At 69.2% G+C, this 55,643-nt stretch carries 53 protein-coding genes and 1 tRNA gene (1 of these 54 running past the window's edge); 35 read left to right on the top strand and 19 right to left on the bottom strand.

The features are described 5' to 3' along the window. Positions 1–430 precede the first annotated feature (430 nt). Both aroA and EAT51_RS08210 read left to right on the top strand, forming a co-directional pair. Positions 431–1,741 carry a 3-phosphoshikimate 1-carboxyvinyltransferase gene (aroA, locus tag EAT51_RS08205; protein WP_130561496.1) on the top strand — a complete coding sequence of 437 codons (1,311 nt, stop codon included), beginning with the start codon at positions 431–433 and terminating at the stop codon, positions 1,739–1,741. A 119-nt stretch (positions 1,742–1,860) separates the two neighbouring features. Then, positions 1,861–2,502 (top strand): hypothetical protein, encoded by a 642-nt coding sequence (locus tag EAT51_RS08210; RefSeq protein ID WP_165422700.1) that lies wholly within the window; start codon positions 1,861–1,863, stop codon positions 2,500–2,502. A 15-nt stretch (positions 2,503–2,517) separates the two neighbouring features. Here EAT51_RS08210 and EAT51_RS08215 read toward each other — a convergent pair whose 3' ends face one another. Together EAT51_RS08215 and EAT51_RS08220 are read right to left on the bottom strand one after the other, a co-directional pair. Then, positions 2,518–4,119, bottom strand: coding sequence for an alkaline phosphatase D family protein (locus EAT51_RS08215; protein WP_130561498.1), 1,602 nt, complete (start codon positions 4,117–4,119; stop codon positions 2,518–2,520). Positions 4,120–4,126: 7 nt separating this feature from the next. Then, on the bottom strand, positions 4,127–6,907 hold the full coding sequence (locus EAT51_RS08220; RefSeq protein ID WP_130561499.1) for a TonB-dependent receptor: 2,781 nt from the start codon (positions 6,905–6,907) through the stop codon (positions 4,127–4,129). Between the two features lie 380 nt (positions 6,908–7,287). On the opposite strand from EAT51_RS08220, the gene EAT51_RS08225 reads away from it, so the two are divergent. From EAT51_RS08225 to EAT51_RS08245, 5 genes are all read left to right on the top strand, one after another. Further along, positions 7,288–8,292: an acyl-CoA dehydrogenase family protein gene (locus tag EAT51_RS08225; RefSeq protein WP_130519661.1), complete on the top strand. Its 1,005-nt coding sequence runs from the start codon at positions 7,288–7,290 to the stop codon at positions 8,290–8,292. Beyond that, positions 8,280–9,038: a PIG-L deacetylase family protein gene (locus EAT51_RS08230; protein ID WP_130519663.1), complete on the top strand. Its 759-nt coding sequence runs from the start codon at positions 8,280–8,282 to the stop codon at positions 9,036–9,038. The genes EAT51_RS08225 and EAT51_RS08230 overlap by 13 nt, the downstream gene beginning before the upstream one ends. Then, complete coding sequence (locus tag EAT51_RS08235; RefSeq protein WP_130519665.1) at positions 9,035–9,637, top strand: class I SAM-dependent DNA methyltransferase; 603 nt, start codon at positions 9,035–9,037, stop codon at positions 9,635–9,637. The genes EAT51_RS08230 and EAT51_RS08235 overlap by 4 nt, the downstream gene beginning before the upstream one ends. Continuing rightward, positions 9,634–10,362, top strand: coding sequence for a glycosyltransferase family 2 protein (locus EAT51_RS08240; RefSeq protein WP_130519667.1), 729 nt, complete (start codon positions 9,634–9,636; stop codon positions 10,360–10,362). Before EAT51_RS08235 ends, EAT51_RS08240 begins: the two co-directional genes overlap by 4 nt. Before the next feature lie 171 nt (positions 10,363–10,533). After that, entirely contained in the window at positions 10,534–10,833 is a 300-nt protein-coding gene (locus EAT51_RS08245) for a LysR substrate-binding domain-containing protein (RefSeq protein ID WP_130519669.1), read from the top strand. Between the two features lie 110 nt (positions 10,834–10,943). Here EAT51_RS08245 and EAT51_RS08250 read toward each other — a convergent pair. Then, positions 10,944–11,020: transfer RNA gene (locus EAT51_RS08250), tRNA-Pro, on the bottom strand. A gap of 153 nt (positions 11,021–11,173) precedes the next feature. Here EAT51_RS08250 and hisS point away from each other — a divergent pair. Continuing rightward, the gene (gene hisS, locus EAT51_RS08255; protein WP_130561500.1) at positions 11,174–12,556 is read left to right on the top strand and encodes a histidine--tRNA ligase; all 1,383 of its coding nucleotides are present in this window, start codon (positions 11,174–11,176) and stop codon (positions 12,554–12,556) included. Positions 12,557–12,925: 369 nt separating this feature from the next. Here hisS and EAT51_RS08260 read toward each other — a convergent pair whose 3' ends face one another. Next, positions 12,926–14,194 carry a hypothetical protein gene (locus EAT51_RS08260; RefSeq protein ID WP_130519673.1) on the bottom strand — a complete coding sequence of 423 codons (1,269 nt, stop codon included), beginning with the start codon at positions 14,192–14,194 and terminating at the stop codon, positions 12,926–12,928. Between the two features lie 156 nt (positions 14,195–14,350). On the opposite strand from EAT51_RS08260, the gene EAT51_RS08265 reads away from it, so the two are divergent. The 10 genes from EAT51_RS08265 to EAT51_RS08310 all read left to right on the top strand — a co-directional run bounded on the left by EAT51_RS08265 (position 14,351) and on the right by EAT51_RS08310 (position 23,934). Then, a complete protein-coding gene (locus EAT51_RS08265) occupies positions 14,351–14,674 on the top strand; it encodes a YerC/YecD family TrpR-related protein (RefSeq protein ID WP_130519675.1) in 324 nt (107 codons plus the stop codon). An 11-nt stretch (positions 14,675–14,685) separates the two neighbouring features. After that, complete coding sequence (gene hisG / locus EAT51_RS08270; protein WP_130561501.1) at positions 14,686–15,600, top strand: ATP phosphoribosyltransferase; 915 nt, start codon at positions 14,686–14,688, stop codon at positions 15,598–15,600. After that, positions 15,597–16,928 carry a histidinol dehydrogenase gene (gene hisD, locus EAT51_RS08275; protein ID WP_130561502.1) on the top strand — a complete coding sequence of 444 codons (1,332 nt, stop codon included), beginning with the start codon at positions 15,597–15,599 and terminating at the stop codon, positions 16,926–16,928. Before hisG ends, hisD begins: the two co-directional genes overlap by 4 nt. Further along, complete coding sequence (gene hisC, locus EAT51_RS08280) at positions 16,925–18,028, top strand: histidinol-phosphate transaminase (protein WP_165422701.1); 1,104 nt, start codon at positions 16,925–16,927, stop codon at positions 18,026–18,028. The genes hisD and hisC overlap by 4 nt, the downstream gene beginning before the upstream one ends. Continuing rightward, positions 18,025–19,101, top strand: a complete 1,077-nt coding sequence (gene hisB, locus EAT51_RS08285) for a bifunctional histidinol-phosphatase/imidazoleglycerol-phosphate dehydratase HisB (protein WP_130561503.1) — start codon at positions 18,025–18,027, stop codon at positions 19,099–19,101. Before hisC ends, hisB begins: the two co-directional genes overlap by 4 nt. Then, on the top strand, positions 19,098–19,700 hold the full coding sequence (gene hisH, locus EAT51_RS08290) for an imidazole glycerol phosphate synthase subunit HisH (protein ID WP_130561504.1): 603 nt from the start codon (positions 19,098–19,100) through the stop codon (positions 19,698–19,700). The genes hisB and hisH overlap by 4 nt, the downstream gene beginning before the upstream one ends. 23 nt (positions 19,701–19,723) lie before the next feature. Continuing rightward, positions 19,724–20,482, top strand: coding sequence for a 1-(5-phosphoribosyl)-5-[(5-phosphoribosylamino)methylideneamino]imidazole-4-carboxamide isomerase (hisA, locus tag EAT51_RS08295; protein ID WP_130561505.1), 759 nt, complete (start codon positions 19,724–19,726; stop codon positions 20,480–20,482). Next, entirely contained in the window at positions 20,476–21,252 is a 777-nt protein-coding gene (hisF, locus tag EAT51_RS08300) for an imidazole glycerol phosphate synthase subunit HisF (protein ID WP_130561506.1), read from the top strand. Before hisA ends, hisF begins: the two co-directional genes overlap by 7 nt. 11 nt (positions 21,253–21,263) lie before the next feature. Next, complete coding sequence (hisIE, locus tag EAT51_RS08305; RefSeq protein ID WP_425599567.1) at positions 21,264–21,980, top strand: bifunctional phosphoribosyl-AMP cyclohydrolase/phosphoribosyl-ATP diphosphatase HisIE; 717 nt, start codon at positions 21,264–21,266, stop codon at positions 21,978–21,980. Positions 21,981–22,590: 610 nt separating this feature from the next. Continuing rightward, positions 22,591–23,934 carry a carbohydrate-binding protein gene (locus tag EAT51_RS08310; RefSeq protein WP_130561508.1) on the top strand — a complete coding sequence of 448 codons (1,344 nt, stop codon included), beginning with the start codon at positions 22,591–22,593 and terminating at the stop codon, positions 23,932–23,934. Between the two features lie 262 nt (positions 23,935–24,196). Here EAT51_RS08310 and uraD read toward each other — a convergent pair whose 3' ends face one another. The 6 genes from uraD to EAT51_RS08340 form a co-directional block, all read right to left on the bottom strand. Continuing rightward, complete coding sequence (gene uraD, locus EAT51_RS08315) at positions 24,197–24,706, bottom strand: 2-oxo-4-hydroxy-4-carboxy-5-ureidoimidazoline decarboxylase (protein ID WP_130519694.1); 510 nt, start codon at positions 24,704–24,706, stop codon at positions 24,197–24,199. Continuing rightward, positions 24,703–25,641 carry an allantoinase PuuE gene (puuE, locus tag EAT51_RS08320; RefSeq protein WP_130519696.1) on the bottom strand — a complete coding sequence of 313 codons (939 nt, stop codon included), beginning with the start codon at positions 25,639–25,641 and terminating at the stop codon, positions 24,703–24,705. Before puuE ends, uraD begins: the two co-directional genes overlap by 4 nt. Before the next feature lie 73 nt (positions 25,642–25,714). Continuing rightward, positions 25,715–26,443 carry a PA1136 family autoinducer-binding transcriptional regulator gene (locus EAT51_RS08325; RefSeq protein WP_130519698.1) on the bottom strand — a complete coding sequence of 243 codons (729 nt, stop codon included), beginning with the start codon at positions 26,441–26,443 and terminating at the stop codon, positions 25,715–25,717. Next, positions 26,440–27,309 carry a glyoxalase III HchA gene (hchA, locus tag EAT51_RS08330; RefSeq protein WP_130519700.1) on the bottom strand — a complete coding sequence of 290 codons (870 nt, stop codon included), beginning with the start codon at positions 27,307–27,309 and terminating at the stop codon, positions 26,440–26,442. Before hchA ends, EAT51_RS08325 begins: the two co-directional genes overlap by 4 nt. 108 nt (positions 27,310–27,417) lie before the next feature. Beyond that, the gene (locus tag EAT51_RS08335; protein WP_130519702.1) at positions 27,418–27,912 is read right to left on the bottom strand and encodes a GNAT family N-acetyltransferase; all 495 of its coding nucleotides are present in this window, start codon (positions 27,910–27,912) and stop codon (positions 27,418–27,420) included. Further along, positions 27,912–29,264, bottom strand: coding sequence for a nucleobase:cation symporter-2 family protein (locus EAT51_RS08340; protein ID WP_130519704.1), 1,353 nt, complete (start codon positions 29,262–29,264; stop codon positions 27,912–27,914). Before EAT51_RS08340 ends, EAT51_RS08335 begins: the two co-directional genes overlap by 1 nt. 332 nt (positions 29,265–29,596) lie before the next feature. Here EAT51_RS08340 and EAT51_RS08345 point away from each other — a divergent pair, with 332 nt between their 5' ends. Further along, the gene (locus EAT51_RS08345) at positions 29,597–30,205 is read left to right on the top strand and encodes a hypothetical protein (RefSeq protein WP_130519706.1); all 609 of its coding nucleotides are present in this window, start codon (positions 29,597–29,599) and stop codon (positions 30,203–30,205) included. Positions 30,206–30,208: 3 nt separating this feature from the next. Next, the gene (locus EAT51_RS08350; RefSeq protein ID WP_130519708.1) at positions 30,209–31,363 is read left to right on the top strand and encodes a helix-turn-helix domain-containing protein; all 1,155 of its coding nucleotides are present in this window, start codon (positions 30,209–30,211) and stop codon (positions 31,361–31,363) included. A gap of 599 nt (positions 31,364–31,962) precedes the next feature. Here the strand turns inward: EAT51_RS08350 and EAT51_RS08355 are convergent. The 3 genes from EAT51_RS08355 to EAT51_RS08365 all read right to left on the bottom strand — a co-directional run bounded on the left by EAT51_RS08355 (position 31,963) and on the right by EAT51_RS08365 (position 33,591). Further along, entirely contained in the window at positions 31,963–32,253 is a 291-nt protein-coding gene (locus EAT51_RS08355) for a type II toxin-antitoxin system RelE/ParE family toxin (protein WP_130519710.1), read from the bottom strand. Beyond that, positions 32,241–32,519, bottom strand: a complete 279-nt coding sequence (locus EAT51_RS08360; RefSeq protein ID WP_130519712.1) for a CopG family ribbon-helix-helix protein — start codon at positions 32,517–32,519, stop codon at positions 32,241–32,243. The genes EAT51_RS08355 and EAT51_RS08360 overlap by 13 nt, the downstream gene beginning before the upstream one ends. A gap of 109 nt (positions 32,520–32,628) precedes the next feature. Beyond that, positions 32,629–33,591: a LysR family transcriptional regulator gene (locus EAT51_RS08365; protein ID WP_130519714.1), complete on the bottom strand. Its 963-nt coding sequence runs from the start codon at positions 33,589–33,591 to the stop codon at positions 32,629–32,631. Between the two features lie 121 nt (positions 33,592–33,712). Here EAT51_RS08365 and EAT51_RS08370 point away from each other — a divergent pair, with 121 nt between their 5' ends. The 11 genes from EAT51_RS08370 to EAT51_RS08420 all read left to right on the top strand — a co-directional run bounded on the left by EAT51_RS08370 (position 33,713) and on the right by EAT51_RS08420 (position 44,928). Next, positions 33,713–34,774 (top strand): aromatic ring-hydroxylating oxygenase subunit alpha, encoded by a 1,062-nt coding sequence (locus EAT51_RS08370; RefSeq protein WP_130519716.1) that lies wholly within the window; start codon positions 33,713–33,715, stop codon positions 34,772–34,774. Then, positions 34,774–35,739, top strand: coding sequence for a PDR/VanB family oxidoreductase (locus tag EAT51_RS08375; protein ID WP_130519717.1), 966 nt, complete (start codon positions 34,774–34,776; stop codon positions 35,737–35,739). Before EAT51_RS08370 ends, EAT51_RS08375 begins: the two co-directional genes overlap by 1 nt. A 5-nt stretch (positions 35,740–35,744) precedes the next feature. Next, entirely contained in the window at positions 35,745–37,127 is a 1,383-nt protein-coding gene (locus tag EAT51_RS08380) for an AtzE family amidohydrolase (RefSeq protein WP_130519719.1), read from the top strand. Beyond that, positions 37,127–38,707 carry a gamma-glutamyltransferase family protein gene (locus EAT51_RS08385; protein WP_130519721.1) on the top strand — a complete coding sequence of 527 codons (1,581 nt, stop codon included), beginning with the start codon at positions 37,127–37,129 and terminating at the stop codon, positions 38,705–38,707. Before EAT51_RS08380 ends, EAT51_RS08385 begins: the two co-directional genes overlap by 1 nt. After that, positions 38,704–39,702 (top strand): nucleoside hydrolase, encoded by a 999-nt coding sequence (locus EAT51_RS08390; protein WP_165422001.1) that lies wholly within the window; start codon positions 38,704–38,706, stop codon positions 39,700–39,702. Before EAT51_RS08385 ends, EAT51_RS08390 begins: the two co-directional genes overlap by 4 nt. Positions 39,703–39,740: 38 nt before the next feature. Next, positions 39,741–40,964 (top strand): allantoate amidohydrolase, encoded by a 1,224-nt coding sequence (locus EAT51_RS08395; RefSeq protein ID WP_235872438.1) that lies wholly within the window; start codon positions 39,741–39,743, stop codon positions 40,962–40,964. Positions 40,965–41,001: 37 nt separating this feature from the next. Beyond that, positions 41,002–42,195, top strand: a complete 1,194-nt coding sequence (locus tag EAT51_RS08400) for a pyridoxal-phosphate-dependent aminotransferase family protein (protein ID WP_130519803.1) — start codon at positions 41,002–41,004, stop codon at positions 42,193–42,195. Then, a complete protein-coding gene (gene hpxZ, locus EAT51_RS08405) occupies positions 42,192–42,590 on the top strand; it encodes an oxalurate catabolism protein HpxZ (protein ID WP_130519726.1) in 399 nt (132 codons plus the stop codon). The genes EAT51_RS08400 and hpxZ overlap by 4 nt, the downstream gene beginning before the upstream one ends. Continuing rightward, positions 42,587–44,008 (top strand): FAD/NAD(P)-binding protein, encoded by a 1,422-nt coding sequence (locus EAT51_RS08410; protein ID WP_130519728.1) that lies wholly within the window; start codon positions 42,587–42,589, stop codon positions 44,006–44,008. The genes hpxZ and EAT51_RS08410 overlap by 4 nt, the downstream gene beginning before the upstream one ends. Then, complete coding sequence (uraH, locus tag EAT51_RS08415; RefSeq protein WP_130519730.1) at positions 44,005–44,340, top strand: hydroxyisourate hydrolase; 336 nt, start codon at positions 44,005–44,007, stop codon at positions 44,338–44,340. Before EAT51_RS08410 ends, uraH begins: the two co-directional genes overlap by 4 nt. A gap of 78 nt (positions 44,341–44,418) precedes the next feature. Then, complete coding sequence (locus EAT51_RS08420) at positions 44,419–44,928, top strand: hypothetical protein (protein WP_130519732.1); 510 nt, start codon at positions 44,419–44,421, stop codon at positions 44,926–44,928. Positions 44,929–45,367: 439 nt separating this feature from the next. Here the strand turns inward: EAT51_RS08420 and mtnC are convergent, their stop codons facing one another. From mtnC to EAT51_RS08445, 5 genes are all read right to left on the bottom strand, one after another. Next, a complete protein-coding gene (gene mtnC, locus EAT51_RS08425; protein WP_130519734.1) occupies positions 45,368–46,072 on the bottom strand; it encodes an acireductone synthase in 705 nt (234 codons plus the stop codon). Then, a complete protein-coding gene (locus tag EAT51_RS08430) occupies positions 46,072–46,629 on the bottom strand; it encodes a 1,2-dihydroxy-3-keto-5-methylthiopentene dioxygenase (protein WP_130519736.1) in 558 nt (185 codons plus the stop codon). Before EAT51_RS08430 ends, mtnC begins: the two co-directional genes overlap by 1 nt. A 94-nt stretch (positions 46,630–46,723) precedes the next feature. Next, complete coding sequence (locus EAT51_RS08435; protein ID WP_130519738.1) at positions 46,724–47,365, bottom strand: methylthioribulose 1-phosphate dehydratase; 642 nt, start codon at positions 47,363–47,365, stop codon at positions 46,724–46,726. A gap of 36 nt (positions 47,366–47,401) precedes the next feature. Then, complete coding sequence (locus tag EAT51_RS08440) at positions 47,402–48,829, bottom strand: amino acid permease (RefSeq protein WP_130519740.1); 1,428 nt, start codon at positions 48,827–48,829, stop codon at positions 47,402–47,404. An 86-nt stretch (positions 48,830–48,915) separates the two neighbouring features. Further along, positions 48,916–50,433: an amino acid permease gene (locus EAT51_RS08445; RefSeq protein ID WP_130519742.1), complete on the bottom strand. Its 1,518-nt coding sequence runs from the start codon at positions 50,431–50,433 to the stop codon at positions 48,916–48,918. 163 nt (positions 50,434–50,596) lie between these two features. Between EAT51_RS08445 and EAT51_RS08450 the strand changes: the two genes are divergently transcribed. After that, positions 50,597–51,148 (top strand): NUDIX hydrolase, encoded by a 552-nt coding sequence (locus tag EAT51_RS08450; RefSeq protein WP_130519744.1) that lies wholly within the window; start codon positions 50,597–50,599, stop codon positions 51,146–51,148. Between the two features lie 218 nt (positions 51,149–51,366). Here EAT51_RS08450 and serA read toward each other — a convergent pair whose 3' ends face one another. Beyond that, entirely contained in the window at positions 51,367–52,605 is a 1,239-nt protein-coding gene (serA, locus tag EAT51_RS08455) for a phosphoglycerate dehydrogenase (protein ID WP_130519746.1), read from the bottom strand. A 142-nt stretch (positions 52,606–52,747) separates the two neighbouring features. Between serA and EAT51_RS08460 the strand changes: the two genes are divergently transcribed. From EAT51_RS08460 to EAT51_RS08470, 3 genes are all read left to right on the top strand, one after another. After that, positions 52,748–54,136, top strand: a complete 1,389-nt coding sequence (locus tag EAT51_RS08460) for an FAD-binding oxidoreductase (protein WP_130519747.1) — start codon at positions 52,748–52,750, stop codon at positions 54,134–54,136. 95 nt (positions 54,137–54,231) lie between these two features. Then, complete coding sequence (locus tag EAT51_RS08465) at positions 54,232–54,543, top strand: DUF2388 domain-containing protein (RefSeq protein ID WP_130519749.1); 312 nt, start codon at positions 54,232–54,234, stop codon at positions 54,541–54,543. Next, a protein-coding gene (locus tag EAT51_RS08470) for a DUF7844 domain-containing protein (RefSeq protein ID WP_425478249.1) crosses the window boundary here: on the top strand, positions 54,540–55,643 show its 5' portion. The gene runs 762 nt beyond the window's last position; only the first 1,104 of its 1,866 coding nucleotides appear in the window; it begins with the start codon at positions 54,540–54,542; its stop codon lies beyond the right edge, outside the window. Before EAT51_RS08465 ends, EAT51_RS08470 begins: the two co-directional genes overlap by 4 nt.

Raw genomic sequence — 55,643 nt, forward strand, 5'->3', positions numbered from 1 at the left:
GCGTCGATGGCGGTTGCGGCTTGAGGCAAAAGCTTTCGCGCCTCTTCGAGTCACGAGTTACTTTTCTTTGCTCGTGCAAAGAAAAGTAACCAAAAGAAGCGCTTTTCAGCAGCCGCATGGCTGATCAAACACGCTCGTCCTCGCGCCCTGCGCTGCGCGCAGGGTCCGCGCCACCAGCGGAATTCCCGGACGCGGCATCCTGCCGCGACCGGGAACGACGCACATCCATGTGCGTCGCCCCTGCGGGGTTTGCCCGCTGGTGGCGCCGCTGCGGATGAGGGGAAAAAGCGGAAGCAACAGCAAGCAACAACAGCAACAGCAACAGCAACAGCAACAGCAACAGCAACAGCAGTTTTAGCGGTAGCTGCGGTGAAACGGCAGCAAGACCTTGAAGCACAACGCGGCGTGGGCCGCTGGACTGGACAAGACGATGACCTCGCAATCCTGGATCGCTCAACCTGGCTCGGCGCTGCATGGCGCGCTGACCATCCCTGGTGACAAGTCGGTCTCGCACCGGGCGGTGATGTTCGCGGCGCTGGCCGATGGCACCTCGCGCGTGGAAGGCTTCCTGGAAGGCGAGGACACACGCGCCACGGCGGCGATCTTCGAACGCCTCGGCGTGCGCATCGAGACGCCGTCGCCGTCCACGCGCATCGTGCACGGCGTGGGCGTGGATGGACTGCAGGCGCCGACCGGCGAGCTGGACTGCGGCAATGCCGGCACCGGCATGCGCCTGCTCGCCGGCCTGCTGGCCGCGCAGCCCTTCGACAGCGTGCTCATCGGCGATGAATCGCTGTGCAGGCGGCCGATGCGTCGCGTCACCGCGCCGCTGGCGCAGATGGGCGCCAGGATCGAGACGCGCGAGGACGGCACGCCGCCGCTGCGCATCCACGGCGGCCAGGCGCTGCACGGGATCGACTACGCCTCGCCCGTGGCCAGCGCGCAGATCAAGTCCTGCCTGCTGCTGGCCGGCCTGTATGCCGACGGCGACACCACCGTGCGCGAGCCGCACCCCACGCGCGACTACACCGAGCGCATGCTCTCGGCCTTCGGCGTGGACATCGACTTCTCGCCAGGCTACGCCCGCCTGCGCGGCGGCCAGCGTCTGCGTGCGACCGATATCGCGGTGCCGGCGGACTTCTCCTCGGCGGCGTTCTTCCTGGTCGCGGCCAGCATCATCCCCGGTTCGGACGTGACGCTGAAGGCGGTGGGCCTCAATCCGCGCCGCACCGGCCTGCTCGAGGCGCTGCGCCTGATGGGCGCCGACATCGAGGTGCACGATGCGCGCGAACACGGCGGCGAGCCGGTCGCCGACCTGCGCGTGCGCTATGCCGCGCTGAAGGGCGCGCGCATTCCAGAAAGCGTGGTGCCGGACATGATCGACGAGTTCCCGGCGCTGTTCGTGGCCGCGGCCGCCGCGCAGGGCCAGACCATCGTCAGCGGCGCGGCCGAACTGCGCGTCAAGGAATCCGATCGTCTGGCGGCCATGGCCACCGGCCTGCGCACGCTGGGCGTGCGGGTGGACGAGACGCCCGACGGCGCGACCATCCACGCGGGACCCATCGGTGGCGGCACCATCGAGAGCCACGGCGACCATCGGATCGCCATGGCCTTCTGCATCGCCGGCCAGCTATCGTCCGGCGAGGTGCTGGTGCGCGACATCGCCAACGTGGCGACCTCGTTCCCCGGCTTCGACACCCTGGCGGTGGGCGCGGGATTCGGGCTGACACCGGCGCGCTGAATCCAGCGGCCGGACGAGGCGTCGAAACTGTGACGTCGTCGTCCTTCGGAAGACCTCGGGCACATTGTCCGTGACCGGCCAGGCCTGCATGCTGGCCCCCTTGAAACAGGGGGAATGCCATGGATGCGTGCATGGGGCTGGGCTGCCAGACCTGGCCGCCGCAGGTCTGGGCGGCGTGGGTGCAGGCGCTGCTGTCGATCGCCGCGATCGTCGGCGTGCTGCTGGTGGTACGGCGCGAACAGCGCGCGCGGCAGCGCACCGAGCGCGATGCCGAACGCCTCAAGGCGCGCAGCCTGGCCTTGTTGGCCGGCGCGGCCTGCGATGAGATCACCGCCGGCCTGACCGCCGCGCTCGGCCTGCGCGCGGTCGGCGCCGATGCCGCCCTGCTAGGCGCCTCGGGTCGCCAGGCCGCGGCGGTGCCCGAAGCGCTGCGCCAGCTGATTCCCGAGTTGTATCGCCTGGGCGAGAGTGGGGCGCTGCTGCAGGATCTGGTGCTGACCCTGCAGGGCATCGCCTCGCTGCAACGGCGGTTCGACCAGCAGGTCGAACGCGATCCCTCGGGCGCGGCGGTGCTGTTGCCGTTCGTGGCCGAGCAGTTCGAACTGGCGCTGCTGCTCAGCGAAGAGGCCGGCCTGCGCCTGGCCAACCTGTTCGAGGTCAACCCGTTGCACGCGCGCGACTTCGATGCGCCGGGCGCGCTGTCCCCGTCGCGCCCGCGCATCGGCAACGACCACCGGGCGGATTTCCATCACCCGCGCTGAGGCCACGCCGCCGGCTCAGGCCGGCTGCAGGCCGGGCTTGCCGTGTTCGATCGCCAGGCGCGCGAAGCGTTCCAGCTTCGCGCCCGGCACCATCACGCGGTCCACCGTCTTCAGATCGCCCACGCAAGCGTCGCGCTCGACGGTGCACAGCACATAGCCGCGCTTGTCGGTGGTGACCTTCAGGTGCGGGTTGTGGGCCAGCGTGTCGCGTGCCTCCTGGTCCACGCCCAGGCCATCGGAGCCGGAGGTGATGGAGGTGGCCAGGAACTCGCTGGAGATCACGCCGGATTCGGCGTTGTCCTGCACCAGATCGCTGGCGTAATGGCGGTGCGCATCGCCGCAGACGGTGACCACGTTGCGGTGCCCGGCCTGGTCGATATGGCCCAGCAGCCGGCGGCGGCTGGACAGATAGCCGGACCACTGGTCGTCGGATTCCACCAGTTGGCCTTTCCTCTCGAGCGTGTAGTCGCCCAGCGCCACCTGGTGGGCGATCACCTGCCAGCGCGGTGCCGGGTCGGCCAGCCCTTCGAACAGCCAACGTTCCTGCGCCTGTCCCGTGATCGTGCGCTGCGGGGACTCGACCACGGCGCGGTCGGCCATGTCGGCCGGCTGCTTGCTGCGGTACTGCCGGGTGTCGAGGAAGTGCACGTCCAGCAGCCGGCCCCAGCGCGCGCGCCGGTATAGCTGCAGGTGCCCGTCGCGCGGAAAGGCGCTGCGGCGCAGCGGCATGTTCTCGTAATAGGCCTGGAAGCCCTGCGCACGCCGCAGCAGGAACAGCTCGCTCGGCGTGCCGTCCTGGTCGTCGACACTGGCCCAGTTGTTGTCGATCTCGTGATCGTCGAAGGTCACGAACCACGGCGCCGCCGCATGCGCGGCCTGCAGATCCTGATCGGTCTTGTACTGCGCATAGCGGCGGCGGTAATCGTCCAGCGTGTAGAGCTCGGGACCGACGTGGTTGCGCAGGTTGGTGAAGGGCCGGCCGTTGACCTTGCGGCTGGCGGTGGTGTTGGTCGCGCCTTCGTAGATGTAGTCGCCGTAGTGGAAGACGAAGTCCAGCGGCTCGTCGGCGATGTGGCGCCAGGCGGTGTAGTGGCCTTCCTCGTACTGCTGGCAGCCGGCCACGGCGAAGCGCACGCGCGCAAGATCCGCATCGGCCGCCGGCAGCGTGGCGGTGCGGCCGATCGCGCTGGTATAGCCGGCGATGTTGAAGCGGTACCAGTAGGGCCGCGCCGGGGCGAGGCCTTCCAGCTCGACGTGCACCGCGTGCCCCAGTTCGGGATGGGCCAGCGTCGTTCCGCTGCGCAGGATCCTGCGGAAGCCCTCGTCCTCGGCCAGCTCCCAGCCCACCACCATCGGCCGGGTCGGCATGCCGCCGCCGTACTCCAGTGGCGCGGTCGCCAGGCGCGTCCACAGCACCATGCCATCGGGGGCCGGGTCGCCCGAGGCCACGCCCACGGTGAAGGGCGTGGTGTCGAACTTCGGCGACTTGAGCAGGTTGCGCAGGCTCAGGCCGGCGGCGTCCTGCTCGGCGGCCAGCACCGAGGCGGTGCCCATCCAGGCGCCGAGCGCCGACAGGCCGGAGAGCTGAAGAAAGCGGCGACGATCGATGCCCGGCATGTTGGCCTCACTGATAGATGATGTGGAAGTAGAAGAAGCGCCCGTAGTCGTCGATCTCGGTGCGGTACCTGCCGCCCGGGCCCATGCTGTAGGTGGGCTGGGTATTGAAGAGGTTCTTGGCCTCGTACTTGAACGAGACGTGCTTGGAGACCCGGTGGCTGAAGCCCAGGTTGAAGGTCATGTACGGGTCGTAATACGAATCGAGCCAGGCCGTATCGCCGAAGTCCACCAGCATCTTGGAGCGGTAGTTGCCCGACACGCGCAGCTGCGCGTTGTGCCAGGGCATGCGCCAGATCGCCGAGCCGTTGAGCGACCAGTCCGGCTGGTAGAGCAGGCGGTCCAGCGCACGCGGCTGGCCATCGCTGGTGACGTATTCGGTCTTGCCGAACAGCCTCGTCGCGTTGAAGTACAGGTCGAAGCGCTGATCGCCCCAGCGCAGTGAGCGGTTGGCCAGCGCCAGTTCGGCGCCGTGCAGCGTCGACTCGTCGGTGTTCATCGGCTGGGTCACCTTGTAGGTGACATCGTCGAGGACCTGGTAGGTGGTCAGGGTGTAGATGTCGTCCTTGATGGTCTTGTCGAACAGCGCCAGCGAGACGATGCCGTTGTTGCCGTTGAAGTACAGGTCCCAGGCCAGGTCCAGATTGGTCGACTTGCGCGGATGCAGTTGGGGATTGCCGCGCCTGATCGTGCAGTAGCCGCCGCCGTCCTCGTCCTCGGCGCAGCTGGTGCTGCTGGCCTGGGCGACGTTGCCCGGCGTGGGCCGGCCCAGGGTCTGGCTGACCGAGAAGCGCAGGCGCTGGCGCTCGCCGAGCTTGAACAGCGCGTTCAACGACGGCAGCAGGTTGCTGTAGCCGCCCTTGGATTTCCTGAAATCGGCCGTGTACGTGGTGCCGCCGTCATCGCTGTACGGGCTGAAGGCATCGAACCGGGTGTGGTCGTAGCGCAGGCCGCCGAGCAGCAGCGCCCGGTCCCAGGCGTACTGGGCCGAGACGTAGGCATCGGCGACGTCCTCGACATACTTGTAGTCGCTGCTGAAGTCGGCGTTGGGATAGGCCTTGTCGTTGTTGGCCAGCCTGGGCACCAGGCCGTCGGTGAGCTTGGCGTTGTCGATCAACGGAAAGCCCGGCACCGTGCCCACCAGCGTCGCGCCGGGATAGAGGTAGGCGTTGAGCGTGTCCTTGGTGGTGTAGTAGGTGAAGTCCACGTCCTGCCAGATGTTCAGGTGCCGATACTCGGCGCCGCTGGCCAGGCCGAAGCCGCGCGCCTCATCGCCGGTGTTGTGGGTGAAGTCCAGCCGCACGTGTTCGATGCGCTCCTGCGCGTCGCGCGGCGAGACGTAGGCCTGGGCCGGGTTGAGCTTGTAGGCCGAGCCGAGCAGCAGCCGCGGGTCGGACACGGCGATCGCGTTGGGGAAGCCGTGGTCGTCGTTGGCATAGTCCACGAACAGCCCGGTCGGATAGGCGCGCACGCCCCAGTACACCTGGGTGTTGTCGAAGGTCTCCTGCGTGTGTCCGGCGCGCAGGCTCAGGCGCGAGGCCTCGTCGATGTCCCAGTCGAAGCTGGCGATCGCGCCGAAGTTGGCGCGGTCCCAGCGATCGTGCCGGTTCTTGATGTAGATGCTGTTGATCTGCGTGCTGCCGCCGTCGGCGGTCTGGTCCTGGATGTCGAACTTGGCGTTCGAGTACAGGTCGGTCTTGTTCATGGTGGAGTTTTCGTAGAACCGGTACCCGTACATCAGCAGCGAGGCGAGGTAGGGCGCATCGACCGGTCGCCACTCCAGCTTGAGCGAGCCGCCGAAGTTGGTGATGTAGTTGGTGTAGGTGCCGGTACTGAAGTTGCCGGGCGCGCGCAGGCCGTTCCAACCCGGCAGCGTGTCCGGCCCGGTGCTGCCGTCGGTCAGGTAATTGCCGGCCGCATCGAAGAAGTAGTTGCTCTCAACCCAGCGCTTGACGCTGTTGCGCGAGCGCTGCTGGTAGCGGCCGACCGCCACGATGCCGAACTGATCGTCCGCGCCGAAGGTGTCGGAGAACACCAGCTTGGCGCTCTTGCCGTAGTGCCCGAGCGTCTTGTGGTTGCCGCCGGCGCTGCGCTGGACATCGGTCGAGGCGGTGGAATAGATGCCGGCCGCATCGGCGAAGACATAGCGCCCGGCGCGGTCGAACGCGCTGCGGCTGACGATGTCGATGATGCCGCCGATCGCATCGGGCGCCTGCTGCGCGCCGAAGGTCTTGTAGATGTCCGTGCGCGTGCCGATGTCGCTGGGGATCAGCTGCAGATTGTTCATGCGCTCGCCCGAGCCGCTGTTGCCGACGCTGGCGATGGCGATGCCGTCCAGGCTGGTGAAGTTGAGATTGGGCTGGATGCCGCGGATGGTGACGAAGCGCGGCTCGCCGGCGTCCTCCACCGCGCTGATGCCGGGCGCGGCCATCAGGCTCTCGGCCAGGGTCTCGTCGCCATAGCTGTCCATCTCGTCGTAGATCACCGAATCCTTGACCACCGCCGCGCGCTTCTTCTGCTCGATGACCTCGTGCGCGGCGATGGCCTTGACCGTCTCCAGTGTGTTGGGACCCTTTTCGGCTCCGGCGGCGACAGCGTCGGCATCGGTGGGGCTGCTGCCGACCGCTGTCGTGGCGGTGTCGTCGGGCCTGCGAGTGGTGTCGGTGGGAGGTGCGGGCGAGCGATCCACCGCCAGCGCGGCCGACGAAGCGCCCAGAGCGGTGCAGACCAGAGAGGCGCCCAGGGCGCGACGGCGTCGCGCCTTCGGGCAGGCAGGAGCGGCATCAGGCATCGAAAGCGGTCCAGGTGTGCAAAGCCCGACAGCGTGCGTAACGCCTATTGCGCCTTCGTGACCGTGAGCACGCGCAGTCCGTCAGCGGCGACATGCGTCACAGTCGGGCTGCCGCGCTCGATCCGTCGATCCGCAACCCGGCGCGTCGCATCGCCGCATGCGGACCATCAGGTCGGATGTGCTGCGCGGCAGTCGGCGGAACATCGCCGTGCAGCAGGCAATGCGTTAGCGAAACCACACAAGCTGGATATCCAGGCGTGGAGATGAAATGCGCGGGCGACGCACCATACGGACGTATGCGCGCAAAGCGTTAGCCTCCGATGAGCCGTGCCGCTGGCGGATCACGCGCGATATACAAGTGTCCACCTAGTTTCAGATTTATGTCAGGTGCCAACACTTCCCACGCGACGGCGTTGCATGTCGCGTCCTTTGACACTTCCGGATCGGACTGGCTCGCCTCGCGCGTGCGGCGCCAGATCCGCGAGACGCCCGACCTGCCCAGGCCGGGTGGCGGCGAAACGCTGGAGCGTTGGCGTGCGCTTGCCCGGTTCGGCGCCGAGAGCCTGCCGCTGGTCAAGGTGATGGAGGCGCACTACGACGCGCTGGCGATCCTCGCCGAGGCCGGCGAACCGCGCCCGCCTGCGGACACCCTCTGGGCGGTCTGGGCCGCCGGCGGCCCGACCGAAACCGTCCGCTATGACGCGCACGCAGGCCGCGTCAGCGGGATCAAGCCCTGGTGCAGCGGCCCGCAGGGCTTGATCAGCCACGCGCTGGTGACCGTCGCCCACGACGATCGCCGCCCATTGGCTGCCATCACCTTGGCGCCGGGCACGTTCCGCCTCGATGCCAGTCAGTGGTCGGGCCCGGGCATGGTCGGCGTTCCCACCGGTGAGGGACACTTCTCCGCAGCTGCCGCCCGCCTGGTAAGCACGCCGGAGTTCTATCTGGAACGACCCGGCTTCTGGCACGGCGGTGCGGGCATCGCGGCGTGCTGGTTCGGCGCGGCGACCGCGATCGCAGAGCGCGTGCGCCGCTCGCCTGGCGTGTCGAAGAACCCGTTCTGCGCCGCTCACCTCGGCGCGATCGATGCGCAGCTGACCGCCGCGCAGCTGATGCTCCGCCAGCTCGCGCGCGACATCGACCGCCAGCCACAGGACAGCCACCGGTATGCGGTCACCGGGGTGCGCTGCTTCGTGGACCGGGTCTGCCGCGATGTCATGGAGCGCGCGGCGTTGGCGCTGGGACCGGCCTCGCTGTGCACCGATGCCGAGCATGCCCAGCGCTGCGCGGATCTGCAGGCCTTCATCCGCCAATGTCACGGACAGCGCGACGAGCAGTGGCTCGGGGAGGCGTTGCACCAGGCGGAGGGCGCATGGACGCTCTGAGCACGGTGCAGATCGCGGGGCAGGGGCTGAGCGAACGCCAGTGGGCGAGCTCACCCGCGCTGGCAGCGCTCGCATCCATCGCGCCTGAAGAACTCTTTCAGGGCGCCGAGCGTCTTGTCGTGGTCGCACCGCATCCGGACGACGAGGTGCTGGGCTGCGGCGGCGCCATGGCCCTGGCCCGCAGTAGCGACATGCCGGTCCTGGTGGTCTCGGTGACCGATGGCGAGGCGGCCTATCCGAGCGAGCCGGCGTGGTGCCCCGAGCGCCTGTCGCAGGTACGTCAGCGCGAGCTGGTCGAGGCCCTGGGCAGGCTGGATGTCGTGCCGGCCAGCATCGTCCGGATGAACGTCGGCGACGGCAGGATCGGCGCCAGCGTGTCGCAGGTCGCCGACCGGCTCGCCGATCTGCTTTCACCCAACGACCTGGTGCTGGTCACCTACGCGCACGACGGCCACCCGGACCACGAGGCCTGCGCGCAGGCCGCGATCCAGGCGTGCGCTGCGCGAAGCGCGCGACTCGTGCAGTACCCGGTCTGGGCCTGGCACTGGGACGGCCCGGCGCCCAGCGTCTTCCTGCGTCATGCCGTGCGGATGCCGCTTCCCGCCCGCATCCTGCAGGCCAAGTGCCACGCCATCGAAGCCTTCGCATCGCAGATCGGCGCGGTCAGCCCGCCGGTCGCGGATCCCATCCTGCCGGACTGGGCCTTGGCCCGGTTCCAGCGCCCCTTCGAGGTCTTCATCCCATGAGTGCCCAGGCACGCGCGCACTATTTCGACACCCTCTATCAGCATCTGGATCCATTCGGTTACCGGACCCGCTGGTACGAGGCCCGCAAGCGCGAGATCCTGATGGCGACGCTGCCGCGGGCCCGCTTCGCGCGTGGCTGGGAGCTGGGCTGCTCCAACGGCGAGACGACCCACTGCCTGGCGCAGCGTTGCGAACAGCTGCTGGCCACCGACATGGCGGCCGAGGCGGTCGAGCAGGCCAGGCAGCGCGTCGCCGACTGCGCCAACGTGGAGGTCATCCAGGCCTGCCATCCGCGCGATTGTCCGCGCGGCAGCTTCGATCTCATCGTCGTGAGCGAGGTCGGCTACTACCTGCAGCCGGAAGAGCTGAAGGATCTGGTCGAACAGACCCAGGACGCGCTCACCCCCGATGGCCTGCTGGTGGCCTGTCACTGGCGGCACCCGTTCGAGGAAGCCTGCCAGGACGGGACCGAGGTGCATCGCTGCATCGGCCAGCTGCTGTCCCTGCCGCTGGCCTATCGCTACGAGGACAGCGACTTCCTGCTCGAAGCCTGGGCGGGCCGGCCGCTTTCAGTGGCTCAGCAGGAAGGATTACGGTGATCGCGGTCCTGATCCCCGCGCATGACGAGGCCGAGGTGATCGGCCGTTGCCTGGCGTCGGTCTGCCATGCGGCGAACCACCCGGAACTCGACGAAGCGGTCATCGTGGTCGTGGCATCGGATCGATGCATAGACGCGACGGCCGACATCGCGGCGTCCTTCGGCGCCTGCGTGATTCAGGTGCCCATGCCCGGCGGCGTCGGGCTGGCGCGCGCCACGGCGGCCGAGCGCGCCATCGCACTGGGCGCGGACTGGCTGGCCATCACCGATGCGGACTCCGAGGTGCCGAGCGACTGGCTGTTTCAGCAGCGCGCCCTGCAGACCGACGCCTTCTGCGGCGTGGTCGAAGTCAGCGACTGGCTGGACTATGCGCCCGGAACCGCCTGCGCCTTCGAGGCCTCCGAGCCGGTGGGCGTGGATCATGGCCGCATCCACGGCGCCAACATGGGTGTGAGCGTCGCCAGCTATCTGCGCTGCGGCGGATTCTCCGACGCGACCAGCAGCGAGGATGTCGCCCTGGTCAAGGCCCTGCAGGCCTTCGGCGCCCGCATCGCCTGGTCGCCGTACCCGGTCGTGCGCACCAGCGCCAGGCGCCAGGCCAAGGCGAGCGGCGGCTTCTCGCAGTTCCTGCAGCGGCTCGAGTTGTCCCTGATGCAGGCCCAGGCCAAGCCTTTGGCTCCCATCCACGGGCAGCCTGTGCGCAATGCGACCGAGGCCGAAGGGTAGCGCCGCGCTGCCATCGATTCGATTTGGCTTCTTGCAGGCGCGCGATCGAGCTTGCAGTGCCATGGCGCCGAGAGAACTGACGAGGAACGCGTAAACCCGAGGCCTTACGTGGTGTAAGGCGAGCACTTCAGCCCGTGCCGCGCCAGCAGCGCATCGGCATGGGTCAGGCATGTGCTGGCCGAGATCCGTGGCGCGCAGTTCGAGTCGGTGCGGCCGCCGAATCAGCGCGTCTGGCTGATGAACACCGTAGAAGGCGCAGCCGACGCCGTTCGACGTGGCCTGTGCTTCGGCTGGCTGCCAATCGACCTGATTCACGAGGATCTGGCCACCGGCGCGCTGGTGCCGCTGACCCTGGGCGCCGGCAGTCGGCGCGCCATTCCGCTCAATCTGTGGAAAGGAAGCAGCGAGGCCGCCGCCTCGCAGGCGGTTGCCGCACTGGCCGACCTGATCCGGAACGGGCCTGCGGTCTGACGGCCGCGCGGATCGCTTGTCGATCGATGCGCATGCGATGCGCACCCCTTGGCTGAGGCCAGACATGAAAAAACCGCCTCATGGGCGGCTTGATCAAGACCACTTGCAAATGGTCGGGGAGACAGGATTCGAACCTGCGACCTCTACGTCCCGAACGTAGCGCTCTACCAGACTGAGCTACACCCCGAAGGAGCCGCGCATTCTAGGCAAAGGCGGGCGGGTCGGCAAGAGGGGATGTGCATCGATCTGCATCGATGGGGTTTTCGCGCGTGGCGGGCGCTGCCGCGAGCCGCGCCGGCGCATAGAATATGCGGCCCCACGTTCCGCCGGAGTCACCCGCTTGATCAAGCCGCGCACGCCGCCTGGCGTCATGGAGCTGCTGCCCCGTGACCAGATCGCCTTTCAGCGCATGCTGGACACGATCCGCCGCAACTACGAGCGCTTCGGCTTCCTGCCGGTGGAGACGCCGGTGTTCGAGCTGTCCGAGGTGCTGCTGACCAAATCCGGCGGCGAGACCGAGCGGCAGGTGTATTTCGCCCAGTCCACCGGCGCGCTGGCCCAGGCCAACGAGGGCCTGCCCGAGCTGGCGCTGCGCTTCGACCTGACGGTGCCGCTGGCGCGCTACGTGGCCGAGCACGAGCACGAGCTGGCCTTCCCGTTCCGGCGCTACCAGATGCAGCGCGTGTATCGCGGCGAGCGCGCCCAGCGCGGCCGGTTCCGCGAGTTCTACCAGTGCGACATCGACGTGATCGGCAAGGACGAGCTGAGCATCCGCTTCGATGCCGAGGTGCTGGCGGTGATCCACGCGGTCTTCTCCGAGCTGCAGATCGGCGCGTTCACCGTGCAGCTCAACAACCGCAAGCTGATGCGCGGCTTCTTCGAGAACCTGGGCGTGGCCGACGGCCAGGCGCAGATGCTGGTGCTGCGCGAGGTCGACAAGCTGGACAAGCGCGGCGCCGACTACGTGCGCGAGACGCTGACCGGCGAAGGCTTCGGCCTGTCGGGTGAGGTGGTCGAACAGATCCTGGCCTTCGTCGCCGTGCGCTCCACCGGCCACGACGATGCGCTGGCGCAGCTGGACCACCTGGGGCAGGGCAGCGCGGTGTTCAACGAGGGCATCGCCGAGCTGCGCGAGGTGCTGACCCTGGTCAAGGCGCTGGGCGTGCCGGAAAGCGCGTACTGCCTGAACTTCTCCATCGCCCGCGGCCTGGACTACTACACCGGCACGGTCTACGAGACCCAGCTGGACGCCTATCCGCAGATCGGCTCGATCTGCTCGGGCGGCCGCTACGAGAACCTGGCCAGCCACTACAGCAAGTCCAGGCTGCCGGGCGTGGGCATCTCGATCGGGCTGACGCGCCTGTTCTGGCAGCTGCGCGAGGCCGGGCTGATCCAGGAAGCCGACGTCAGCAGCGTGCAGGCCCTGGTGGCGCTGATGGACGAGGCGCAGCTGCCCGATTCGCTGGACATCGCCCAGCGCCTGCGCGCCGGCGGCATCAACACCGAAGTGCAGATGGAACCGAAGAAGCTCGGCAAGCAGTTCCAGTACGCCTCGCGCGCCGGCATCCGCTTCGTCGCCCTGGCCGGTGAGGACGAACTGGCCCGCGGCGTGGTCACCGTCAAGGACCTGGTGCGCGAACTGCAGTTCGAGGTCCCGCGCGAGGAGCTGGCCACTACGCTGCGCGTGGAACTGGCGCAGGTGAGCGCGCTGGCGGGTCGCTGATCGCGCACTGCGTTGGGCCAGGCCGGCGCTGGTTGCCGGCATCGGCTGAAGCTGGAACAAGAAGAGGGCGCCGTCGGCGCCCTTTTCCTTTAGCGAAGTGGCCGCGCTCGGTGGGAGCAACCGTCTCTCAGATCAAGCCGCAGCCTCCTTGTAGAGCGGAGCTTGCTCCGCTGGGGCTTGCCGATGATCCGGTCGAAACGCAGCGGAGCAAGCTCCGCTCTACAGGTAGGAGCCGCCCTTGTGGCCTTTTCGGCCAATGGCGGCGATGGGGCTCTACCGAAAAAATGTCAGCTTCAGGATGAGGCCTTGTCGGGAAAGCCTCATCGCCGCCATGGCGGCTCCCACAGAGGCATCGGGCATCAAGTGCGATCAGTCCTTGCTGCCCGCCGGCGGCATCAGCCCATGGCGGCGCAGCATCTCGATCAGCGCAAGGCGTCTGTCGGGGACGTTCCGGAACGCGCCGCTGGCCTGGTCCACGACCTTGCCGTCCCGGACGATGGCATAGGTCGGCATGCGCCAGGCGGGCAAGAGCGTCCAGTCGCTGCGCTGGGTGATGAGGTACATCGGTGTGCCGGGGAATTTCGCATTCCAGCCCTTCCAGGCGTCGAGGTCTTCCACGCCCGGTGGCTGGCCGAGCCAATGCGCATGCCTGGCGAAGACCGGGCCCAGTTCTGGATCGGCCGCGATGTCCTGCGCCGCATCCACGGAGAAGTGGCAGCCGGCGAGGACCAGGATCTGCGTCTGGGCCAGGTCGGCGGATTCGGCGTCCATGCGGGTCGCATCGGCGGACAGGCGCCACCAACGCGGGCCGGTGGGCAGGGCATCGGCGGGCGTGCCGACGGCGGGGATCGAGGCCAAGGCGATGGTGGGATGCTGCGTGGCCAGCGCGCGCGCATCGTCGAGCTTCCCTGAGGCCAACAAGGCGCGCTGCGCATCCTGAATCAACGAACCGCGTTCCATCCCGCGCTGCTCGAGCAGAACCAGCAGCGCGAGCAGATCCTGGGTCGCCGACTGATCGCTGCCGCTCCCGGCAGCGTTGGCCGCGGCGCGGGCGAGCAGCAGGAGGTCTGGATCGGTCAGCTTGTCGGCCTGCTCGACCAGCGTCTTGGGAAACAGTTGGCGATAAAGGGCGTCCATGTGCCGCGCACGCGTCAACGCATCGCCTTCCGCAACAGCGCCGGTCATCTCGATGTACTGCGTGTAGCGCTGATCGATGTCGCTCGGGGTCTTGCGATCCCCGCGCCATGCGGGCGGGACGGGATCGGTCCTGAGCGTGGTGGCGATCGGGTCGTCGCCCAGGCCGAGAAGGGTGAGCACCGCCTGGGCCTGCGCCTGATCCAGCTCCCAGGTCAGGTCCTCGAACGGCAGGGACACGACGCCGCGTTCCCCGTAACCCAGTCCCGCCAGGAAGCGTTGCCGGCCACCGGCGCTGAACGCGTCCAGCGGGCTGGGGTTGCCCCGGTGGCCCCTGAGCCAGGCATCGAGCTTGGCGCGGCTGTCCAGAGGCGGCCGCACGTCCGCCGGTGCCTCGGGCGCAGCCGCGACGCTGGGCTCGGGCATGCGGGCGGATGCCCCGAGACTGCACAGGACTCCGGCTACCAGCGCGGCGGCAAGGGCGGCGGAGCGAAGGACGGGCATGGCGGACTCCTTGTCGCGAATCGGCCGGGTGGGCCGGGTTCCCGAGCCAGATCCTAGCGCGGCCGGGGAGGGGGTTCATCGTACGGCCGGGCGGCGGGTTGTCCTGATCCGTGTGAATGTGCTAATGTGATAGCGCGTTAATACATTGAGACATCCATGAAGCGCCGCACCGAGACCGACGAGAAGACCACCAGCCTGGCCCAGCAGTCGCTGGCGCGCGCGCTGGCGGGTCTGACCAAGCCGGAGGAAGTGCGCGCGTTCCTGGTCGATCTGTGCACGCCCGCCGAGCTGGAAGCCATGGCCGATCGCTGGCGCGTGGTGCCGCTGCTGCTCAAGGGCGTGCCCTACCGCGAGATCCACGAGCTGACCGAGGTCAGCGTCACCACCATCGGGCGCGTGGCGCGCACGCTGGAAACCGGCACCGGCGGCTATGCCGCCGCCCTGCGCCGCCAGCAGTCGCGCACCACCGCCTCTCACTGAAGTTCTCTGCCATGCCTCCCATCGTTGCCAACGCGACGCGCGACCGTCTGCGCATCGCCATCCAGAAATCCGGCCGCCTGGCCGACCCGGCGCGCAGCCTGCTGGCCGCCTGCGGCCTGAGCTGGCGCGAGAGCCGCGACAAGCTGTTCTGCTACGGCGAATCCCTGCCCGTGGACCTGCTGCTGGTGCGCGACGACGACATCCCCGGCCTGATCGCCGATGGGGTGTGCGACTACGGCATCGTCGGCCGCAACGAGCTGGACGAGCAGGCCAATGCGCGCCTGGAGATCGGCCTGTCGCCGGCGTATCGCGAGGTGCGTCGGCTGGGCTTCGGCGGCTGCCGGCTGATGCTGGCCATCCCGGAGAGCTGGGAATGGCAGGGCGCGCAGCAGCTGCAGGGCCTGCGTATCGCCACCAGCTATGCGGCGATCCTGCGCCAGTGGCTGTCCGCGCGCGGCGTGGAGGCCGCGGTGGTCGAGCTGTCCGGTTCGGTCGAGATCGCGCCCAAGCTCGATACCGCCGATCTGATCTGCGACCTGGTCTCCAGCGGCGCGACGCTGAAGGCCAACCAGCTCAAGCCGGTGGAGACCCTGCTGGAAAGCGAGGCCGTGCTGGCCGGGCCGGTGCGCGGCTTCAACGATGCGCGCGCCGACCTGTCGGCGATGCTGCTGCGGCGCATGGACGGCGTGCTCAAGCTCAAGGACAGCAAGCTGCTGATGTTCCGCGCCGCGCCCGACACCGTGCCCGCGCTGAGCCGCCTGCTGGCCGATGCCGAGCCGCTGGTGCAGCTGCCCGGCGAACACGCCGAGGGCATCTCGCTGCAGACCATGTGCCACACGGCCATCAGCTGGCAGCAGCTGGAGGAACTCGAACGCGCCGGCGCGCGCGGCCTGATGGTGCTGTCGGTGGAGCGCTCGCTGGCATGAACGCGAATCTCCGCCCCGAATCCCCCAACGCGCAGCGCATCGTCTGGAACGCGCTGGATGCCCAGGCCCAGGCGCAGACCCTGGAGCGCCCGGCCCAGACCGTGGCCGAGCAGACCCGCCGCACCGTCGCCGCGCTGATCGACGAGGTGCGCAGCGGTGGCCTGGAAGCGCTGCGCGCGATCACCCAGCGCTTCGACAGCGCCGCGCCGGCCTCCTTCGAAGTCGGCGAGGACCAATTCGCGGCTGCCGAAGCCGCCATCGACCCGGCGCTGAAGCAGGCCATGGTCGAGGCCGCCGCGCGCATCACCGCCTTCCACAAGGCCGGCATGGCGCAGCCGTATGCGGTGGAGACCGCGCCGGGCGTGGTCTGCGAACGCGTGATCCGCCCGATCGGCCGGGTCGGCCTGTATGTGCCGGCCGGCAGCGCGCCGCTGCCCTCGACCGCGCTGATGCTCGGCGTGCCTGCCCAGCTGGCCGGCTGCCGCGAGGTGGTGCTGTGCACGCCGCCGCGCAAGGACGGCACCGCCGATCCGGCCGTGCTGGTCGCCGCGCGCCTGACCGGCGTGAACCGGGTGTTCGTGCTCGGCGGCGCCCAGGCCATCGCCGCAATGGCCTACGGCGCCGGGCCGGTGCCGGCCTGCGACAAGCTGTTCGGCCCGGGCAACAGCTATGTCACCGAAGCCAAGCAGCAGGTCGCGCAGAGCGGTGCGGCCGCCATCGACATGCCGGCCGGCCCGTCGGAGGTGCTGGTGATCGCCGATGCCGGCGCCAATGCCGACTTCGTCGCCGCCGATCTGCTGTCGCAGGCCGAGCACGGTCCGGATTCGCAGGTTTTGCTGCTGTCCGACGATGCCGGCCTGCTGGATCGCGTCGAGGCCGCGCTGGCCACGCAGCTGGCCGCGCTGCCGCGGGCGGACATCGCGCGCCGCGCGCTGTCGGCCTCGCGCCTGGTCCAGGTGCGGACGCTGGAGGAGGCCTTCGCCATCAGCAACCGCTACGCGCCCGAGCACCTGATCCTGGCCCTGCGCGAACCGCGCGTGTGGCTGCCCAGGGTCGAGGCGGCAGGTTCGGTGTTCCTGGGCGACTACACGCCCGAGGCGCTGGGCGACTACTGCAGCGGCACCAACCACGTGCTGCCCACCAGCGGCGCGGCGCGCGCCTATAGCGGCGTGTCCGTGGCCAGCTTCCAGAACTTCGTCAGCGTGCAGTCGGCCAGTGCGGCGGGCATCCTGGCGATCGGGCCCTCCGCGGTGACCCTGGCCGAGGCCGAGAGCCTGGAGGCGCACGCCAACGCCGTGCGTCTGCGCCTGGCGGAGGCGGCCCGATGAGCGCGCCCGATCCGATGCCCCGCGATCCGCTCGACCTGGTCCGCCCGGACCTGCGCGGATTCGGCGGCTACAAGTCCGCCCGCACCGAAGCCCTGCGCGGCGATGTCTGGCTCAACGCCAACGAGAGCGCCTGGAGCAATCCGGCCGACGCCAGCGCGACCTCGCGCCGCTATCCCGATCCGCAGCCGGCCGCGCTGAAGGCCGCACTGTCCGGCCTATACGGCTGCGCGCCGGAGGAACTGCTGATCGGCCGCGGCAGCGACGAGGCCATCGATCTGCTGGTGCGCACGCTGTGCGTGGCCGGGCGCGATGCGGTGGTCGTCACCCCGCCGGTGTTCGGCATGTACGCGGTCAGCGCGCGCCTGCAGGATGCGCGGCTGATCGAGGCGCCGCTGGTCGACGGGCCTGACGGCTTCGCGCCGGATTTCGACGCGATCGCGCAGGCGGTGCTGGAGCAGGGCGCCAAGCTCGTGTTCCTGTGCTCGCCGGCCAACCCGACCGGCGCTTCGATCCCGCTGGCCGAGATCGAGGCGCTGCTGCAGCGCCTGCAGGGCCGCGCGCTGGTGGTGGTCGATGAGGCTTACGGCGAGTTCTCGGAAGTGCCCTCGGCGCTGACCCTGCGGGCGCGCTATCAGGAAGTGGCCGTGCTGCGCACGCTGTCCAAGGCCCACGCCCTGGCCGCCGCGCGCGTGGGCGTGGTGATCGCCGATGCGCGCCTGGTGGCCGTGCTGCGCGCCTGCCAGGCGCCGTATCCGGTGCCCACGCCGTGCGCGGAGCTGGCCGTGGCTGGGCTGTCGCCGGCCGCCCTGGCGGCCACGCGCGCGCGCATCGCCACGGTGATCGAGGAGCGCGCGCGGCTGGCCGCGGCGCTGTCGGTCCTGCCCGGCGTGCGCCGCGTGTACGCCTCCGACGCCAACTTCCTCCTGGTGCGCTTCGACGATGCGCAAGGCGCTTTCGGCGCGCTGCTGGCCGCCGGCATCGTGGTGCGCGACCAGCGCGCCGCGCCGCAGCTGGGCGATGCGCTGCGCATCACCATCGGCGCGCCCGAGCAGAACGCCCGCGTCCTGGCCGCGCTCAATGCGCAGGCGGTGGCCGCATGAGCCAGAAGATCCTCTTCGTCGACCGCGACGGCACCCTGATCGAGGAGCCGGCCGACTTCCAGATCGACGCCTACGAGAAGCTGCGCTTCGTCAAGGGTGTGATCCCGGCGCTGCTGAAGCTGCGCGATGCCGGCTTCCAGTTCGTTATCGTCACCAACCAGGACGGGCTGGGCAGCGAAGCCTATCCGCGCGAACGTTTCGACGGCCCCAACGATCTGATGCTGCAGATCTTCGAAAGCCAGGGCATCACCTTCCGCGAGGTACTGGTGGACTGCAGCTGGCCGGCCGACAACGCGCCCACGCGCAAGCCCGGCCTGGGCCTGGTGATGCACTACCTGCGCGATCGCGGCATCGACCTGGACGGCTCGGCCATGGTCGGCGATCGCGAGACCGACATCCGCTTCGCCGAGAACCTGGGCATCCGCGGCTTCCAGCTCAAGACCGCGCAGTTCGGCGGGGAGTGGGACTGGGCCGGCATCGCCCATGCGCTGGCCGACAAGCCGCGCACGGCGCGTGTGCGGCGCAAGACCAAGGAGACCGACATCCTGGTCGAGCTCGACCTGGACAAGGTGGCCGAGCCGAAGATCCACACCGGCCTGCCGTTCTTAGACCACATGCTCGAGCAGATCGGCAAGCACGGCGGCTTCGCGCTGCAGATCCAGACCACCGGCGATCTGCACATCGACGAGCACCACACCATCGAGGACACCGCGCTGGCGCTCGGCGAGGCGTTGAGGCAGGCGCTGGGCGACAAGCGCGGCATCGGCCGCTACGGCTTCACCCTGCCGATGGACGAATGCCTGGTCAGCGCGGCGCTGGACTTCTCCGGGCGGCCGTACCTGGTGTTCGACGGCGCGTTCAAGCGCGAGCGCGTGGGCGACATGCCGACCGAGCTGGTGCCGCATTTCTTCCGCTCGCTGTGCGATGCGGCCGGGCTCAACCTTAACCTGCAGGTGCGCGGCGACAACGACCATCACCAGGTCGAGGGCTGCTTCAAGGCGCTGGCGCGCGCGCTGCGCCAGGCGATCCGGCGCGAAGGCTCCGAGCTGCCCTCGACCAAGGGGGCGCTGTGACCGCGCTGGCCCTGATCGATGCCGGCGGCGCCAACATCGGCTCGGTGCGCTATGCGCTGGGCCGGCTGGGCGTGGAGGCGCAGCTGACCACCGATGCGCAGGTGATCCGCAGCGCGCAGCGGGTGATCCTGCCTGGCGTCGGCGCGGCGGCGCAGGTGATGGCGCGGCTGCGCGAACTGGACCTGATCGACACGCTACGCTCGCTGGAGGCGCCGCTGCTGGGCGTGTGCGTGGGCATGCAGGTGCTGTTCGAACATTCCGAAGAGGACGACACCCCGTGCCTGGGCCTGCTGGCCGGCCGCGTCGGCAAGCTGCCCGTGGCCGACGGCATCCGCGTGCCGCACATGGGCTGGAACACGCTCACCCCGACGCGCGCGGCCTCGCTGACCGCCGGCATCGGCGCGCAGGACCAGGCCTACTTCGTGCACAGCTACGCCGCGCCGGTCGGCGAGGACTGCCTGAGCACGACCACGCACGGCCAGACCTTCGCGGCGGTGGTGCAGCGCGGCCGCGTGGCCGGCGCGCAGTTCCACCCCGAGCGCTCGGCCGCCACCGGCGCGCGCCTGCTGCATAACTTCATCGAATACGGCCTGGCCTGATGCCCGCGCCCGCACCTTGGCTCATGACCTCCGACTCTTCCTTCCAGCTCTATCCCGCCATCGACGTGCGCGGCGGGCGCGTGGTGCGCCTGGCCCAGGGCGACTACGACCGCGAAACCACCTACGGCGACGATCCCTTGGCTGCCGCGAGAGGCTATGCCGACCAGGGCGCGCGCTGGCTGCATCTGGTCGATCTGGATGCGGCGCGCGCCGGCGGCTACACCCTGGCGCCGCTGCTGCGGGCGCTGCGCCAGACCACCGGCCTGCAGGTGCAGACCGGCGGCGGCGTGCGCGGGCGCAGCGATGTGCTCGCACTGCTGGAGGCGGGCGCGACGCGCGTGGTGATCGGCTCGCTGGCGGTGCGCGCACCGCTCGAGATGCTGAGCTGGCTGGCCGAGTTCGGCCCCGAGCGCATCACCGTGGCGCTGGACGCGCGCCAGGACGCGGCGGGCGTATGGCAGCTGCCGATCCACGGCTGGACCGAGGGCTCGGGCGTGGCCCTGGACGAACTCGCCGTGCGCTATGCCGACGCCGGCCTGCAGCAGCTGCTGTGCACCGACATCGCCCGTGACGGCATGCTGAGCGGCCCCAACTTCGCCCTCTACCGGCACCTGGTCGCGTTGCTGCCCGGCGTGCAGGTGCAGGCCTCCGGTGGCGTGCATGCGGTCGGCGACGTGCGCGAGGCCAAGCTTGCCGGCTGCGGCGGCATCGTACTGGGCCGCGCGCTGCTGGAAGGCCGCTTCACGCTGGAACAGGCCTTCGCGGAGGCCGCCTCATGCTGAGCCGGCGCATCGTGCCCTGCCTGGACGTGCGCGGCGGACGCGTGGTCAAGGGCGTGAAATTCCGCGACCACATCGACATGGGCGACATCGCCGAACTGGCGCTGCGCTATCGCGACGCCGGGGCCGACGAACTGGTGTTCTACGACATCGGCGCCAGCCCGGAAGGCCGCTCGGTCGATTACGGCTGGGTGGAGAAGGTCTCGCGCCTGCTCGACATCCCGTTCTGCGTGGCCGGCGGCATCCGCAGCGTGGAGACCGCGCGCGCGGTGCTGCATGCCGGCGCGGACAAGGTCTCGATCAACACCCCGGCGCTGGAACGGCCGGCGCTGATCGGCGAGCTGGCCACGGCCTTCGGCGTGCAGTGCGTAGTGGTGGGCATCGATTCGGTGCGCGAGGCGGACGGGCAGTGGCGGGTGCGCAGCTATACGGGCGACCCGAGCAAGACCCGCGCCGAGGGCCTGCGCACGCTGGACTGGATCGTGCAGGCCCAGGACCTGGGTGCCGGCGAGATCGTGCTCAACTGCATGGACAGCGACGGCGTGCGCCGCGGCTACGACATCGAACAGCTCAAGGCCGCCCGCGCGCTGTGCCATGTGCCGCTGGTCGCCTCGGGCGGCGCCGGCGCGCCGGAGCACTTCGTGAGCGCCTTCCAGGACGCCGATGTGGACGCGGCGCTGGCCGCCAGCGTGTTCCACAGCGGCGCCATCGCCATCCCCGACCTCAAGCGCACGCTGGCCGATGCCGGCATCGCCGTGCGCCCGGCCGCGTGAGCGGCCTTTCAATGGATCCCGAACCGATGGGTACGACCGACACACTGGACTGGGCCAAGGGCGAGGGTCTGCTGCCCGCCGTGGTGCAGGACGCCGACACGCTGCGCGTGCTGATGCTGGGCTACATGAATGAAGAAGCCCTACGCGTCACGCGCGCGTGCGGCCACGTCACCTTCTTCAGCCGCAGCAAGCAGCGCCTGTGGACCAAGGGCGAGACCTCCGGGCATTTCCTGGACCTGGTCGACATCCAGGCCGACTGCGACAACGACACGCTGCTGGTGCTGGCGCGCCCGCATGGCCACACCTGCCATCTGCAGCGGCCCAGCTGCTTTGCCGAGGCTCCGGCTTTGGCGGGAGTGGGAGCCGCCATGGCGGCGAAGGAGTCTTCCCGGGAAAGCCGCATCGCCGCCGTTGGCCAAGAGGCCACAAGGGCGGCTCCCACGGATATCGGGTTCCTGGGGGAGCTCGATGCGCTGATCGCCCAGCGCCACTCGCAGCGCCCGGAAGGCAGCTACACCACGCGCCTGTTCGAGGGCGGCACCCGCCGCATCGCGCAGAAGGTGGGCGAGGAGGGCGTGGAAACCGCGCTGGCCGGCGTCGCCCAGGGCGATGCGGAACTGCTCGGCGAAAGCGCCGATCTGCTCTATCACCTCACCGTCCTGCTGCGGGCGCGCGGCCTATCCCTGGCCGACGCGGTCGCGGTGCTGCGGCAGCGCCACGCCGGCTAGAAACCGGTTCCTCACGCGACGCGGCGCAGCAAGCCGCGTCTTGGTCGCGGCTGCAACGCGCCGAGAAAACGTTGCCAGCACGGCGTTCGCTTGTCCGCGATCGGACAACGGCGCACGACATCGCCGCTTGTCCGCAACGGACACGGCAGGCGGCGCCGCGACAACACGCGCCCATCAGCTCCGGGGCATAGCCGTCGCACTGCCTGCGAGGCGCGGAAGTCCTGCGGCGACGCGGTCGGCGTGACCGCTGTCCCGATGCGCGGCGGTAGCGGACCGATACGTTGTTTCGCCCTGGCTTCGCCCAATGCGTGCAGCGGCCAACGCATGACGTGGCGATGCAATTACATGGCCTGATTTCGACAAGCGAGCGTCACCCGCAGGCCAAATTTCCATCGATCAGCGCGCGCGAAGAAGCCATTGCGACTGCGGCCACAGAACCGAACATCATCCGTTGACAACGTTGTCTTCGGCAAAGCACGGTCGGTTTGCGGCAGATGTCAAAAACGCCATATGCCGCAGTCGCAGCTGGCGCCTGCCATCAGGGGGAGGCGGGCCAACAACGCCCCGGCGGGGTTTCAAGCAACCGCGCCATCCACTGGAGAGAGACATGATGTCCACCCGCAAATCGACGTTGTGGTCGTTGATCAGTGCAAGCGCCACCACCGGCATCCTCGGATCGCTGGCTTCGGCGGCCGTCGTTACCTTCGTTCCGATGCAGTCGGCGCAGGCTCAGACCGCATGCGCGGCGGCATGGAGCGCCTCGTCCGTCTATACCGGCGGCAATACCGCCAGCAAGAGCGGCATCAACTACGTGGCCAACTGGTGGACCCAGGGCGACGACCCGACCACCCATAACGGCGGCGCCGGGTCGGGCCAGCCCTGGACCTCGCAAGGCGCCTGTTCGTCCACCGGCGGTGGCGGCGGTGGTGGTGGAGGCGGCGGCGGGGGAGGTGGTGGCGGTGGTGGGGGCGGTGGCGGGACGCCGACCAACCCGACCTATCCCAGCTTCGTGTTCAGTCCCTACAAGGACGTCACGATCAACCTCAACTGGAACACCAACGTGATGCAGTCCAAGGTCACCGGCACCGCCTTGCCGGTGGCGGGCGCGGGCAGCCTGATCTCCACGCAGGTGCCGAACCTGCAGGCGGTGACGCTGGCCTTCGCGACCGGCACCTGCGGCAGCGAGACCTGGGGCGGCGTGTCGGCCGATGCCTTCAAGAACGCCAATATCCCGGTGCTCAACAATGCCGGCGTGAACTACATCGTCTCCACCGGCGGCGCCTCGGGCACCTTCACCTGCGGCAGCGCGACGGGCCTGGCCAACTTCATCGCCCGCTACTACACCCCGCACATGATCGGCTTGGACTTCGACATCGAAGGCGGCCAGACCCAGGCCCAGACCGACGCGCTGGTGGCCGCGGCCAAGGTGGTCGAGAGCCAGTATCCCGGCATCCGCTTCTCCTTCACGCTGGCCACGCTGGCCGCGTCCGACGGCAGCTACGGCGGCGTCAACGCGCTCGGCAACCAGGTGATCCAGGCGGTGCTGGCCTCCGGCCTGCAGCACTACACGATCAACCTGATGGTGATGGACTTCGGTCGCGCCCAGGCGTCCAACTGCGTGCTCAAGAGCGGCGGGCTGTGCGACATGGGGGCCTCGACCATCAAGGCCGTGGAGAACCTGCGCCACACCTACGGCATCGCGCCGCAGCACATCGAGGTGACGCCGATGCTGGGTCGCAACGATACGGCCGACGAGATCTTCACCCTGGCCGACGTCGACACCGTGGCGCTGTACGCCGCGCAGAACGGCCTGGCCGGTGTCCACCACTGGTCGCTGGATCGCGATACGCCGTGTGCGACGCCGTCGGATTACGCCTCGCCGATCTGCAATTCCTACACCGGCCCGGGCGTGCTGGCCTATACCAAGCGCTTCCTGACCGATCTGGGGTTCTGAGTGGGGTTGGCTGCCAGGGAAGGCGGCCCTTTTGTTTTAGTCGCTCGGTGGGGTGGGAACACCTGTTTCCCCGACTCTAGCGGCTGCCCGTCTGTAGAGCGGAGCTCGCTCCGCTGCTCTTCGGCCGGATCGTGGGGAAGGCCCCAGCGGAGCAAGCTCCGCTCTACAGGTGGGAGCCGCCATGGCGGCGATGGGGCTTTACCGGTGAGGCCCTGTCGCCGCCATGGCGGCTCCCACATGGAACAAGCATCGCTTCAAGCCATCAATCCGCCACCAGATCGTCCAGGCGCAGCCTGGCGATCTTCTCGATCTGTTCCAGGCAGGTGGCGATCTCCGCCTCGGTCGGCTGCTCCACGCGCTCGCTCAGCGCGGCGATGATGCTGGCGCGCGTGTGGCCGCGCACGGCCAGGATGAAGGGAAAGCCGTGTCGTTCGCGATAGCGGCGGTTGAGCTCCACCAGTTCGGCGTACTCGGCGGGCGTGCACTGATCCAGGCCGGCGCCGCGCTGCTCGCTGGCCGAATGCGCGGTCAGCTCGCCGGCGATGGCGGCCTTGCCGGCCAGTTCGGGGTGGGCGCGGATCAGGCCGAGCTGCGCCTCGACGCCGGCCTCGCGCACCACCTGGCACATGGCCGCGTGCAGCGCCTCGCGCGAGGGGTAGGGCCGCGTCGCCGCGGCGCCGGCCGGCACCCATGGCGAGTGTTCGAAGATGCCCGCCAGCGCGCCGATGAAGGCATCGCGCGGCAAGGCGTTGAGTTCGGCCAGGGCGATCATGCGGCCACCACGAACGGATGCCGCTGCTGCCAGTGGCGCGCGATGTCGATGCGCCGGCACACCCACACCTTGTCGTGCTTGGTGATGTGGTCCAGGAAGCGCTGCAGCGCGATCAAGCGGCCCGGCCGCCCCAGCAGCCGGCAGTGCATGCCCACCGAGAGCATCTTCGGCGCGTCCTCGCCCTCGGCGTAGAGCACGTCGAAGCTGTCGCGCAGGTAGTCGAAGAACTGCGTGGCGGTGTTGAAGCCCTGCGGGGTGGCGAAGCGCATGTCGTTGGCGTCCAGCGTGTAGGGCACCACCAGATGCGGCTTGCGCGCGCCGTCGGTGGTCTCGACCTGGGTCCAGAACGGCAGTTCGTCGCCGTAGTAGTCCGCGTCGTAGGCGAAGCCGCCGTGCTCGACCACCAGCCGCCGCGTGTTGGGGCTGTCGCGCCCGGTGTACCAGCCCAGCGGCGCACTGCCGGTCAGCCGCGTGTGCAGCTCGACCGCACGCTGCAGGTGTTCGCGCTCGGTGGCCGGGTCCATGTCCTGGTAGTGGATCCAGCGCCAGCCGTGGCTTGCCACCTCATGGCCGAGCTCGACGAAGGCCGCGGTGGCCTCGGGGTGGCGCGCCATCGCCATGGCCACGCCGAACACCGTCAGCGGCAGGCCGCGCCGTTCGAACTCACGCAGGATCCGCCACACGCCCACCCGCGAGCCGTATTCGTAGATCGACTCCATGCTCATGTGCCGCGCCGGATACGAGGCCGCGCCGACGATCTCGCTGAGGAACTGCTCCGAGCCGGCGTCGCCGTGCAGGACGTTGTTCTCGCCGCCTTCCTCGTAATTGAGCACGAACTGCACCGCGATCCGCGCACCGCCCGGCCAGTCGGCATGCGGCGCATCGCGGCCGTAACCGATCAGGTCGCGGGGGTAGTCAGAGCTGGTATCGGACATCGCGGCACTCGTGGAGCGTTGGAAGCCTTGCACTGTAGGAACAAGGCCGCGATGGCACAACGCATGGGTGCCGCTACGGCTCCCGTCCTTCCAGATCACCGTGACGCAGCGCGATGCGGATGGCCTGCGCGGTGGTGCTGGCCCCCAGTCGTTTGCGGATGCGGCGCAGGTGGTGCTCGACCGTGCGCGCCGACAGGCCCAGCGTCGCGGCGATGTCGGCCTGGCGACGGCCGGCAGCGGTCCAGGACAGGATCTCGCGCTCGCGGGCGCTGAGCGAACTGGGCGCGGCGGCTTCGGGTGCTTCCAGCAAGCGACGCGCGGTGCGGAACGCGGCGGTGCCGACCATCGCCAGCGACAGTCTGGCTTGTGCCGAGGCGTCGATGCGTGCGCCGCCCAGGCTAAGCGCGCCTTCCAGTCCGAGCGGCCCGAAGACCGGGATCTGCAGCCCGTGCACCCCAGGTCCGCGTGGCACGCGCACCACGCGGTAGCGCTCTCCGGTGAGCGCCTGGGTCTTGGTCCAGAAGAACGGCGCGCTGGCCTGTACCACGTGCCGCGTCACCGGGCAGTGGCGCACATAGGTCTCCGCATCGACCCGCGTGCCCGTGCCGAACCAGTCGCCATGGATCCAGTAGATCCGCTCGAGCAGGTCTTCCTGCGCCATCGACGCGGCGAACACCACGACCCGGTCGTAGCCCAGCGTCGCGGCGAAGCGGCCGAATCCCGCCTGCAGCGCAGGCAGCGCGGTGCTGGCCTCCATCGCCAGCGTCGCATCGAACGCCGCCTGCGCCGCGCTTTCGCTCATCGCTGCGTCACGTCGTCCAGCAGCGTGCGCGCCGCCAGCTTGCCAAGCTGGTTGGCGGCCAGCGGGCTGTCGCCGGTCAGCACGCGCCGGTCGCGATGGACCATGCCCGACATGTCGGCGTTGACGATCTTGACGCCGGCCTGGGTCAGGCGTTCGCCCAGCAGCCAGGGCATCGGGCCGGGCAGATAGCCGATCTCGACGTTGGCGCCGGCATCCAGACTGTCCGGGAACACGCACATCTCATAGCCGCGGAACGGGAAATCGGCCGCCGCCTTGCCCAGGCCCGCGGCCAGCAGCCCGGCCGGGCCGTGACACAGGCTGATGACGTAGCGCTCGTTGGCCATCGCCCACTCCAGCGCCTTGCCGACCTCCTTGCTGAAGGGCAGCCCGTTGAGCGCGCCATGGCCGCCCGGGATGAACACGCCCAGATAGTGGCCGCCCTCCAGATCGTCGACCAGGTCGGAGAGCTTCTTCGGCGTCCTGAAGCGCTGCAGATACTTGGCGTAGGTCGCCTTGACCGCCTCGTCCTGATGCGGGAACGCCCAGTGCTCCAGCTTCACCGGATCGCCGGAGATCGTGGCGACCTCGATTTCGAAGCCGGCCTTGTCCAGGTGCAGCATCGGCAGCAGCGTCTCGACCGGATGGTTGCCGGTGGAGAAGAACTTGCCGTTGCCCATCAGCAGATAGCGCTCCTGGGTGGCGATCATCAACACCTTCCACTTGCCGCCGGTGTAGGCGTCGGGATAGTCGGCGCCATCGAAATCGGTCTTCGGCGAGGTGTATTGCGACAGCGAATAGGGCGAGGGGAAGAAGGCGTCGTGCTCGGCTGCGTCGGGCGCGGGCGCGCGGTCGTTCTGCTCGGTCATGGCGTGCTCCAGGTTCGGTCGAATCGATGGAGTGTCAGGCTAGGACCGTGACAGGGGCGCGGCAATGCGGGTTTTCCCCTAACGTCGCGTCGAGCGCAAGCGCGCGTCTCAGCGATTCAGACGGCGCACGTAGAAGCGCGAGTCCACCGCCATCAGCGGGAAGCGCGGCGGCAGCGCCTCGCGCGCGATCGGCGCGAAGCCATGCTTCTCGTAGAAGCGGTGCGCGGCGAGGAAGCGGTCGGTGGTGCCCAGGTAGATCGCGCGCAGTTCGCGGGCCTGCGCATGCGCCAGCAGCGTGGTCAGCAGGCGCGGCGCCACGCCGTGCGCGTGGCCGCGATGCGTGGCCGCCACGAACATCTTGCGCAGCGCGGCCTCGCCCTCGCCGATGTCGCGCAGGCCGATGCAGCCCACGATCCGGCTCGCGTCCTCGGCGACCCAGAAGCCGCCTTGGCCCTGGCCGTAGAAGCCTTCCACATCGATCAGGTCCGGCTGCGCGGCCAGGTCGATGTCCAGGCCGAACTCGCCGCGCTGGATGCCGACGATCAGCGCGCCCACCGCATCACGGTCGGCCGGTTGCCAGGGGCGGATCGCAGGGGCGGACATCAGGCGTGCGGCGGCTCGGGCGACAGCGGTTCGGAGGATCGCGCGCCGCCCAGGCCGTTGAACCACAGGTTCAGCGCCACGCAGGCCAGCGTGGCCAGGGCGATGCCACTGTGCAGCAGCGGTGCCAGCGCCTTGGGCAACTGGTCGAACACCGCCGGCGCGGCCACCGGCGCCATCGCCAGGCCCACGCCCACCGCGACGATCAGCAGGTTGTGCCGGCGCCCCTGGAAGTCCACCAGCCCCAGCACGCGGATGCCGTTGGCGGTGACCATGCCGAACATCACCAGCCCCGCGCCGCCCAGCACGGCCGGCGGCACCGAGGCCACCAGCACCGCCAGCTTGGGCACCAGTCCCAGCACGATCAGGATCGCCCCGGCCAGCACGCACACCCAGCGGCTGCGCACGCCGGTCAGCGCCACCAGGCCGATGTTCTGCGAGTACGAGGTATCGGGGAAGGCGTTGAACACCCCGCCCAGCAGCGTGGCCAGCCCGTCCACGCGCAGCCCGCGCACCAGCGCCGGGCGATCCACCGGGCGCTGCACGATGTCGCCCAGCGCCAGGAACATGCCTGTGGATTCGACGAACACGATGAACAGCACCACACACATGGTCACGCAGGACCACAGCTCGAACTTGGGCGTGCCGAAGTGGAACGGCAGCACCGGCGCCAGCCACGCCGCCTCGCGCAGGCCGCTCACATCCACGCGCCCGGCCAGGGCAGCCACCACCATGCCGCCGGCCAGCCCGAGCAACACGCCGATATTGGCGATAAAGCCGCGCCCGTGCCGCAGCAGCGCCAGCACGCCCAGCAGCACCACCGCGGCCAGGCCCAGATTGATCGGCGCGCCGTAGTCGGCCGCGCCCACGCCGCCGGCGGCCCAGTTCACCGCCACCCCGACCAGGGTCAGCCCGATCACGGTGATGACCGTGCCGGTGACCACCGGCGGGAACAGCCGCAGCAGCCGCCCGATCAGCGGCGCGGCCAGGATGCCGACCACCCCGGCGACCAGGTTGGCGCCGAACACATAGGGCAGGCCCAGCGCCGGATTGCCGCCGATGGCGATCATCGGCCCCACGCTGGCGAAGGTAGCCGCCATCACCACCGGCAGGCGGATGCCGAAGCCGCCGAGCCCCAGCGACTGCACCAGCGTCGCCAGCCCGCAGCAGAACAGGTCCGCACTGACCAGGAAGGCCGTGTCTTCGCGCGACAGATGCAGCGCCCCGGCCACGATCAACGGCACCGCCACCGCCCCGGCATACATCACCAGCACATGCTGGACCGCCAGCAGCCACAGCGGCCCCGCCGGCGGCACGGCATCGATCGGCGAAGGCGAGGGCAGGGCGCGGGACATCGGCGGGCTCGATGGGGGCGAGCGCTGAACTTAGCCGCGGTTGGTGCGACGCACAATGTTTTGGATGACGCCCCTTGCGAGCAAAGGATGCTGATGCGAGCAGCAACTAAAAAAGCAGTCCGGCAGCGCAGTGATTGGTCTTCATTTCTGGCGATTGCTCGCTCTTACGGCCTTGGCTTATGCGTGAAGTCGCACCTCGACGGGAGCTGGGCGGTGTAGGCACGTCCCTCCGGTGATCCAACCGTTAGCCAATTTTGTGGAGTTGACAAATTTACAAATCTGCAGAAAGATTGGCCGGGACAAAATTCCATTTCTGCATAAAGGGTCTTGGTATGAGCTACGAAAGCACGCCTTGGAGCCATGCGCCTCAACTCACAGGGCAGCGCCTAAGAGTCATTGCCGAAATCCTGCTTGAAACGCTCTACGACACAGAGTTGGAATTGTCTGGCGACCTGGATGACAACTATGTTCGAGGTAGCGCGACGTTCGGTCGTCAGCGCAACGCCATCATCCGTGTCTGTCAGCAAGGTCGGTACGATTGGATCAAGCTCACGCATGCGGGCATGGATGTAACCTTCGAAATCGAAGGGATCCCTTGCCGCTTCTTTGCCGATGATCCCGCCAATCCAAAGAAACCAGGCTTCTATCGGCGAAATGACGCGGATCGCTTGCTCTTTGAGGTCGATACTGGCAAGCCGGAGATGTTTCGCTTCGTTGTTGTGAAGCCGGAGACGGCTGAGGAAGAAGCGGATGTTCACTTCATTGGGTTCGATGGCAATCTCGAACAGGTGTTTCGCTGGAAGTACTCTCAAAGCACCCCTGCTTTGGCCAGTGTGGACGATACCAAGTTGGAAGCGGTCGAACTTCCGCCCGCGAGGGCTATGATTCCGAAGGCTCAGCAGGAAGACCGTGCTGCCGGTGACGAGAGTCACGAGGAATAAGCTATGTCTAGTTTCCTGGGCGCCAACGTTCGTTTGGCGCGCCTCTTCCATGGGCTCACCATGGAAGATGTTGCTTCGCGTATCGATAAGACACGGCAGTATGTGCACAAAGTGGAGACCGAGCAGATCGAGCCTCCGCCTTCAGATATTGAGGCGATCGCCGCTCTGACGCAGGTCCAGCCTGCGTTCTTTTTTTCTGCGCCCGTCTCTCCGATCACTGAAGAACAGTGTCACTTCCGTAAAAGGATGGGGACGCGTGTTGGCGTTAAACAAGTTGCTCTGGCAAAAGGCGAGGTATTTAGGCGCTTGGTTGGCTCGTTGGAGCGCCAGTTGGATTTGCCTGTCAACACTATTCCGCAGATTGACGTCGCAAGTCTGTTAGAGATTGAACAAGCTGCCGAGCAGTGTCGTCGCATTTGGGGCTTGGGGTTAGGCCCAATCGATAACATGACGCGTCTGGCTGAGAATGTTGGTGCCGTTGTGACTTCTTTTAAAGGTGTCTCTAGAGAGATCGATGCTTATTCGATAAGTGCCGCAAGGCCGATCATCGTCTTGAACGCTGACGAATCTTCAGCCTGTCGACTGCGCTTTGATGTCGCACACGAGCTGGGACATCTGGTCATGCATGTTGGCACTGTCACGGGAGACCGCAAGACTGAGGGGGAGGCGAATCGGTTTGCGGGAGCGTTTCTGTTGCCGCGTAGTTCTTTCGTCAAAGAATTTCCTAAGCTTCGTGGTCGGCATCTGAACTGGCAAGGCTTAGTGGAAATGAAGATGCGTTGGAAAGTCAGCAAGTCGGCGCTTCTTTATCGCGCTAAGCAGCTCAGCTTGATCTCCGATGAGCAATACACCACAGGTGTCATCAGGCTTAGTCGAGGTGGTGAGGCGCGCGGGGAGCATGAGGATTACTTGATTCCAAGGGAAAAGCCGGAATTGTTCTCTCAGGCGGTTCGTCTGGCCTACACGCATTACCGAATGAGCTTCGATGCTTACTGCCAGTCTTTGAACTTGACGACAAGTCTTGTCGAGGAGTTCGTGGTCTCACTTGATGACAAGCCAAGTGCTGCACCTGTGGTCCTGGAAAGCAGTGGCAACGTCATCTCCCTGGCGTCTCGCCGTCTGGCTAACGGAGCCACGGGCATGCGCAAGCGCGGCTAGCAGTCGAGGAATCTTAGCTACTGCTACTGCTGGAGCGTTAGACGATCCATCCCTCCGTAACTAATTGCAGCTCTTGAATTGCCGCTGTCGCGGGAATCACAAGCAAGAGTGCGCTTAGGCTTTCAGTTGTATTGAGTTCCTTTGCTTCAGACTTGTTATCTGTCTTACGCTTCAGCCACTAGGCACTCGCAGCGCGCGCTAACACATGCAGCGCTCTGCCGGTCGACAGCTAGGACGGCGAGGACCGCCAGTTGTTGAGCCGGGTTTGCCAGCCGTACAAGGGGGCGAAGGCAGGGTGCCCCCTCGAGGTCCGCGGTGACATCAATCAGGCGCAGCGCGCTCGTGCTCCCGCCACCGCAATCGCGGATCACAGCGAGTTGATCAGGCGGATGTCGTTACAGACGGTGATCCAGCTCGGGTCCAAGCTGTTGCGCACATGCAGGCTGCGCGTGCGTTCACTGGATGACGAAGGGTGCATCCGGTACCAGTGAGCGCTTGCTTAGCACCTAGTTGATTGCCCGTCCTGTTTGCCAGTCATTGGGCGTGCCGGGCAATGAGTCAATCCACAACCAGCGTGGCGCGAAATTGATCGCTTTTGCTCAAAATCCCGCTTCCTTCTGATGCCGGACGGCCAGGATAATCACGCTGTCGTCTTGGATGCGATACCGGACCACGTAGCCGTCGTCACCGAAGTCGATCAGCCAGTCGCGGAATTCGGTTGGCAGGTCTTCGATGGGCCGTCCGATGCGTGGCTGCCGGGCGAGGATCGTGACGCCCTCGCGGATGGCCTTGATGGCACGCCGGGCGGCGTCGGCGTTCTTGGGCAGCAGGAAACGGTAGAGGCGTTGAATATCTGAGACTGCGGCGGGCGCCCAGCTCAGGTGTGGCATGCGGGCGGCTCCGCGTCCTCACCCGCTTCCAGCCTGACCATCCACGCGTCGGCTTCGGCTCCGGTCAGATGCAGGCCGGTCCCCTGGAATTCCTCCCATGCGCGCAGCGTGTCCTGACGGAAGGCTTCGCGCTGCTCCTCGCGTTCGACGTACTGTGCGATGGCCTCGCGCATGATCCAGTGCGGGGACCGGCGACGGGTGTCCGCCAGGTGCTGAATGCGCTCTTTCATCGCTTGATCGAGCTTGAGCGAGGTCGGCGATGCCATGGTCGCGATCCGGTGTAGTCAGAGGTATTACCTGTGCCTACCTTATGCCTTCAGCGTTGGGCTGTCCACTTGCTGGGCCCAAGTGTGGGTTCGCAAAGGCGCAGCGGGATCAGCTGTTCGAGCTGATCGACTTCCGCTTCGAGGTTTTCCTTGTTCTCCCCACCAGCCGCGCCGGCAATCCCTGCACCGCGCTCACCACGCGCGCCAGCACCAGCTGCGCGGCGCGGCTGGGTTGGCGGCGGGGGGCGGTGCAGACGGCCAGCTGCAGGGGGCGGGCCTGCCAGCCGTGCAGGGGGACGAAGGCCAGGGTGCCGCGTTCCAGGTCGGCGGCCACGTCGATCAGGCTCAGCACGCCCACGCCGCCGCCGTCGCGGATCAGCGAGCGGATCAGGCGGGTGTCGTTGCAGGTGGTGACCCGGCGCGGGTCCACGCCGTGGCGCACGTACAGGCTGCGGGTGCGTTCCTCGATCACCAGCGGCGCGGCGGGCACCAGCAGGCGTTCGTCCAGCAGCCGGCTCATCGCCAGGCTCTCTTCATCGGCCAGGGCGTGGCCGGGCGGCAGCACGGCGCCGACGGGGATGTCGATGGCGGTGCGCACCTCCAGGTTGCCGTGTTCGACCGGGTCCAGCAGCACGCCGAAATCCACTTCCGCCGCGGCCACCAGTTCGCTGGCCACGCGGTTGCCCATCACGCGCAGGTCGAAGGAGAAGCCGGGGTATTCGCGGGTCAGTTCGGCCAGCAGCTGCGGCACGAAGCCCTCGCTCAGCGCGTCGATCAGCGCGATGCTGACGTGGCCGCGGCGCAGGCCGCGCAGGTCGCCGACGCGCTCGAGGGTGCGGGTGTGCTCCTTGCGCCAGCGCTTGAGATCGCCCAACAGCAGCTCGCCGGCGGCGGTGAGCTTCATGCCGGTGGGCAGGCGTTCGAACAGCTCGGTCTCCAACTGCTGCTCGGCGCCCTGGATCTGGCGGTGGATGGCCGAAGGCGAGACGTGCAGCACCTCGGCGGCCTTGCGCAGGTTGCCCTGGGCGGCGACCTCGATGAAGTAGCTGGCGAAGCGGGAGAAGGGCAGCACCGGGCGCACCTGTTCTGTTTTTTGCAACGCATGATTGAAAAATCTTGGATGGACTGCAACAGGTGCGCCGCCGCAAGGTAGGGGCGCACCCCGCAACCGCCCCCGCCAGGTCGCCCGCCTCATGTCCGCCATCGCGTCCGCCCATCCGGCCAATCCCTACAGCACGCTGCCGCCGGGCAGCACCTTCACCGAGCACGACTGGCGGCTGCTGGCGCGCCAGTGGCACCCGGTGGCCAACAGCAGCGAGGTCACCGGCGCGCCGCTGCAGGCGGTGCTGCTGGACGAGGCGCTGGTGGTCTACCGCGTGCACGGCGAGGTGGTGGTGGCACGCGATGTCTGCCCGCACCGCGGCGTGCCGCTGAGCATGGGCAGCAACGACGGCGAGGGCGTGGTCTGCCCCTATCACGGCCTGCGCTTCGGCGCGGGCGGGCGCTGCAACCGCATTCCCTCCAGCCCCGGCCAGGCCATCCCGGCCAAGCTGCACCTGGCGACGTATCCCACGGTCGAGCGCTACGGCCTGGTCTGGGTGTGCCTGGCGCCGGATGCGGACAACCCGGCGCCGCTGCCGGTGATGCCGCACTGGGACCAGGCGGGCTTCCAGCAGATCAACTGTCCGCCGTTCGACATCAACGGCTTCGCCGGGCGGCAGGTGGAAGGCTTTCTGGATGTGGCGCATTTCGCCTGGATCCATACCGGCACCTTTGCCGACCCGGCCAACCAGCTGGTGCCGGACTACGTGCCGGTGGAGACGCCGACCGGCTTCACCGTGGACTACGTCAGCAACGTCAGCAACTACGGCGTGGGCTTTCATCACCTGGCCCCGCCGGACTATCCCTGGCTGCGCCACTTCGAGGTGCACCTGCCGTTCTGCGCCTCGCTGACCATCCACTTCCCGGGCGATGAGCGGCTGGTGATCTTCAACTGCGCCTCGCCGGTGTCGGCGCGCAGGACGCGGCTGTTCGTGCCGATCGCGCGCAACTTCAATCTGGACCAGCCGGTGGAGGAGGTGCACGCCTTCAACCTGCGCGTGTTCGAGGAGGACCGGGCCATGGTCGAGCTGCAGAAGCCCGAGCGCCTGCCGCTGGACATGACGCTGGAGGCGCACATCCCGGCCGACCGCAGTTCCATCGCCTACCGTCGCGGCCTGAAGAAGATGGGCTTCGGCGAGTTCTTCCTCGCCTGATGGATACGATCGAAGTCGTCATCGACGCGATGAGCCGGCAGGGCGCCGGCAATCTGGCCGTCGAACTGGTGCGCGCCGATGGCCAGGCGCTGCCGGCGTTCGAGGCCGGCGCGCATGTGGACGTGCACCTGCCCGGCGGGCTGGTGCGCCAGTACTCCATCGCCAGCACGCCGGCCGACACCTCGCGCTATGTGCTGTGCGTGCGCCGCGAGGCCGCCTCGCGCGGCGGTTCGGCCAGCGTGCACGAGCGCCTGCGCGTGGGCCAGCCGCTGACCATTTCGGCGCCGCGCAATCTGTTCGCCCTGCGCGCGGGCAGTCACCACGTGCTGGTGGCCGGCGGGATCGGCATCACGCCGCTGCTGGCGATGGCGCACCAGCTGCAGGCCGGCGGCGCCTCGTTCGAGCTGCATTATTACGTGCGCAGCCGCGGCGAGATCGCCTTCCTGCGCCAGCTGCAGGGCGAGTTCGGCGCGCGTGCGCATCTGCACAGTGCCGAGGAAGGCCGCGACGCGCGGCAGGTGCTGCCCGCGGCGCTGGACGGGGCGGGCAAGGATCACCAGCTCTACCTGTGCGGGCCGGGACCGTTCATGGCGCATCTGCGCGAGGCGGCGCTGGCGCGCGGCTGGGACGCGTCGCACATCCACAGCGAGGCCTTCGCGCCAGTCGCGCCGCTGGCCTCGGCCGAGGCCGGCGCGGACACGGCCTTCGAGGTGGCGCTGGCCTCGAGCGGGCAGGTGTTCACCGTCGCGCCCGAGCGCACCATCGCCGCGGTGTTGGCCGAGGCAGGCGTGCCGGTCAGCCTGTCGTGCGAGATGGGCCTGTGCGGCGCCTGCCTGACCGATGTGGTCGAAGGCATTCCCGATCATCGCGACACCGTGCAGAGCGAGGCGGAAAAGGCCAGCAACCGGCAGATCACCCTGTGCTGCTCGCGCAGCCGCAGCCCTCGGCTTACATTGGCGCTGTGACCACGATGGACCCTTCCACGCGCCCGGGCGTGCAGCAGAACCTCGACCTGCTCGGCGGCTATACCGCCACGCTGGCGGATTTCCAGGCGCCGTCCTCGGCACCCGCCGAGGCGGGCGATGCGGTCGATGTGCGTGTGGCCGTGCCCGAGCTGCTGCAGACGCTGCACGCGCGCAATCCGGCGCTGGTGGCCTTCACCCGCATCTTCGAGGCCGGCCTGACGACAAGCACGGACGCGAACGCGCCGCTGGCGGGCCTGCCGTTCGCGGTCAAGGATCTGTTCGACGTGCGGGGCCTGACCACCACCGCCGGTGCGGCCATGCGCCTTGCGGCGCCGCCGGCCGCGCGCGATGCGCAGGTGGTGCGCCGGCTCAAGCGCGCCGGCGCGGTGCTGGTGGGCACGACCAATATGGACGAGTTCGCCTACGGCTTCGCCACGGTCAATGCGCACTTCGGCACCACGCGCAATCCGCATGATCCGGAACGACTGGCGGGTGGTTCCTCCGGCGGCTCGGCAGCGGCGGTGGCGGCGGGGCTGGTGCCGTTCGCGCTGGGCTCGGACACCAATGGCTCGATCCGCGTGCCGGCTGCGCTGTGCGGCATTTACGGCCTGCGCAGCACGCACGGGCAGGTGCCGCTGGAGGGCGTGTTCCCGTTCGTCGAGGCGCTGGACGTGGCCGGGCCGTTCGCGCGGTCGCTGGACGTGCTGCAGGCGGCGCATGAAGTGATGGCCGATGCGACGCTGGCGCCGGTGGACGTGGGCGCCCTGCGCATCGCGCGGCTGGGGGGCTGGTTCGATGCCAACCTCGATCCCGCACTGCGCGCCGGGCTCGAGGCGATCTGCGCGGCCTTGGGTGCGGGTGCGAGCGTCGAGCTGCCGCAGGCCAGGACCTCGCGCATGGCGGCCTTCGTCATGACCGCGATCGAGGGCGCGTACCTGCATCGTCAGGCACTGCAGGCGCGGCCCGACGCCTTCGATCCGGCCGTGCGCGATCGCCTGCTGGCCGGGCAGCTGCAGCCGGCGCAGGCGCTGCTGGACGTACAGCGCTTCGCGGCGTGGTTCGCGGAGGCGATGGCGCAGCTGTGGCGCACGGTCGATGTGCTGATCGCGCCGGCCGTGCCCTGCGTGGCGCCGCGCATCGACCAGGCCACGATCGAGATCGACGGCGCGCCGGTGTCGGCGCGCGCCAACCTGGGGCTGTTCACCCAGCCGCTGGGGCTGGCCGGCTGTCCGGTGCTGGCCGCGCCGCTGTGGCGGCCGGGCCAGCTGCCGCTGGGCGTGCAGCTGATCGCCGCCCCCGGGCGCGAAGACCGCCTGTTCGCCGTGGCGCGCGCGCTGGAAGCCAGCGGACTGACCGGCGTGCATTTACCTGCCGGAGCGCAGACCTGATGCTGCACACCTTGCGCGCCCGCCGCGGCCTGGCCGTGGCCCCGCATCATCTGGCCGCGCAGGCCGGTCGCGACGTGCTGCGCGATGGCGGCACCGCGGTGGAGGCCTGCGTGGCCATCGCCGCGACGCTGGCCGTGGTGTATCCGCACATGACCGGAATCGGCGGCGATGGCTTCTGGCTGATCCGCGAACCCGACGGCCGCGTGCATGCCATCGATGCCTGCGGCCGCAGCGCGCAGGCGGCGACGCTGGATTTCTACGCGGGCCTGTCGGCCATCCCGTGGCGCGGGCCGGGCGCGGCCACCACCGTGGCCGGCACCGTCTCGGGCTGGGCGCAGGCGCTGACGGGGCAGGGCAACCGCCTGCCGCTGGCGCGCCTGCTCGAAGATGCGATCCATCACGCCCGGGCCGGCGTGCCGGTCACGGCGGGCGGGGCGCAGATCGCCGCGGGCAAGGGCGCGGAGCTGCGCGTCCAGCCCGGCGCCTGGGCCGCCACGTTCGAACCCGACGGCGAGCCCCTGCGCGAAGGCGAACTGCTGCGCCAGCCCGCGCTGGCCGCGACCCTGCAGCGCATGGCTGATGCCGGCCTGGACGACTACTACCGCGGCGAACTGGCGCGCAGCATCGCCGCGGACCTGGCCGCACTGGGCAGCCCGCTCGCGATGGCCGACTTGCTGTCGCATCGCGCGCAGGCCAGCACGCCGCTGCACGTGCGCGTGCGCGACGCCATGCTCTACAACCACGCCCCGCCGACGCAGGGGCTGGCCTCGCTGCTGATCCTGGCGCTGTTCGACCGGCTGGAAGTCGCGCAGGGCGAGAGCTTCGCTCACCTGCACGGGCTGGTGGAGGCGACCAAGCAGGCCTTCCTGGTGCGCGATGCGCACGTCGGCGACCCGGACTGGATGACGCTGGACGCGCAGGCGCTGCTGGACGATGCGGCCGCGCTCGATGCGATGGCCGCGCGCATCGATCCCGTCCAGGCGCTGCCCTGGCCGCAGCCCTCGCAGGCCGGGGACACCTGCTGGTTCGGCGCGCTCGATGCGCGCGGCCAGGCGGTCAGCTGCATCCAGTCGACCTATTTCGAATTCGGCTCAGGGCTGGTGCTGCCGGGCAGCGGCATCACCTGGCAGAACCGCGGCTGCAGCTTCCGCCTGGCCAGCGATGGCTGGAATGCGCTCAGGCCCGGTCGCAAGCCCTTCCACACCCTCAATCCCGCGCTGGCGGTGTTCGACGATGGCAGCGTCATGAGTTACGGGACCATGGGCGGCGAAGGCCAGCCGCAGACCCAGGCGGCGGTGTTCACTCGCTACGCGCGCTTCGGCATGCCGCTGCAGCAGGCGGTCAGCGCGCCGCGCTGGCTGCTGGGTCGCACCTGGGGCGAGGACAGCACGTCGCTGAAGCTGGAGGATCGTTTCGACCCGGCGTTGATCGACGCGCTGCGCGCGGCCGGGCATGCGGTCGAACTGCTGCCGGCCTACACCTCGGTGATGGGCCATGCCGGCGCGCTGGTGCGCGAGGCCGACGGGACCTTGAGTGGCGCGGTCGATCCGCGCAGCGACGGGGTGGTGGCCGGATGGTGAGTGCCCTGCTGCGCGCGCGCTGCGCCCTCGCCATGCTCGCCTGCCTGCTGGTGCCGGCCGCGCGAGCGGCCGAGTCGCAGGCACAGGAAGCGCCGATCCCGGTGATCGTGGACAACGACTTCGGCACCGATATCGACGACGGCTTCGCCCTGTCGCTGGTGCTGGCCTCGCCGCGCCTGCGGCCGCTGCTGGTGACCACGACCTATGGCGACACCCGCCTGCGCGCACAGCTGGTGGCGCAGCTGCTGCAGGACACCGGCCATAGCCGGGTGCCGGTCGCCGCCGGCCCCGCGGTCGGCACGCGCGAGGGCGAGATCGGTCAGGCCGGCTGGCTGCGCGATGCGCACCGGCCGGTGCGCGCCGATGGCGTCGAGGCGATGCTGCGCGTGCTGCGCCAGCGGCCGGCCGGGCAGGTGACGCTGCTGGCGCTGGGGCCGCTGACCACGGTGCAGGCCGCGCTCAAGCGCGATCCGGTGGCCTTCGCCCGGCTCAAGCGCGTGGTGCTGATGGGCGGCTCGCTGCGACGCGGCTATGGGCCTGTGGCGGGCACCAACAGCGACACGCCCAGCGCCGAATACAACATCAAGCTGGCCCCGCAGGCGCTGCGCGAGCTGCTGGCCAGCGGCCTGCCGGTGGAGGTGCAGCCGCTGGATTCGACCGAGATCGCGCTGCCCGCCGATTTGCAGGCGCGCATCTTCGCCGCGCCCACGTCTTACGCCGGGCCACTGTCCAAACTCTATGCGCTGTGGGCCGCGCGCAGCCCCTGGGGCACGACGCCGACGCTGTTCGACGTGGTGCCCGTGGCGCGCCTGCTGGACCCGGCGGTGTGCACGCCGGTGCCCCTGCACATCACCGTGGACGACGACGGCATGACCCGCGAAGGGCAGGGCGAGCCCAATGCCAGCGCCTGTCTGGACGTGGACAAGGCGCGCGTGCTGGCGTTGGTGGCCAGCACCCTGGCGCCGGCGGCCAAGGCCGCGCAGGTGCAGCCGTGAATGCCCCGTCGCTGCATCGCGCCGCCGGCGAGCGCGCCATCGCCCGCTGCGATGCGCTGGGCGTGGCGCCGTACAGCGATGCGGACAGCGGCCTGTATCGCGCCTGGCTCACGCCGGCGCATCGCGCCGCGCAAGCGGCGGTGGCCGAGTGGATGGGCCAGGCCGGCATGGCCACGCGCCTGGACGCGGCCAGCAACCTGATCGGTCGCTACGAAGGCGAGCACCGCGATGCGCCGGCGCTGCTGATCGGCAGCCACCTGGACAGCGTGCGCGACGCCGGCCGCTACGACGGCCCGCTGGGCATCATGCTCGGCATCGAATGCGTGGCCGCGCTGCACGCGCGCGGCGAGCGCATGCCGTTCGCCATCGAGGTGATCGCCTTCGGCGACGAGGAAGGTTCGCGCTTCCCGGCTTCGATGTTCACCAGCCGCGCAGTGGCCGGCACGCTGGCGCCCGGCGCCCTCGACGGCGTGGTCGATGCGGCCGGCGTGTCGGTGGCGCAGGCGCTGGCCGGATGGGGCCTGGAGGCGGCGCAGTTCCATCAGGCCGCACGTCGCCCCGACGAAGTCATCGGCTACCTGGAAGCGCATATCGAACAAGGCCCGGTGCTGGAGGCCGAGGGCCTGGCGCTGGGCGTGGTCACCGGCATCGCCGCGCAGCTGCGCTTCGAGGTCAGCGTGCGCGGGCGTGCCGGCCACGCCGGCACCAGCCCGATGCCGCTGCGCGCCGATGCGCTCACCGCCGCCGCCGACTGCGTGCTGGCGGTCGAGGCCGTCGCCCGCGAGGCGGCGAGCGACCTGGTCGCCACCGTGGGCCGCATGCAGGTGCTGCCGGGCGCGACCAATGTGATTCCCGGCCGGGTGAGCTTCTCGCTGGATGTGCGCGCCGGCGACAACGCACGGCGCGACGCCGGTGCGGCGCAGATCCTGCGCCGCTTCGAGGCCATCGCCGCCGCGCGCGGCGTGCAGGTCGAGGCAGTGCAGGTGCAGGACCTGGCCGCCAGCCCGTGCGACACGCACCTGGTCGAGCTGCTGGCCCAGGCCATGGAGACGCAGGACATCGCGCCGCGCCGGCTGGTCTCCGGCGCCGGCCACGATGCGATGGTGATGCGCGCGCTGTGCCCGACGGCGATGCTGTTCGTGCGCTGCGACGGCGGCATCTCGCACAACCCGGCCGAGCGCGCCAGCGCGGCCGACGCCGGCCTGGCCGTGGCGGCCATGCTGGATTTCATCGAACGTTTGGGAGCGATACGTGGCAACTGAAGTCTTTGGCGAGATCGATCCGCCGCAGCGCCTGCTGATGGGCCCGGGCCCGGTCAATGCGCATCCGCGCGTGCTGCGCGCCATGTCGGCCGACCTGCTGGGGCAGTTCGACCCCGAAATGACCGCCTACATGAACGAGGTCATGGCGCTTTATCGCCCGATCTTCGGCACCGATAACCGGTGGACCTTCCTGGTCGACGGCACCGCGCGCGCCGGCATCGAGGCCGCGCTGGTGTCGCTGGTGGCGCCGGGCGAGACGGTGCTGGTGGTCAACTTCGGCCGCTTCGGCCTGCTGCTGACCGAGATCCTCGGCCGCATCGGCGCCAGGATCGAGACCGTCGAGGCCCCGTGGGGCCAGGTGGTGCCGCTGGACGCCATCGAGGACGCGCTCAAGCGCGTGCGCCCGACGCTGGTGGCGACCATCCACGGCGACACCTCCACCACCATGGCGCAGCCGCTGGAAGGCTTCGGCGCGCTGTGCCGGCGCTACGGCGCGCTGTCGTACGTGGATGCCACGGCCACCATCGGCGGCATGGAACTGGCCGCCGACCGCTGGCAGGTGGACATCGTCACCGGCGGGCTGCAGAAGTGCCTGGGCGGGCCGTCGGGTTCGGCGCCGATCACCGTCTCCGAGGCGGCGGCCGAGCGCATCTTCGCCCGCCGCCATGTCGAGCGCGGCATCGCGCGCGAGGACATCGACGATGGCGACGGCCCGCGCATCGGTTCCAACTACTTCGACCTGGCCATGGTCATGGACTACTGGTCGGACAAGCGCCTGAACCACCACACCGAAGCCACCACCATGCTCTACGGCGCCCGCGAATGCGCGCGCATCGCGCTGCAGGAAGGCCTGGCGCGGCGCTACGCGCGCCATCGCGCCGCCGGCCGCGCCGTGACCGCCGGCGCGCGCGCGCTGGGGCTGGGGGTGTTCGGTGATGACGCCCACCGCATGAGCAACGTCACCGGCCTGGTGATCCCCGCCGGCGTCGATGGCGAGGCGGTGCGCCGCGCCATGCGCGAGGACTTCGAGATCGAGATCGGCACCGCCTTCGGCCCGCTGCAGGGCAAGGTCTGGCGCATCGGCGCGATGGGCTACAACGCGGCCAAGCACAAGGTGCTGATCACGCTGGGCGCGCTGGAGACCGTGCTGCGCCTGCAGGGCTTCGCCTGCACGCCCGGCGCCGCCATCGACGCCGCGCTGGCCGCGTGGAATGCGGAAGTGGCCGCATGAGCGCAGGCGGCGAGCCGACGCTCAACGACCCGGCCGTGGTGGCCGAGGTGCGCGCGGCCTTCGAGGCCTACGAACGGGCGCTGATGACCGACGACATCGCCACGCTCGATCGCCTGTTCCATGCCGCGCCCAGCACGGTGCGCTACGGCGTGGGCGAGGTGCTGTACGGCATCGAGGAGATCCGCGCGTTCCGCATCGGCCGCGGCGGCTCGCCGCAGCGCCGGCTGGGGCGGGTGGAGATCGCCACCTTCGGCGCCGACTTCGCCACGGCCAATGCGGAGTTCTACCGCGAAGGCGCCGCCCGGCGCGGCCGCCAGAGCCAGAGCTGGGTGCGCTTCGCCGACGGCTGGAAGGTCGTCGCGGCGCATGTCTCGCTGGAGGGCACGCACGCGTGAGCCTGGCCGATCTGGAAACCCGCGTGGCCCACGACCTGGCCTGCTTGGACCACGGCAAGCCGGACTGGACGCGGCCGCGCACGCACGACCAGGGCCATGTGTTCGATGTGGTGATCGTCGGCGGCGGGCAGAGCGGGCTGGGCGCGGCCTTCGCGCTGCTGCGCGAGCGGGTCTCCAACCTGCTGGTGGTCGACGAATGCCCGGAAGGGCGCGAGGGCCCCTGGCTCAGCTATGCGCGCATGGTCACGCTGCGCACGCCCAAGCAGATCACCTCGATCGACTTGGGGCTCCCCTCGCTGACCTTCCGCGCCTGGTGGGAGGCCCAGCACGGCGCGGCAGGCTGGGAGGCGCTGGACAAGATCCCGCGCGAGGACTGGATGGCCTACCTGCGCTGGTACCGCGGCGTGCTGCGCCTGCCGGTGCGCAACGACACGCGCCTGGTCCAACTCGAACCTCTGCCGGAGCAGGGCCTGCATCGCCTGCACCTGCACGACGGCGGCACCCTGCTGGCGCGCAAGGTGATCCTGGCCACCGGCATCCAGGGCGGCGGCCAGTGGGTGGTGCCCAAGTTCGTCTCCGACCACCTGCCGCCCACGCGCTATGCGCACACCTCCGGGCCGCTGGACTACGCCGCGCTGGCCGGCAAGTGCATCGCCATCCTCGGCGGCGGCGCGTCGGCGTTCGACAACGCGCAGTACGCGCTGCAGCGCGGGGTGCGCGAGGCGCATGTGTTCGTGCGTCGCGCGCAGCTGCCGCGGGTCAATCCGATCCGGCACATGGAGCAGGCCGGCATCATCGCGCGCTTTCCGGCGCTGCCCGATGCCGACAAGTACGCGCTGATGGCCAGCTTCTTCGCCCGCAACCAGCCGCCAACCAACGACACCTTCGCCCGCGCGGTGGCCATGCCGGGCTTCCACCTGCATCTGGGCGCGCCGTGGCTGTCGGTGGCCGAGCGCGATGGCCAGGCGGTGGTGACCACGCCGCAGGGCGCGCAGGCCTTCGATTTCCTCGCCATCGCCACCGGCCTGGTGACCGATCCGGACCTGCGCCCCGAACTGGCCGCGCTGGCACCGGCCATCGCGCGCTGGCGCGATCGCTACGTGCCGCCGGCCGGCGCCGCCAACCCGCTGCTGGACGCACATCCCTACCTGGGCCCGGGCTTCGAACTGCAGCCGCGCACGGGCGAGGACGCGGCCAGGCTGCACGGCCTGTTTGCGTTCAACTACTCGGCGCTGATCAACCTGGGGCTGTCGGCCGCCGCACTGTCGGGCCTGAAGTACGCGCTGCCGCGCCTGGCGCAGGCGGTGGCCAATCAGCTCTTCGTCGATGACCGCGCCGCGGTGGTGCGCGACTTCCTGGCCTTCGACGAGGAGGAATTCACCGGCCAGTGGCCGCTGCCGCAGGAGTCCGCCGCATGACCACGCTCTCCACCCACGTGCTGGACACCAGCCGCGGCGGCCCGGCCACGGGCGTGGCGGTGCAGCTGTTCGACGCCGACGGCGCGCTGCGCTGGCAGGGCGTCACCGATGCCGACGGGCGCTGCCCGACGCTGCGCGAACAAGCGCTGGAAGCCGGGCGCTATCGGCTGGTGTTCGCGGTCGCGGCGTACTTCCGCGCGGCCGGTGTGGCGCTGCCGGAGCCGCCGTTCCTGGACGCGATTCCGCTGGATTTCGGCATCGCGGGGCAGGGGCATTACCACGTGCCGCTGCTGGTCTCGCCGTTCGGCTATTCGACCTATCGCGGCAGCTGAGCGGCGCGACGCGGCTACACTGACCGCCCGCGTCCGGCGTTGCGCACGGCGCTTTGCCCGTTCGCTTCCGGTCCACGCATGCCCAGCCTGCACGAAGTCTCCCCGCTGATCGCCTGGATGGTCTCGGCCACGGGGCTGCTGGCCGCGGCGCTGCTGGTCTGGTTCGGTCTGCGCTGGCGGCGCGGCCGCCGCACCTGGGGCCTGCCGCTGATCGCCGCGCTGCTGGTGCTGGCCGCTTCGCTGGGCCTGACGCTGGCCTCGCGCGCCGCGCAGGACAAGGCCGAGCGAGCGCAGGCCATGGCCCGTCCGCTGTCGCCGCAGGAGCAGGCGGTGTGGAGCATCGTGCAGACCCGCTGCCAGGCCTGCCATTCCGACCACGCCACGATCATGCCCTGGGCCGCCTACGGCCTGAGCCTGGACGACATGGGCGATGTCGAGCGCAACGCCGCCGCCATCCAGCTTCAGGTGGTCCAACTGCAGGCCATGCCGATGCGCAACACCACGCAGATGACGCCGCAGGAGCGCGAGGTCATCGCGCGCTGGTACGCCGAGCGCGCAACGTCAGCGCACGGCACAAAAGGCGACTAAGCCCCGAACACGTCATTCCCGCGAACGCGGGAATCCAGTGACTCTCGCACAAAGCGCCAAAAGGCGCTGGGTTCCCGCGTTCGCGGGAACGACGGTAGGAGGATTGCCGCGGTCTTCAGCAACCCACGATTCCGCGTCCAATCCCCGCAGCGAAGAGCCCCCCCCCTCCGCTCCAATCCCGATTCCCGATTCCCGAATCCCGAATCCCGAATCCCGAATCCCGAATCCCGAATCCCGAATCCCGAATCCCGAATCCCAAAAACACCAAACGCCCCAAACGGGGCGTCCTGAAACGGTCGGCTGGCTGGCGAAAGCGGGCGGGCGGTGACCGGTGCACGTCGTCGCTGGCGGGAGCGGGCTGACGGCGTGGACGGAAGTCTAGCCAGCGCGTAAAAGCGATGGCGAAATGCGAATCGTTCTTGAAAAGCGAGGGGCCCGCTCAGGCCGCCGGCTCGATCTGCGCGAACGAGGTTACCCGCGGATGCCCGTTGCAGGCGGCCGCATCGCGCGGGGTCGGATAGTCCTCCAGCCGGTCCAGCAGCACGGTCTGCAGGCCGGCCTCGCGCGCGGCGTCCAGCTCGGCCACCACGTCGGACAGGAACAGCACCTCGCGCGGCGCCACGCCGATGCGCTCGACGATGCGCGCATAGCTGTCGCGCTCGCGCTTGCCGCCGATCTCGGTATCGAACCAGCCCGACACCAGCGGCGTCAGGTCGCCGGCATCGCTATGGCCGAAGAACAGCTTCTGCGCCGGCACCGAGCCGGACGAATACACGTACAGCGCCAGGCCCTCGCCATACCAGTCCTGCAGGGCCTGGGCCGCGTCCGGATACATGTGCGCGGTGAAGTCCGCATCGCGGTAGCCAGCCTCCCACACCATGCCCTGCAGCGCCTTGAGCGCGGTGTGCTTGCGGTCGGTGTCGATCCAGTCCTGCAGCACCGCCACGCGCGCGGCATCGTCCTGCGCCTGCGGCGCATCCGCGCTGACCGCATCCAGCCAGCGGCGCACGTCCGGGTCGTCGCCGTGGGCGGCGACGAAGCCGGGTAGCGCACGCCGCGCATAAGGAAACAGCACGTCCTTGACGAAGGAAATGCTGCTGGTCGTGCCTTCGATATCGGTGAGCACCGCCTGCACAACGCCCATCAGGAAGCCCGCTCCGGGGTGTAGCGCGGGAAGCTGGCGGCGATGGTCTCGCCGGTGAAGTGGCCGACCCAGCCGTCCGGCTCGGTGAAGAAGCGGATCGCCACGAAGCTGGGCGACTCGCCCATGTCGAACCAGTGCTTGGTCCCGTCCGGCACGGCGATCAGGTCGTCCTTGACGCACTCGATCTCGTAGACCTTGTCGTCCACGTGCAGGGTGAACAATCCCGAGCCGGCGACGAAGAAGCGCACCTCGTCCTCTTTGTGGAAGTGCTCGTCCAGGAACTTGGTGCGCATCTCGGCGCGCGCCGGATGATCGGGCGCGATGCTGACCACGTCCACCGACTTGAAGCCGCGCTCGGCGACCAGGCGGTCGATGTCGGCGCGATAGGCGTCCATCACCGCCTCGGGCGAGGCGCCGGGCTCGATCGGCTTGGAGGCCTGCCAGCGCTCGAACAGCACCCCGATCTTCTCGAGCTCGGTGGCGATGAAATCCGGGTCGTAGCTGGCGAACAGCGGCGTGGACGGATCGGCGTGGTCGAAGATGCGAAGACGGCTCATGGCGGGCTCCTGGCAGGGGGGCGAAGGCCGGGCGGAAAAGGGTAGCAGCGGCGGCGCAGGGCGGCGTCGCCGCCATGCAACGCTGCAGTGCGATTCAGCCGCGCGCGCCGAGTTTGCGCAGCTCCAGCTCGCAGTGGAACAGGAACTCGAAGGCCTCCAGGTGGCGGCGCGCTTCGGCCATGGTGCGGCCCCAGGCGTACAGGCCGTGGCCGTCGATCAGATAGCCCCACAGCGGGCCCTGGTCCAGCAGCGCGTCCACCTGCGTGGCCAGCACGGTCATGTCCTGGGTGTTGGGCAGCACCGGCACGTCGATGGCCATCTCGTGGGTGCTGTTGCCGTGGAAGGCCTTGAGCAGCTCGTAGCCTTCCAGGCGGATATGGCCGGCACCGGCGTACAGGCGCGAGGCGATGGTCTGCACCAGCGAGTGGGTGTGCAGCACGCAGCCCACCTCCGGGAAGCGCCGGTAGAGCTGGGTGTGCAGCAGGGTCTCGGCCGAGGGACGCTTGTCGGTGGCCACCGGCCGGCCGTCGAAGTCCACGACCATGATGTGCTCGCGGCCCATGCGGCTCTTGTCCGCGCCGGAGACGGTGATCGCGGCATGGCGATCGTCCAGGCGCTCGGAGAAGTTGCTGCTGGTAGCCGGGGTCCAGCCCAGGCGCGCCAGCTCGGCCACGTTGTGGGTGATGTCGTCGGCCAGCACGGCCAGGCGCGCGGCATCGAAGGGGAGGCTGTTCATGCCGCCATTTTACCGCGCCGGCTTGACCGATCGACGTCAGCCCTGGCCGCGCAGCCGGCTGTGGCGGTAACCGTAGGCGGCGTAGATGACGAAGCCGATCACCGTCCAGATCACCATCAGCATCCAGTTGTGCGCGGTCATGGTCGACAGCAGCAGCAGGCAGCTGCCGATGCCGGCCAGGCAGATCGCCCAGGCGAAGGGGATGCGGAACGGGCGCGGCAGCTGGGGCTGGGTGCGGCGCAGGATCAGCACGCCGGCGCAGACCGAGGCGAAGGCGATCAGCGTGCCCATCGAGGTCAGCTCGCCGAGCACGTCCAGCGGGAACACCGCCGCCAGTACCGCGATGCCGATGCCGGTGATCACCGTGTTGATGTGCGGGGTGCGGTACTTGGGATGGATGCGGGTGAACACCGTCGGCAGCAGGCCGTCGCGGGCCATGATCATGAAGATGCGCGGCTGGCCGATGATCATCACCAGCACCACCGAGGACAGGCCGATCAGCGCGCCGATCTCCACCACCAGGCGCAGCCAGCCCAGCTCGGGATGCGCGGCCACGGCGGTGACCACCGGCTCGTCGGTGCCGAGCATGGAATAGGGCACCAGGCCGGTCATGACCGCGGCCATGGCGATGTAGAGCACGGTGCAGATCACCAGCGAGGCGAGCATGCCCACCGGCAGGTCGCGCTGCGGCTTGGTCGATTCCTGCGCGGCCACCGACACCGCCTCGAAACCGATATAGGCGAAGAACACGATCGCCGCCCCGCGCACCACGCCGTCCCAGCCGAACTTGCCTGGGCCCTGCGCCTCGGGGATGAAGGGATGCCAGTTGGCCGGATCCACGTACTTCCAGCCGGCGAAGATGACCAGCAGGATCAGACAGGTCTTCAGCACCACCATGGCCATGTTCATGGCCGAGGACTTGCGGATGCCGACATAGCACAGCCAGGTCAGCAGCAGCACGATGGCCGCGGCCGGCAGGTTGGCGATGGCGCCAGTGGGCTGCAGCTTGCCGTCCAGCGGCGCGCTGACCAGCGCCGCCGGCAGGTGGATGCCGAACTGGTCGAGCAGGCTGAGGAAATAGCCGGTCCAGCTCACCGCCACGGCCGAGGCCGACACGCCGTACTCGAGCACCAGCATCCAGCCGATGAACCAGGCCGCCGCCTCGCCCAGCGTGGCGTAGGTATAGGTATAGGCCGAGCCGGACACCGGCACCATCGCGGCGAACTCGGCATAGGCCAGCGCGCAGAAGGTGCAGCACAACGCGGCCAGCACGAAGGACAGCATGATCGCCGGCCCCGCATGCTGCGCGGCGGCCTGGCCGGTGATGACGAAGATGCCGCCGCCGATGACCGCGCCGATGCCCAGCGCGGTCAGGCCCCAAGGTCCCAGCGTGCGATGCAGCTGCAGGTCCTGCGCATCCTGGGTGAGCTGGCCGGGATGTTTGATGCGGAGCAGCTGCTTCATGGAAGGATCCGGTGCGGTCAGTGGAAGAAACAACGGCCGTCTAGCGGCCGTTGTCGGGGTGCGTCGTACGAAGCGGCGCGATCTGCTTAGTGCTGCTCGTTGCCCGGCGCCAGATGGCTGCGCTTGCGGCTGTAGAGCGTGTAGATGATCAGGCCCAGCACCGCCCAGCCGGCGAACACGCCCTTGGCGACCATGCTCAGGTTGACGAACAGCAGCAGACAGCCGGCCACCGCCAGCGGGCACACGACCCAGGCGAACGGCGTGCGGAACGGGCGCGGACGGTCGGGCTGCTGCTTGCGCAGCACCAGCACGCCGATGGACACCATGGCGAAGGCCAGCAGGGTGCCGGAGTTGGAGGTGTCGGCCAGCTTGCCCACCGGGAACAGCGCGCCGCAGAAGGCCACCACCAGGCCGGTGGCCAGGGTGATCACGTGCGGGGTGTGGAAGCGCGGATGCACGCGCGAAAGACGCTCGGGCAGCAGGCCATCGCGCGACATGGTGAAGAAGATGCGGGTCTGGCCGAACATCATCATCAGGATCACCGACGGCAGCGCCAGGATGGCGGCCACGCCGATCCAGTTGCCCAGGTTCGGCCAGCCGATCAGGCGCAGCACGTGGGCCAGCGGCTCATGGCTGCAGACCAGCGCCTCGGAGCCCTTGCAGGCCGCGGCGAAGGCCTGGCTGCCGGGCTCCAGCGGCACGCCGTCGGGGCCCATGATCGGCTGCGCGCCGACCGCGCCGACCGCGGCATAGCCCACCAGCAGATAGAAGATGGTGCACACCGCCAGCGAGGCGATCAGTCCGATGGGGATGTTGCGGTTGGGGTTCTTGGTCTCCTCGGCCGCGGTGGAGATCGCATCGAAGCCCACGTAGGCGAAGAAGATCGACGCGGCCGCGCCGAGCACACCGATGCCGCCCAGCGGGCTGCCCCAGCCACCGGGCAGGAACGGGGTGAAGTTGGCGGTGTGCGAGGTCGCCACCGGCAGCGCCATGACGATGAACAAGGTCAGTGCGATGATCTTGATCGCCACCAGCACCGAGTTGACCTTGGCGCTCTTGGAGGTGCCGATCACCAGCAGCCAGGTCACCAGCAGCGCGATGCCGAAGGCCAGGATGTTGAAGCTGCCGCCGGCGAACAGGCCGGTCTGCAGCGCGGGCGGCAACGCCAGCGCGCCGGGCTGTACCAGGCCGAACAGGGTCGTGTTGGCGAGCAGGCCGTTCATGTAGCCCGACCAGCCCACGGTCACCACCGCCGCGCCGATGCCGTATTCCAGGCCCAGCGCCCAGCCCACGATCCAGGCGATCAGCTCGCCCAGCACGCCGTAGGTGTAGGTGTAGGCCGAGCCGGAGACCGGCACCATCGAGGCCAGTTCGGAATAGGCCAGCGCGGCCAGGCCGCAGACCACCGCGGCGATCACGAAGGCGATCATCATGCCCGGGCCGGCCTTCTGGCCCGCTTCGGCGGTCAGCACGAAGATGCCGGTACCGATCACCGCGCCGATGCCCAGCATGGTCAGCTGGAAGGCACCGAGCTGGCGCGTCAGCGCTTTCTTCTCGGCGGTTTCAAGAATCTTGTCGAGCGGCTTGACGCGCCAGAACAGCATCGCGGAATTCCCCAGGGTCGGTAAAGGCGAAAGGGATCCGCTGCCCCCTTGGCGCGCGGATGGGATCGCCGAACCTTACCCGTCATACTGTCCGTTGCACAAGTTACCTTGTGCCCTTGCTGCGGCCCGACGGGCCGCCGGCCTGGGCATGGGGCGAGGTCCTATGTCCGACGATTCCCGCGCCGCGCTGACGGCGCAACTTCAGGCCTACCAGGCACGCTGGCCGGCTGAACACGAGGCGGTCGCCAACTTCCTGGCGCTGCTCTCGCACCCGGACGCGTTCGTACGAGCGCGGCTGGAGTCCCATTTCACGGCCTCGGCCTGGCTGGTCAGCGGCGACGGCACGCGCGCGGCGCTGATGCACCACGCCAAGCTGCGGCGCTGGCTGCAGCCCGGCGGCCACGCCGACGGCGACGAGGCGCTGCCGACGGTCGCGCTGAAGGAGGCGCAGCAGGAGACCGGCCTGACCGACCTGGTCGTGGACGCGGCGGCGATCTTCGATCTGGATCGTCACTGGATCCCCGAGCGTGGCGAGGTGCCGGGGCACTGGCACTTCGATGTGCGCTACGTGGTGCGCGCCCTGGGCAGCGAGGCCTTGATCGGCAACGAGGAATCCCTGGCCCTGGCCTGGCGGCCAATCGCCGAGGTCGCCGCCGATCCGGACCCTTCGCTCAGCCGCATGGCGCGCAAGTGGCTGGCCTCAGCCGCCACCTGACCGCGCCTTGATTTTTGTGGGAGCCACTGTCTCCCGGATCAGGCCGCGGTCTCCTTGTAGAGCGGAGCTTGTGGCAATCCCCTTTTGGGGACTCCGCTGGGGCCTTCCCCCACGAACCGAACGAAGAGCAGCGGAGCAAGCTCCGCTCTACAGGTGGAAGCCGCCCTTGTGGCCTTTTTGACCAATGGCGGCTCCCACACATCAGGTTTCGTCGAGGATCAGTACAGCACCCGCACCCGCAGCGTGCCCTCGATCGCGGCCATCGCGTCCTTCAGCACCGCCGCCTGTTCCTCCGAGGCAGTGACATCGATCACCACATAGCCGACCTGCGGGTCGGTGCGCAGGAACTGGCCGTCGATGTTGACGCCCTGGTTGCGGAACACGTCGTTGATCTGCGACAGCACGCCCGGCACGTTGCGGTGGATGTGCAGGATGCGGCGGCTGCCTTCGTGGCCGGGCAGGGTAACCTCGGGGAAGTTCACCGCCGACAGGGTGCTGCCGTTGTCGCTGTAGCGCACCAGCTTGGCGGCCACCTCGACGCCGATGTTGTCCTGCGCCTCCAGCGTGCTGCCACCCACGTGCGGGGTCAGGATCACCTGGTCCAGGCCGGCCAGCGGCGAGACGAAGGCATCGCCATTGCCCTTGGGCTCGACCGGGAACACGTCCACCGCCGCGCCGCCGACCTGGCCGGCGCGCAGCGCCTCGGCCAGCGCATCGATGTCCACCACCGTGCCGCGCGAGGCGTTGATCAGGTGCGCGCCGCGCTTCATGCCGGCGATCTGCGCCGGGCCGAACATGTCCTTGGTGGCCGGCGTTTCAGGCACGTGCAGCGTCACCACGTCGGCGCGCTCCAGCAGGTCCTCCAGGCTCAGCGCCGGGGCGGCGTTGCCCAGCGAGAGCTTGGTCTCGATGTCGTGGAAGATGACCTTCATGCCCATCGCCTCGGCCAGCACGCCGACCTGGGTGCCGATATGGCCGTAGCCGACGATGCCCAGGGTCTTGCCGCGCACCTCGTGGCTGCCCGCGGCCGACTTGGACCAGCCGCCGCGATGGCATTCGGCCGACTTCTGCGGGATGCCGCGCATCAGCATGATCGCCTGGGCGATCACCAGCTCGGCCACGCTGCGGGTGTTGGAGTAGGGCGCGTTGAACACCGGGATGCCGGCCAGCTCGGCCGCCTCCACGTCGACCTGATTGGTGCCGATGCAGAAGCAGCCCACCGCGATCAGTCGCCGCGCGTGGCCGAGCACCTCGGCGGTCAGCTGCGTGCGCGAGCGGATGCCGATGATGTGGGCCTCGGCGATGCGGGCCTTCAGCTCGTCCTCGGGCAGCGACTTGGAATGGAGCTCGATCTGGCTGTAGCCGGCCGCCTTGAAGGTCTCCACCGCGGTCTGGCTGACGCCCTCCAGCAGCAATACGCGGATGTCTTCCTTCGGGAACGAGGTCTTCTTCGACATGGGGGGAGCGGGTGGGGAGCGAAGCGGGGCGCCACTATGCCAGATTGCGCCCGGGCCACGCCGTCGCGCCATCTGGACGTGGCGTTGCAGGGCTGGCACGCTGGCGCACCCTTGAAAACAAGCCGTTTCGCGCGCAACCGTCATGACCGATTCCCTGCTTGATTCGCTGCGCGCGGCGGTGCCCGACCTGCGCCTGAAGACCGACGCCGGCGACCTGGAACACTACGGCCGCGACTGGACCCGGCGCTGGACGCCCAATCCCTTGGCCATCGCCCTGCCGGGCAGCGTCGAGGAAGTGCAGGCGGTGATGCACTGGGCCGCGCAGCGCCAGGTCAGGGTGGTGCCCTCCGGCGGCCGCACCGGCCTGTCCGGCGGCGCGGTGGCGGCCGATGGCGAGCTGGTCCTGAGCCTTGAGCGCATGAACAAGGCGCTGGCCTTCGACCGCGTCGACCGCACCCTGACCGTGCAGGCCGGCATGCCGCTGGAGGCCGTGCACAACGCCGCGCGCGAGCATGGGCTGGAGTATCCGGTGGACTTCGCCGCGCGCGGTTCGTGCTCGATCGGCGGCAACATCGCCACCAACGCCGGCGGCATCCGCGTGATCCGCTACGGCAACACGCGCGAATGGATCGCCGGGCTGAAGGTGGTCACCGCGCAGGGCGAGCTGCTCGATCTCAACCGCGCGCTGGTCAAGAACTCCTCCGGCTACGACCTGCGCCAGCTGATGATCGGTTCGGAGGGCACGCTGGGCATCGTGGTCGAGGCAACGCTGCGCCTGGCCGATCCGCCGCCGCCGACCAATGTGATGCTGCTGGCGCTGACCAGCTTCGAGGGGCTGATGGAGGTGTTCGCCGCGTTCCGCGAGCGGCTGCGGCTGGAGGCCTTCGAGTTCTTCACCGACATCGCGCTCAGGCACGTGCTGGCGCATGGCGCGGTCAAGCCGTTCGACGAGGTCTATCCGTACTACGTGGTGACCGAGTTCGCCGTGGGCGACGAGGACAGCGAGGCGGCGGCGATGGCCGCGTTCGAGGCCTGCATGGAGGCCGGCTGGGTCGCCGATGGCGTCATCAGCCAGTCCGACGCGCAGGCCCAGCAGCTGTGGCGCCTGCGCGAGGGGATCACCGAGTCGCTGGCGCCTTATGTGCCGTACAAGAACGATGTGTCGGTGCGGATCTCGCAGATGCCGGCCTTCCTGGAGCAGACCCAGGCGCTGCTGGGCCAGGCCTATCCGCATTTCGAGGTGGTGTGGTTCGGCCATATCGGCGACGGCAACCTGCACATCAACGTGCTCAAGCCCGAGCAGATGGCGCAGGCGGACTTCGTGCGCGACTGCGAGCAGGTGACCAAGCTGCTGGCGCAGGCGCTGAAGGCGCATGGCGGCAGCATCTCGGCCGAGCACGGCATCGGCCTGGTCAAGAAGCCCTACCTGGACAGCACGCGCGGACCGGCCGAGATCGCGCTGATGCGCGGCATCCGCAAGGCGCTCGACCCGCAGGGCCTGCTGAATCCGGGCAAGCTGTTCGATCCCTAAGCGCTTGCGGAGCGGTGGTGCGCCCGGCCGCGGCTGCGGTAGCCTTGCGCGTCGCGGGCGCCATCGGCGCCCCGTTCAATGCGTGGAGTGGATCGATGCGTCAGTGGATCGTAGTGGGCCTGCTGCTGGGAATGGCCGCGCCGGCCTGGGCGATGAGTTCGGCGGCCGGTGCCGCCGGCGGCACCTCGAGCGCGGGCAGCGCCGGGTCTTCGGCGTCCTCGGACAGCTCTTCGGACAACGACAAGCTGGTGCTCGATGCGCGGGTGGACGCGGCCAGCTTCGTGGCCAGCGACGGCGCGATCCGCGGCGCTCGCCTGGAGGCGGCCCTGCGCAGCCTGCGCGAACGCGACGCTGACGCGCGCCAGCGTTCCGACCTGCAGCTGGCGCAGGCCATCCTGGCCCTGTGAACCCGCCCGACCGGCCGCCGCGTTCGCGGTGGCTGGGCTCTCGGCTGCTGGCGATCTGCCTGCTCGGATGCGGCCTGCCGCAGATCGCGCAGGCGGCGTTGCATCTGCAGCTGGATACCGCCGCGTTGGATGCCGACGAGCGGGCGGCATCGCAGGCCTTGTTCGACGACGTGCAGGCGCGCCTGCCGGTCGCCTGGCGCCAGGCGCTGGACACTGTACCGGTGCAGTGGCGCGACGATCTGCCTGCGGCCGTGCATGGGCGCGCGACCGGCGCCGGCCAGGTGCTGCTGCCACGCAGCTTGTTGTACGACTGGATGCGGGCCAGCGACGAGGCGGCGCGTACGCCGGCGCGCGCCGCCCTGGTCCACGAACTGGCGCATCTGCTGGATCGCAGCGCGGCCGGCGGCTTCTCGCGCGACCCGCGCCTGTTGGATCTGGCCGGCTGGCAGATCGGCAGCTGGCCGCGCCTGAAGCTGCGCCTGCGCCACAACGCGTTCACCGACCGCACGCCCGATGCGTACGAGCTGTTCTCGCCGCAGGAATACGTGGCGGTCAATCTGGAGCATCGGATTCTCGATGCCGACTACGCCTGCCGCCGCCCGCTGCTGGACGCGTATTTCGCCCAGCGGCTGGGCTCGATGCCGCAGGCCGGCCGGGACTGCGCGCCGGGTGTCGCGTTCTTCGAGGACCGGCCGGCAGCGCCGCTGCTGGCGCTGGACCCCGAACGCGTCTACGCCGTCGACTACCTGCTGGCCGACGGCAACGACGCGCCGATGAGCCGCTGGGGCCACAGCATGCTGCGCCTGGTGATCTGCGCGCCGGGCCGCCCGCGCGGGCCGGACTGCCGGCTGGACCTGCAGTACCAGCGCGTGCTCTCGTTCCGCGCCTTCATCGACGATGTGCAGATCTCGAGCTGGGGCGGCCTGACCGGGCGCTATCCCTCGCGCCTGTACCTGCTGCCCATGCTGCAGGTGATCGACGACTACACCCAGGGCCAACTGCGCGGCCTGCGCTCGGTGCCGCTGACGCTGTCGCGCGCGCAGATCGCCGCGCTGCTGCGGCGTGCCGCGCAGGTGCACTGGAGCTACGACGGCGGCTAC

The sequence above is a fragment of the Pseudoxanthomonas winnipegensis genome, from assembly GCF_004283755.1.
In the GTDB taxonomy this organism is placed as follows: Bacteria; Pseudomonadota; Gammaproteobacteria; order Xanthomonadales; family Xanthomonadaceae; genus Pseudoxanthomonas_A; species Pseudoxanthomonas_A winnipegensis.

Coding starts and splice junctions, on each gene's coding strand:
- aroA (WP_130561496.1), top strand. CDS start 431: ATGACCTCGCAATCCTGGATCGCTCAACCTGGCTCGGCGCTGCATGGC.
- EAT51_RS08210 (WP_165422700.1), top strand. CDS start 1,861: ATGGATGCGTGCATGGGGCTGGGCTGCCAGACCTGGCCGCCGCAGGTC.
- EAT51_RS08215 (WP_130561498.1), bottom strand. CDS start 4,119: ATGCCGGGCATCGATCGTCGCCGCTTTCTTCAGCTCTCCGGCCTGTCG.
- EAT51_RS08220 (WP_130561499.1), bottom strand. CDS start 6,907: ATGCCTGATGCCGCTCCTGCCTGCCCGAAGGCGCGACGCCGTCGCGCC.
- EAT51_RS08225 (WP_130519661.1), top strand. CDS start 7,288: ATGTCAGGTGCCAACACTTCCCACGCGACGGCGTTGCATGTCGCGTCC.
- EAT51_RS08230 (WP_130519663.1), top strand. CDS start 8,280: ATGGACGCTCTGAGCACGGTGCAGATCGCGGGGCAGGGGCTGAGCGAA.
- EAT51_RS08235 (WP_130519665.1), top strand. CDS start 9,035: ATGAGTGCCCAGGCACGCGCGCACTATTTCGACACCCTCTATCAGCAT.
- EAT51_RS08260 (WP_130519673.1), bottom strand. CDS start 14,194: ATGCCCGTCCTTCGCTCCGCCGCCCTTGCCGCCGCGCTGGTAGCCGGA.
- EAT51_RS08265 (WP_130519675.1), top strand. CDS start 14,351: ATGAAGCGCCGCACCGAGACCGACGAGAAGACCACCAGCCTGGCCCAG.
- hisG (WP_130561501.1), top strand. CDS start 14,686: ATGCCTCCCATCGTTGCCAACGCGACGCGCGACCGTCTGCGCATCGCC.
- hisD (WP_130561502.1), top strand. CDS start 15,597: ATGAACGCGAATCTCCGCCCCGAATCCCCCAACGCGCAGCGCATCGTC.
- hisC (WP_165422701.1), top strand. CDS start 16,925: ATGAGCGCGCCCGATCCGATGCCCCGCGATCCGCTCGACCTGGTCCGC.
- hisB (WP_130561503.1), top strand. CDS start 18,025: ATGAGCCAGAAGATCCTCTTCGTCGACCGCGACGGCACCCTGATCGAG.
- hisA (WP_130561505.1), top strand. CDS start 19,724: ATGACCTCCGACTCTTCCTTCCAGCTCTATCCCGCCATCGACGTGCGC.
- hisF (WP_130561506.1), top strand. CDS start 20,476: ATGCTGAGCCGGCGCATCGTGCCCTGCCTGGACGTGCGCGGCGGACGC.
- hisIE (WP_425599567.1), top strand. CDS start 21,264: ATGGATCCCGAACCGATGGGTACGACCGACACACTGGACTGGGCCAAG.
- EAT51_RS08310 (WP_130561508.1), top strand. CDS start 22,591: ATGTCCACCCGCAAATCGACGTTGTGGTCGTTGATCAGTGCAAGCGCC.
- uraD (WP_130519694.1), bottom strand. CDS start 24,706: ATGATCGCCCTGGCCGAACTCAACGCCTTGCCGCGCGATGCCTTCATC.
- puuE (WP_130519696.1), bottom strand. CDS start 25,641: ATGTCCGATACCAGCTCTGACTACCCCCGCGACCTGATCGGTTACGGC.
- EAT51_RS08325 (WP_130519698.1), bottom strand. CDS start 26,443: ATGAGCGAAAGCGCGGCGCAGGCGGCGTTCGATGCGACGCTGGCGATG.
- hchA (WP_130519700.1), bottom strand. CDS start 27,309: ATGACCGAGCAGAACGACCGCGCGCCCGCGCCCGACGCAGCCGAGCAC.
- EAT51_RS08335 (WP_130519702.1), bottom strand. CDS start 27,912: ATGTCCGCCCCTGCGATCCGCCCCTGGCAACCGGCCGACCGTGATGCG.
- EAT51_RS08340 (WP_130519704.1), bottom strand. CDS start 29,264: ATGTCCCGCGCCCTGCCCTCGCCTTCGCCGATCGATGCCGTGCCGCCG.
- EAT51_RS08345 (WP_130519706.1), top strand. CDS start 29,597: ATGAGCTACGAAAGCACGCCTTGGAGCCATGCGCCTCAACTCACAGGG.
- EAT51_RS08350 (WP_130519708.1), top strand. CDS start 30,209: ATGTCTAGTTTCCTGGGCGCCAACGTTCGTTTGGCGCGCCTCTTCCAT.
- EAT51_RS08355 (WP_130519710.1), bottom strand. CDS start 32,253: ATGCCACACCTGAGCTGGGCGCCCGCCGCAGTCTCAGATATTCAACGC.
- EAT51_RS08360 (WP_130519712.1), bottom strand. CDS start 32,519: ATGGCATCGCCGACCTCGCTCAAGCTCGATCAAGCGATGAAAGAGCGC.
- EAT51_RS08370 (WP_130519716.1), top strand. CDS start 33,713: ATGTCCGCCATCGCGTCCGCCCATCCGGCCAATCCCTACAGCACGCTG.
- EAT51_RS08375 (WP_130519717.1), top strand. CDS start 34,774: ATGGATACGATCGAAGTCGTCATCGACGCGATGAGCCGGCAGGGCGCC.
- EAT51_RS08380 (WP_130519719.1), top strand. CDS start 35,745: ATGGACCCTTCCACGCGCCCGGGCGTGCAGCAGAACCTCGACCTGCTC.
- EAT51_RS08385 (WP_130519721.1), top strand. CDS start 37,127: ATGCTGCACACCTTGCGCGCCCGCCGCGGCCTGGCCGTGGCCCCGCAT.
- EAT51_RS08400 (WP_130519803.1), top strand. CDS start 41,002: ATGGGCCCGGGCCCGGTCAATGCGCATCCGCGCGTGCTGCGCGCCATG.
- hpxZ (WP_130519726.1), top strand. CDS start 42,192: ATGAGCGCAGGCGGCGAGCCGACGCTCAACGACCCGGCCGTGGTGGCC.
- uraH (WP_130519730.1), top strand. CDS start 44,005: ATGACCACGCTCTCCACCCACGTGCTGGACACCAGCCGCGGCGGCCCG.
- EAT51_RS08420 (WP_130519732.1), top strand. CDS start 44,419: ATGCCCAGCCTGCACGAAGTCTCCCCGCTGATCGCCTGGATGGTCTCG.
- mtnC (WP_130519734.1), bottom strand. CDS start 46,072: ATGGGCGTTGTGCAGGCGGTGCTCACCGATATCGAAGGCACGACCAGC.
- EAT51_RS08430 (WP_130519736.1), bottom strand. CDS start 46,629: ATGAGCCGTCTTCGCATCTTCGACCACGCCGATCCGTCCACGCCGCTG.
- EAT51_RS08435 (WP_130519738.1), bottom strand. CDS start 47,365: ATGAACAGCCTCCCCTTCGATGCCGCGCGCCTGGCCGTGCTGGCCGAC.
- EAT51_RS08440 (WP_130519740.1), bottom strand. CDS start 48,829: ATGAAGCAGCTGCTCCGCATCAAACATCCCGGCCAGCTCACCCAGGAT.
- EAT51_RS08445 (WP_130519742.1), bottom strand. CDS start 50,433: ATGCTGTTCTGGCGCGTCAAGCCGCTCGACAAGATTCTTGAAACCGCC.
- EAT51_RS08450 (WP_130519744.1), top strand. CDS start 50,597: ATGTCCGACGATTCCCGCGCCGCGCTGACGGCGCAACTTCAGGCCTAC.
- serA (WP_130519746.1), bottom strand. CDS start 52,605: ATGTCGAAGAAGACCTCGTTCCCGAAGGAAGACATCCGCGTATTGCTG.
- EAT51_RS08460 (WP_130519747.1), top strand. CDS start 52,748: ATGACCGATTCCCTGCTTGATTCGCTGCGCGCGGCGGTGCCCGACCTG.
- EAT51_RS08465 (WP_130519749.1), top strand. CDS start 54,232: ATGCGTCAGTGGATCGTAGTGGGCCTGCTGCTGGGAATGGCCGCGCCG.